At 42.4% G+C, this 57,671-nt stretch carries 47 protein-coding genes and 1 pseudogene (2 of these 48 cut by a window edge); 15 read left to right on the forward strand and 33 right to left on the reverse strand.

The window, feature by feature from the left end; all coding sequences use genetic code 11:
• A protein-coding gene (locus FFM70_RS07065; RefSeq protein WP_137616151.1) for a hypothetical protein crosses the window boundary here: on the forward strand, positions 1-143 show its final stretch. The gene continues 163 nt to the left of window position 1, outside the view; 143 of the gene's 306 nt are visible here — the last part of the coding sequence; the start codon falls outside the window, past its left edge; it ends in the stop codon at positions 141-143.
• A gap of 47 nt (positions 144-190) precedes the next feature.
• Here FFM70_RS07065 and FFM70_RS07070 read toward each other — a convergent pair whose 3' ends face one another.
• Together FFM70_RS07070 and nagE are read right to left on the reverse strand one after the other, a co-directional pair.
• Complete coding sequence (locus tag FFM70_RS07070) at positions 191-763, reverse strand: NADPH-dependent F420 reductase (RefSeq protein WP_137616152.1); 573 nt, start codon at positions 761-763, stop codon at positions 191-193.
• Positions 764-916: 153 nt separating this feature from the next.
• Positions 917-2,899, reverse strand: a complete 1,983-nt coding sequence (nagE, locus tag FFM70_RS07075; protein ID WP_137616153.1) for an N-acetylglucosamine-specific PTS transporter subunit IIBC — start codon at positions 2,897-2,899, stop codon at positions 917-919.
• Positions 2,900-4,079: 1,180 nt separating this feature from the next.
• On the opposite strand from nagE, the gene FFM70_RS07080 reads away from it, so the two are divergent.
• The 3 genes from FFM70_RS07080 (at position 4,080) to FFM70_RS07090 (ending at position 7,182) form a co-directional block, all read left to right on the forward strand.
• Positions 4,080-4,682 (forward strand): WxL domain-containing protein, encoded by a 603-nt coding sequence (locus tag FFM70_RS07080; RefSeq protein ID WP_137616154.1) that lies wholly within the window; start codon positions 4,080-4,082, stop codon positions 4,680-4,682.
• Complete coding sequence (locus FFM70_RS07085) at positions 4,679-5,704, forward strand: WxLIP family cell surface protein (RefSeq protein ID WP_137616155.1); 1,026 nt, start codon at positions 4,679-4,681, stop codon at positions 5,702-5,704. The genes FFM70_RS07080 and FFM70_RS07085 overlap by 4 nt, the downstream gene beginning before the upstream one ends.
• A 95-nt stretch (positions 5,705-5,799) precedes the next feature.
• Entirely contained in the window at positions 5,800-7,182 is a 1,383-nt protein-coding gene (locus tag FFM70_RS07090; protein ID WP_171002323.1) for an Ig-like domain-containing protein, read from the forward strand.
• 77 nt (positions 7,183-7,259) lie between these two features.
• On the opposite strand, the gene FFM70_RS07095 is transcribed toward FFM70_RS07090, so the two are convergent.
• The 9 genes from FFM70_RS07095 to FFM70_RS07140 all read right to left on the reverse strand — a co-directional run bounded on the left by FFM70_RS07095 (position 7,260) and on the right by FFM70_RS07140 (position 18,666).
• Positions 7,260-7,655, reverse strand: a complete 396-nt coding sequence (locus FFM70_RS07095) for an iron-sulfur cluster biosynthesis family protein (RefSeq protein ID WP_137616157.1) — start codon at positions 7,653-7,655, stop codon at positions 7,260-7,262.
• Positions 7,656-7,669: 14 nt separating this feature from the next.
• The gene (locus FFM70_RS07100; RefSeq protein ID WP_137616158.1) at positions 7,670-8,800 is read right to left on the reverse strand and encodes a GGDEF domain-containing protein; all 1,131 of its coding nucleotides are present in this window, start codon (positions 8,798-8,800) and stop codon (positions 7,670-7,672) included.
• A gap of 324 nt (positions 8,801-9,124) precedes the next feature.
• Entirely contained in the window at positions 9,125-9,544 is a 420-nt protein-coding gene (locus FFM70_RS07105; RefSeq protein WP_137616159.1) for a DUF3284 domain-containing protein, read from the reverse strand.
• A 185-nt stretch (positions 9,545-9,729) separates the two neighbouring features.
• Positions 9,730-11,094 carry a PTS sugar transporter subunit IIC gene (locus tag FFM70_RS07115; RefSeq protein ID WP_137616161.1) on the reverse strand — a complete coding sequence of 455 codons (1,365 nt, stop codon included), beginning with the start codon at positions 11,092-11,094 and terminating at the stop codon, positions 9,730-9,732.
• A gap of 68 nt (positions 11,095-11,162) precedes the next feature.
• A complete protein-coding gene (locus FFM70_RS07120; protein ID WP_137616162.1) occupies positions 11,163-11,873 on the reverse strand; it encodes a GntR family transcriptional regulator in 711 nt (236 codons plus the stop codon).
• Between the two features lie 611 nt (positions 11,874-12,484).
• On the reverse strand, positions 12,485-13,618 hold the full coding sequence (locus FFM70_RS07125) for a GGDEF domain-containing protein (protein WP_137616163.1): 1,134 nt from the start codon (positions 13,616-13,618) through the stop codon (positions 12,485-12,487).
• A 158-nt stretch (positions 13,619-13,776) separates the two neighbouring features.
• Positions 13,777-15,534, reverse strand: coding sequence for a hypothetical protein (locus FFM70_RS07130; RefSeq protein ID WP_171002324.1), 1,758 nt, complete (start codon positions 15,532-15,534; stop codon positions 13,777-13,779).
• 7 nt (positions 15,535-15,541) lie between these two features.
• Entirely contained in the window at positions 15,542-17,554 is a 2,013-nt protein-coding gene (locus FFM70_RS07135) for an McrB family protein (RefSeq protein ID WP_137616165.1), read from the reverse strand.
• Positions 17,545-18,666 (reverse strand): coiled-coil domain-containing protein, encoded by a 1,122-nt coding sequence (locus FFM70_RS07140; RefSeq protein ID WP_137616166.1) that lies wholly within the window; start codon positions 18,664-18,666, stop codon positions 17,545-17,547. The genes FFM70_RS07135 and FFM70_RS07140 overlap by 10 nt, the downstream gene beginning before the upstream one ends.
• Before the next feature lie 1,048 nt (positions 18,667-19,714).
• Here FFM70_RS07140 and FFM70_RS07145 point away from each other — a divergent pair.
• The 3 genes from FFM70_RS07145 to FFM70_RS07155 all read left to right on the forward strand — a co-directional run bounded on the left by FFM70_RS07145 (position 19,715) and on the right by FFM70_RS07155 (position 23,031).
• The gene (locus tag FFM70_RS07145) at positions 19,715-20,434 is read left to right on the forward strand and encodes a WxL domain-containing protein (RefSeq protein WP_137616167.1); all 720 of its coding nucleotides are present in this window, start codon (positions 19,715-19,717) and stop codon (positions 20,432-20,434) included.
• Positions 20,435-20,472: 38 nt separating this feature from the next.
• Positions 20,473-21,516: a WxLIP family cell surface protein gene (locus tag FFM70_RS07150; RefSeq protein WP_137616168.1), complete on the forward strand. Its 1,044-nt coding sequence runs from the start codon at positions 20,473-20,475 to the stop codon at positions 21,514-21,516.
• 231 nt (positions 21,517-21,747) lie between these two features.
• Complete coding sequence (locus FFM70_RS07155) at positions 21,748-23,031, forward strand: ATP-binding protein (RefSeq protein ID WP_137616169.1); 1,284 nt, start codon at positions 21,748-21,750, stop codon at positions 23,029-23,031.
• A gap of 66 nt (positions 23,032-23,097) precedes the next feature.
• Here the strand turns inward: FFM70_RS07155 and FFM70_RS07160 are convergent, their stop codons facing one another.
• From FFM70_RS07160 to FFM70_RS07180, 6 genes are all read right to left on the reverse strand, one after another.
• Positions 23,098-24,249, reverse strand: a complete 1,152-nt coding sequence (locus tag FFM70_RS07160; protein ID WP_137616170.1) for an MFS transporter — start codon at positions 24,247-24,249, stop codon at positions 23,098-23,100.
• A 339-nt stretch (positions 24,250-24,588) separates the two neighbouring features.
• Positions 24,589-24,750: a hypothetical protein gene (locus tag FFM70_RS13850; protein WP_171002325.1), complete on the reverse strand. Its 162-nt coding sequence runs from the start codon at positions 24,748-24,750 to the stop codon at positions 24,589-24,591.
• 111 nt (positions 24,751-24,861) lie between these two features.
• Positions 24,862-25,197, reverse strand: coding sequence for a hypothetical protein (locus FFM70_RS07165; protein ID WP_137616171.1), 336 nt, complete (start codon positions 25,195-25,197; stop codon positions 24,862-24,864).
• 139 nt (positions 25,198-25,336) lie between these two features.
• Entirely contained in the window at positions 25,337-27,739 is a 2,403-nt protein-coding gene (gene ppsA, locus FFM70_RS07170) for a phosphoenolpyruvate synthase (protein ID WP_137616172.1), read from the reverse strand.
• Between the two features lie 402 nt (positions 27,740-28,141).
• Positions 28,142-29,482 carry an ATP-binding protein gene (locus FFM70_RS07175; protein ID WP_137616173.1) on the reverse strand — a complete coding sequence of 447 codons (1,341 nt, stop codon included), beginning with the start codon at positions 29,480-29,482 and terminating at the stop codon, positions 28,142-28,144.
• Positions 29,483-29,714: 232 nt separating this feature from the next.
• Complete coding sequence (locus FFM70_RS07180; RefSeq protein ID WP_137616174.1) at positions 29,715-32,252, reverse strand: AAA family ATPase; 2,538 nt, start codon at positions 32,250-32,252, stop codon at positions 29,715-29,717.
• A 407-nt stretch (positions 32,253-32,659) separates the two neighbouring features.
• Here FFM70_RS07180 and FFM70_RS07185 point away from each other — a divergent pair, with 407 nt between their 5' ends.
• The gene (locus tag FFM70_RS07185; protein ID WP_137616175.1) at positions 32,660-33,931 is read left to right on the forward strand and encodes an ISL3 family transposase; all 1,272 of its coding nucleotides are present in this window, start codon (positions 32,660-32,662) and stop codon (positions 33,929-33,931) included.
• 91 nt (positions 33,932-34,022) lie between these two features.
• Here FFM70_RS07185 and FFM70_RS07190 read toward each other — a convergent pair whose 3' ends face one another.
• The 4 genes from FFM70_RS07190 to FFM70_RS07205 form a co-directional block, all read right to left on the reverse strand.
• Positions 34,023-36,494, reverse strand: a complete 2,472-nt coding sequence (locus FFM70_RS07190) for an SEC10/PgrA surface exclusion domain-containing protein (RefSeq protein ID WP_137616267.1) — start codon at positions 36,492-36,494, stop codon at positions 34,023-34,025.
• A gap of 314 nt (positions 36,495-36,808) precedes the next feature.
• The gene (locus FFM70_RS07195) at positions 36,809-37,090 is read right to left on the reverse strand and encodes a helix-turn-helix domain-containing protein (RefSeq protein WP_137616176.1); all 282 of its coding nucleotides are present in this window, start codon (positions 37,088-37,090) and stop codon (positions 36,809-36,811) included.
• Positions 37,091-37,140: 50 nt separating this feature from the next.
• On the reverse strand, positions 37,141-37,914 hold the full coding sequence (locus FFM70_RS07200; RefSeq protein ID WP_137616177.1) for an ABC transporter permease: 774 nt from the start codon (positions 37,912-37,914) through the stop codon (positions 37,141-37,143).
• A 16-nt stretch (positions 37,915-37,930) separates the two neighbouring features.
• The gene (locus FFM70_RS07205; RefSeq protein ID WP_137616178.1) at positions 37,931-38,866 is read right to left on the reverse strand and encodes an ABC transporter ATP-binding protein; all 936 of its coding nucleotides are present in this window, start codon (positions 38,864-38,866) and stop codon (positions 37,931-37,933) included.
• Between the two features lie 152 nt (positions 38,867-39,018).
• Between FFM70_RS07205 and FFM70_RS07210 the strand changes: the two genes are divergently transcribed.
• Positions 39,019-39,537: a MarR family winged helix-turn-helix transcriptional regulator gene (locus tag FFM70_RS07210; protein WP_137607671.1), complete on the forward strand. Its 519-nt coding sequence runs from the start codon at positions 39,019-39,021 to the stop codon at positions 39,535-39,537.
• A gap of 344 nt (positions 39,538-39,881) precedes the next feature.
• Here the strand turns inward: FFM70_RS07210 and asnB are convergent.
• Positions 39,882-41,744 (reverse strand): annotated as a pseudogene (gene asnB, locus FFM70_RS07215) (asparagine synthase (glutamine-hydrolyzing)).
• Positions 41,745-41,880: 136 nt separating this feature from the next.
• Between asnB and FFM70_RS07220 the strand changes: the two are divergent.
• The gene (locus tag FFM70_RS07220; RefSeq protein WP_137616179.1) at positions 41,881-42,285 is read left to right on the forward strand and encodes a MerR family transcriptional regulator; all 405 of its coding nucleotides are present in this window, start codon (positions 41,881-41,883) and stop codon (positions 42,283-42,285) included.
• 256 nt (positions 42,286-42,541) lie between these two features.
• On the opposite strand, the gene FFM70_RS07225 is transcribed toward FFM70_RS07220, so the two are convergent.
• On the reverse strand, positions 42,542-44,008 hold the full coding sequence (locus tag FFM70_RS07225; RefSeq protein WP_137616180.1) for an MDR family MFS transporter: 1,467 nt from the start codon (positions 44,006-44,008) through the stop codon (positions 42,542-42,544).
• A 514-nt stretch (positions 44,009-44,522) separates the two neighbouring features.
• Complete coding sequence (locus FFM70_RS07230; protein ID WP_137616181.1) at positions 44,523-45,173, reverse strand: FMN-dependent NADH-azoreductase; 651 nt, start codon at positions 45,171-45,173, stop codon at positions 44,523-44,525.
• A 102-nt stretch (positions 45,174-45,275) separates the two neighbouring features.
• Between FFM70_RS07230 and FFM70_RS07235 the strand changes: the two genes are divergently transcribed.
• A complete protein-coding gene (locus tag FFM70_RS07235) occupies positions 45,276-46,205 on the forward strand; it encodes a helix-turn-helix transcriptional regulator (RefSeq protein ID WP_137616182.1) in 930 nt (309 codons plus the stop codon).
• A 252-nt stretch (positions 46,206-46,457) separates the two neighbouring features.
• On the opposite strand, the gene FFM70_RS07240 is transcribed toward FFM70_RS07235, so the two are convergent.
• The 7 genes from FFM70_RS07240 to FFM70_RS07270 all read right to left on the reverse strand — a co-directional run bounded on the left by FFM70_RS07240 (position 46,458) and on the right by FFM70_RS07270 (position 53,532).
• Positions 46,458-48,104, reverse strand: a complete 1,647-nt coding sequence (locus FFM70_RS07240) for an RES domain-containing protein (protein WP_137616183.1) — start codon at positions 48,102-48,104, stop codon at positions 46,458-46,460.
• 176 nt (positions 48,105-48,280) lie between these two features.
• On the reverse strand, positions 48,281-48,526 hold the full coding sequence (locus FFM70_RS07245) for a hypothetical protein (protein WP_137607663.1): 246 nt from the start codon (positions 48,524-48,526) through the stop codon (positions 48,281-48,283).
• A 127-nt stretch (positions 48,527-48,653) separates the two neighbouring features.
• Positions 48,654-48,866 carry a hypothetical protein gene (locus FFM70_RS07250; protein WP_137616184.1) on the reverse strand — a complete coding sequence of 71 codons (213 nt, stop codon included), beginning with the start codon at positions 48,864-48,866 and terminating at the stop codon, positions 48,654-48,656.
• A 201-nt stretch (positions 48,867-49,067) separates the two neighbouring features.
• Entirely contained in the window at positions 49,068-49,760 is a 693-nt protein-coding gene (locus tag FFM70_RS07255) for a 2,3-diphosphoglycerate-dependent phosphoglycerate mutase (protein WP_137616185.1), read from the reverse strand.
• A gap of 72 nt (positions 49,761-49,832) precedes the next feature.
• Complete coding sequence (locus tag FFM70_RS07260) at positions 49,833-50,909, reverse strand: AI-2E family transporter (protein ID WP_137616186.1); 1,077 nt, start codon at positions 50,907-50,909, stop codon at positions 49,833-49,835.
• 141 nt (positions 50,910-51,050) lie between these two features.
• Complete coding sequence (locus FFM70_RS07265) at positions 51,051-52,205, reverse strand: ROK family protein (RefSeq protein ID WP_137616187.1); 1,155 nt, start codon at positions 52,203-52,205, stop codon at positions 51,051-51,053.
• Between the two features lie 403 nt (positions 52,206-52,608).
• Positions 52,609-53,532: a cell surface protein gene (locus FFM70_RS07270; protein ID WP_137616188.1), complete on the reverse strand. Its 924-nt coding sequence runs from the start codon at positions 53,530-53,532 to the stop codon at positions 52,609-52,611.
• A 138-nt stretch (positions 53,533-53,670) separates the two neighbouring features.
• Here FFM70_RS07270 and FFM70_RS07275 point away from each other — a divergent pair, with 138 nt between their 5' ends.
• The gene (locus FFM70_RS07275) at positions 53,671-54,861 is read left to right on the forward strand and encodes an SAM-dependent methyltransferase (protein ID WP_137616189.1); all 1,191 of its coding nucleotides are present in this window, start codon (positions 53,671-53,673) and stop codon (positions 54,859-54,861) included.
• A 138-nt stretch (positions 54,862-54,999) separates the two neighbouring features.
• Here FFM70_RS07275 and FFM70_RS07280 read toward each other — a convergent pair whose 3' ends face one another.
• Positions 55,000-56,058, reverse strand: a complete 1,059-nt coding sequence (locus tag FFM70_RS07280) for a serine/threonine-protein kinase (RefSeq protein WP_137616190.1) — start codon at positions 56,056-56,058, stop codon at positions 55,000-55,002.
• Between the two features lie 65 nt (positions 56,059-56,123).
• Here FFM70_RS07280 and FFM70_RS07285 point away from each other — a divergent pair, with 65 nt between their 5' ends.
• From FFM70_RS07285 to FFM70_RS07295, 3 genes are read left to right on the forward strand one after another with little or no spacing between them, the layout of a single operon-like run.
• Positions 56,124-56,513: a DUF4064 domain-containing protein gene (locus FFM70_RS07285; protein ID WP_137616191.1), complete on the forward strand. Its 390-nt coding sequence runs from the start codon at positions 56,124-56,126 to the stop codon at positions 56,511-56,513.
• Between the two features lie 8 nt (positions 56,514-56,521).
• Positions 56,522-57,094 (forward strand): DUF4352 domain-containing protein, encoded by a 573-nt coding sequence (locus tag FFM70_RS07290; protein WP_137616192.1) that lies wholly within the window; start codon positions 56,522-56,524, stop codon positions 57,092-57,094.
• A gap of 45 nt (positions 57,095-57,139) precedes the next feature.
• Positions 57,140-57,571 (forward strand): hypothetical protein, encoded by a 432-nt coding sequence (locus FFM70_RS07295; RefSeq protein WP_137616193.1) that lies wholly within the window; start codon positions 57,140-57,142, stop codon positions 57,569-57,571.
• Between the two features lie 42 nt (positions 57,572-57,613).
• On the opposite strand, the gene FFM70_RS07300 is transcribed toward FFM70_RS07295, so the two are convergent.
• Positions 57,614-57,671: the 3' end of a sulfite exporter TauE/SafE family protein gene (locus tag FFM70_RS07300; protein ID WP_137616194.1), read on the reverse strand. It continues 659 nt past the right edge of the window; only the last 58 of its 717 coding nucleotides appear in the window; the start codon falls outside the window, past its right edge — the gene reads right to left on this strand; the stop codon is at positions 57,614-57,616.

Genomic DNA, 57,671 nt, shown 5'->3' on the forward strand with positions numbered 1-57,671 from the left:
GCCAAGTCCTTGTGTCACCGGTCGATAATAAGATTGAAAAGGTCTGGATCACGAAGGCAACTTGGAAAGCTTACAAAAAGCGCCATCACATTTCGACTTGGAGCGAGTATAACGCTGCAATGATCGACAACAAAAAATTTTAATTTAAAAACCGCCACCCAAATCGGATGACGGTTTTTTGAGCTCATTTTTACTTTTCGACCGCAAAACCACCGGTCCAGCCAATGGTTTCTTTGGCCGCTAGAGTCATCTGCAAGAAACCAAAGCTTTCTAATTCACGGGCCCGCTTCAAAGCACCGGCGTCAACAAAGGCAACACCACTATCCTTCAAGGCTGCCGCTAAAGCTTCTTTGGCATCATTGGAATCACTGGCGGCCATAACAGTGGTCTGTTGGCCACCAACTTTACGACTCTTTAACGTTGCAGCAAAAGTCGTATTGAAGACCTTGACCACTGTCGAGTCCATCAATAGCCGCTGGATTTCTTCAGCAGCAGAACTGTCTGAAGGGACCACTAAGTCATCCCAAGTGTCGAAGTTTAAAGGATTCGTAATATCGACAACAATTTTTCCAATTAAAGCAGCTAAGTTGGTTTTAGCGATACTGATTGCGGCTGGATACGGCACAGCCAAGACGACGATGTCACCTAAGTCTTTCACTGGATCACCATTGCCCAAGTATGTGACGTCATTGCCACCTTGCTTGAATACATCACCAATTGCTTGACCCATGTTTCCCTTACCAAAAATCGTAATTGCTGCCATAAAACCAACCTCCTAATTAGTTAAGTGTATTTGTTTACGCTTTCAAATTACGATAATTATCATCATCTGTCAATTTATTAGTTTATGGCGACTGATTTATTTATAAAAAAAGCCCAATCAACCGACTAACTGATTGACTGGGCTTAATGGCACTTATTTAGTTGTTGCCGTTAAAATCTTAGAGCTTGTCTCAACTTCATTGGACATAATCTTGAACTTCAATAGTCCAACTGTTGCCATATTCGTAATGATGACGATCATCGGCGTTTGCTTGCCGGCAGCTTTGATGGCATCCAAATCAACCTTGGCGACCACATCGCCATGTTTGACCGTTTGACCATCAGTCACTTGCACGTCAAATGGCGCACCCTTCAATTCAACCGTATCAATCCCCATATGCAGTAAGACTTCTAGCCCAGATTCTGTCTTGAAACCAATGGCATGTTTGGTTGGGAACACCGTTGTAACCGTCCCGTCAACTGGCGCGGTAATGGTCCCAGTAGTTGGTTCAACGGCAAAGCCATCACCCAACATCTTCTGCGCAAAGGTATCATCTGGCACTTGCTCAATATCCAGATAAGTCCCGTCCGCCACGCTGTAGAAATCAGCGGTCAAGCCAGACTTAGCGTCACTAACTGGGGCCGTTTCCGCGGGAGCGGCAGTAGTGGTCGTTGTTGAAATTGGCGCATTCGTCGCTTTCAATTGTGACAACGCATCCGCCACGAATTGAACTTCGGTCCCAACGATGATTTGCAAATTATGCTTATCTATCTTATTAATTCCTGGAACGCCTGTCCGCTTGATTGCGGCCTCATCAATCTTATCCGTATCTTCAAGTTGCAACCGCAAACGGGTCGTACAATTGTCGACAACTTGCAAGTTTTCAGAACCGCCTAAAGCGGCATAAATCTTTTTAGCTTGAATCGTGTATTTATCATCCGTACTATCTTCAGGAACATCAATCGCATCGGCTTCATCCGCAGCCGTCAATGGTTCGCGGCCAGGTGTCATCAAATTGAATTTCTTAATGGCAAAGTCGAAACCAAAGTAGTAAATGGCGGCCATGACTAATCCTTGGAGAACCAACATCAATGGGTGGTTCGCAATTGGGTTCTTTAAGCTCAAAACAAAGTCGACTAACCCAGCACTGAAGGCGAAGCCCGCCGTCCAATGCATAAAGGCAGCAAAAGCTAATGATAGCCCAGTGAAGATTGCGTGTAACACATATAATGGCCATGCCACAAACATGAAGGAGAATTCCAATGGTTCGGTGACCCCGGTAAAGAATGACGCAAAGGCCCCGGCCATCATTAATGACGCCGTTTCAACTTTGCGTTCTGGCAAAGCATTACGGTAAATGGCATAGGCCCCAGCTGGTAATCCGAACATCATAACTGGGAAGAACCCAGCTTGATACATCCCGGTAACCCCTTTGACCCCTTTAGAAGCCAAGAACTTACCAATATCATTAATCCCAGCAACATCAAACCAGAAAACAGAGTTCAAGGCTTGGTGTAACCCAGTTGGAATCAGTAACCGGTTGAAGAAACCGTAGAGTCCAGCCCCAACCGCGCCTAAGCCTAAAATGAACTTACTGAAAGCGACCAAAACGTTATAAACTGGTGGCCAAACGAGTAATAACAGCACACTGACAACTAACATTACGAGCGCTGCTAAGATTGGGACTAATCGCTTCCCACTAAAGAAGGATAACGCCATTGGTAACTTGGTTTCATGGAACCGATTGTAGAGTGCCGCAGCAATCAGCCCGGATAAGATCCCGATAAAGACATTACCAATTTGTGCGAACGATGGATCAACGGCCGTTACTTTGAGATTCAACAAAGTGGCCACGGATTCTGGCTTCAAAACGTTGGTTGGCATTTCAAAGGCAACCAGTCCAGCCATTGCGGCCGCACCGTCCTTATCCTTGGACATCCCTAATGCTAACCCGACCGCGAACAGTAGTGGTAATTGGCCTAAAACCGCATTCCCACCAGCTTGTAAGAAATGGGCAACGACATCTGAGCTATAAGAAGCCCACCAGTTCCCAATCCCAACTAGCAACGCAGCGGCTGGTAGAACCGCCACAGGTAGTTGCAATGAACGACCCATGCGTTGTAAATATGCTTTCATGTGCTTTCCCCCTAGAAAAAATGAATAACTGCTGTAATCTTATTTCGAAGCTAAGCTTACAGTAAAGAAAGCGCTTTTTCAATCACTTTTCATTGGTCTAGATGGGTTTTAAAACAATCGTTATATCAGATTGACTGGTGGTCTGGGATTAATCGAACCGGTTTTAATGATTGGTGTGTAAGGAAAAATGTAAGCGGTGTAATAATTGGTTTACATTCTGGATTGATGGCGAAAAATAAATAAAAAAATATTGGTTTTCAGATTTAAACCGCGATCAGGTAATGAAAGATAGACGTCAATTGCCGCTTCCGGTTGTTGTCGATAACATGTGGCCGAGGGACCAGGGCAAGCCAAAAACGTCTTGCCCTCGCCCGGAGGCTTTGCCTAAACCGCAAATCTCCCGGCCGGTCCGTGGTGTAAGACCGGAAAATCGCCGGTCAAACGCCACCCACACGGCCGATGCTATCAACAACAACCTACAGCTAGTCAACTGTTTTTAATGATTGGTCAGTAGTTTAGACTGACGGAACGATGAACCGCAAGTGACCGTTCTGGACATGCCCAACCCAGTATTCCTGTATTCACGCCGGGACTGACACTTTTAGCCTTTAGATAGATAGCCACAATCTTAAAAGGGTTGCTGACCTGTATCCTTAAAACCAAGTTTCAAAAAAGATTCGAATAAATTTACTTATCTGGGGCAACTAAACACACACTAACTCCGGCTCAGTAATAATTAGCGATGGTCTAATAAATCTCAAACAATCAATTTTATATCGATTAAATCGTAGCCATTTTTAGTTCAGCGACCGAGCAACACAATATTAATTTACCGAGCTCCCATCACTCGCTGTAACAATCAGTGCACACCAAATCATTCCGCCTAATAATCGAGCAATTATTGATTAATTTTTAGACGTTTTATCATAACTTCAATCGTAAAAATATCCTTAGAACCATTCTATTGTATTCATATAGCTTTTATTAAATATCAACTGCTTAAATCCTCACAATTAGCCTAAAAATACTTAACTTTCGCACATGAAATCAACTCAATTTTTCGTCTTAAACGATAACATTTTCGTGTACACACATGGTAAACTATGGTTATCGTACTACGATTGATTGTTAAGCCTAGACTATTAAATTACAGAACTAAGACAACTATAAGGAGAAGAACATGACAAAATCACAACAACTCAGTGGCCTGTTGAGTTTTCTATTACTCATTGGCACGCCACTAACGACACTTGCAGCAGATACTTCAGATAAACCAATTGACCCCCAAAAATCAACGACTGGATTCGAAATTATTGGTAGTAATCTACAATTTAGCAGTTTTTCTGACTTTAAGTTTGAATCTGATAAAGCGGAAAACATCATTAATCATGAAGTTACGCTTCACTCAATTGACAAAGAACATACACTAGCAATTCAAGATTATCGCGGCACACATGAGGGGTGGACACTGTCTGCTACCATGAGTAATGTGACTGAAAAAGACAGTGGGCGAACTATCAAGCAACCTACCCTCACACTCAATCCCACACTATCAACTGCTGATAGTCAAAAACTGGCGCCTAACAAAAATATACGCTTAACACCCACTACTACACAACCGGTCCTAAACGTCGCAGAAAATTCTGGAGAAGGCAATACTCAGCTTAGCTTCACTAACACCACCATCACTATTCCAAAACAATACGACATTTCTGCAGGCACATATACAGCTGATCTAAAGTGGACCTTAGCGCCAATAACAAAGGTGGATACAGCCCAATGATAAGGCACCAGTATTATTGCCGGTACCTTTTAACGCTCGTTTTATGCTTAGTCGGACTTAACTTTTGGGGGTTACCTAGTCAAGCGACAAGCAAAAATTTTAGCACACAGCCGCAATTGCCGAAAAATCAGCTTATCCCCGGCGCCAGCTACTATAATTTAAAAGTTATTCCAGGAAGTGAACAGTCACTAACACTTTCGATTACGAATCCCAGTGATCAGACCAAGACGGTCAAAGTCACCCCAGTCAACGCGACGACTGCTGATTCCGGCACAATCGCTTACGTGCCTTCAAATCGTCAAGACGAGTCTGCCGAAACAACTTTCACTAAAATGACCTCGGTGGCAGTGACTGTCCAACTAGCACCACGGCAGCAAAAAACGGTAACCTTAAAGACTAAAATTCCAGCAAACGGGTTTCAGGGTGAGATTCGCGGTGGCTTATTTGTTGCGGACCTAACTCCCAGTCAGTCAAACCAGCAATCGAATTCTACCCAGTTTCATTTGAACAATCGCTTTGCCGAAGTGACTCCCGTGATACTTCGTTGCAACATCGATCAAAAACTGCGGACTAATTTGAAATTAGCACAGGTCACAGTCAATCCTCAACCGACTGTACCGACGCTGACTGCTAAATTGCGTAATTTGACTCCGGCGGCTTTTGGCCAATTAAAAATCCAAGCCAAAGTGGCCGAAAAAGCAACCGGTAAAATCGTTGCAACACAGACGACTGACCAACTAGCAATGGCTCCCAACAGCTGGTTTAATCACCCAATCACGCTGGGCAAGCAGACTTTAGCTGCGGGTCATTACATCTTGAAACTTGACCTGACTAGTGGCAAACGTGACTGGCACTTTGAAGCCCCATTTCAACTTTCAAAACAACAAGTTAAACAACACAACATTAGCCTAAAAAAAGCGACCCCTGCTCGACCATGGGGACGCTGGCTATTGATTAGTGGCACAACCGTTAGTTTATTAATCGGCGCTTATTGGTTAGGACGGCGACAAGCACACTCATGAAACCCATGCTAAATAGAGCCCCGTTTAAGCACTGGTGGCTAAAATTCACAAAAATTTTTATCAGTCTACTACTATTTGGACTAATCTGGCCGATCATGACGATTCATGCACAGCCAATTCCGGTCACTCATTCTGAAAGTCAGTCACAACCAGCACAACCCGTTAGCAGTTCAGCAGTTGTCTGGTTTTGGTGGCTTGTCTGGCGTGACGGTTTCAATCAACAGCCTGCGGACATGCATGGTCTCGCCGATAAAAAGGTCACATTATCAGTTTCAGTCGCAAATAGTAATCGGGATATTCAACCACATTATACTTGGTGGCAGTCTGTTGACGGTGGGCATCAATTTTCTCGCATCAACACCCCGCATACTAAGAGCTATTCTTTTAAACCTAAGTATCAAGCAAATCGGCCAACAATCAAGTTTCAAGTGCAATGTGATATTGGCAACCGTACTTATTGGTCACGGGTGGCAACCGTCACCGTCACGCAGAAGAAAGTTCCAGCTAAAGGGATCCACATCAAAGCTGAGGAACCGCTGCTGGCGAATGGTGGCACTACTAAAATGACCGCCACACTGACCCCCAAGAACGCCACTGATCGAGTCAGGTGGGAAAGCGATAACCCGGCGCTAGCAACCGTCGACGAAACTGGTCTCGTCACAGCCTGTGCGGCAAATGTCGATTTAGCACAGTCTAAAAAAGATCATGGTTTAGTGCATATCAAAGGCAGTGCCAACGGTCATAGTGCTACGGCGACGATTCAAGTTGGCATTTTGCAAGATGTTCAGGTCAACGAAGGCGATGCTGCGACTTTCTCAATTACTAATTTACCAGCGGACGTCCACGTTCAAGCCTGGCATCGCGTCACGCGTCAGAAATCCAATACCAATATTGTTAACAAGAGTTATACGTTTTTCCCGACCCATCTAGATAATGACAGCTCGTTTTTTGCAACGCTGACCTATACGGATAAGGGAGGACAGCTCAAAACTAGCAATACCAATACCGCTCAACTGAAGGTCACCAAGACGACTGCTTTGCGCCTGGCAACCGTGCCCAATTTTGACTTTGGGTCGATTAGCTTAGCCCAGCTGTCGGCATCACAACCAGCACCTAGTTTGCTTAGCCATCCAGCCACCATGACTAACAACAGTGATCATCACCAATTGGTCGTGATTAATCACCAAACCAAGCAACGACCTTGGCAACTCTCGGCGAAGATGACGGCCTTTCAAATGCAAACGGCTCGGAAAACTGAGAAACTCACTGGTAACTTGTTTTTAAAATCAGAGAAAGATCACTTCCATCAAACGCTCACGACTAACGGCCAAGTAACTCAGATGACCAATCCCAATGATCCAAATGCGGACTTGTCCGTCCACTTATGCGACAGCCAACTGACTTTAACGCGTAATCCGCGAGCCAGTCTTGGCAGCTATCGTAGCACCATCACTTGGATTCTAACCGCAGCGCCATAACACCAACTCAAAAGGTCAGGCAACAGGATTTATGTCAAAATCCCGTTGCCCGACCTTTAATTATTTCACGATTAATCCTAACAAGTTTTACTGTCTGGCATGACACCCTGTTCAAATGCAGTCAGAACCGCCTGGCCGTCCGCAATTTGAACAGCACCGTCTAAAATATGCGCGTCATCTTTGATTGAAATCCGACCTTGACCGTAATCCAGCGTGACACCAGTGTTCAAAAACATCAAATCGTATTTTGAAGTCCACAATTTGACGTCCTGAACATTAGTCAATGCCAATGGATAATCGGCATCTGGCTGGTCTGAAACAATTAATGTAAATTTAGTGCCAATGCTGCAAGCCCCACCGTGCAAGGAATACTTGCCACCACCGTCATCCGTGATTAAAATCAAATTTTTTGTGGTTAACTGTTTCCGTGCCAATAAGGCCATAAAGTCGTCGGTTAAGTTGATAGTAGTCATCCGAGAAAACCTCCTCAGTCGATTGTGATTTGCATTCGCCCATGTTGTTTCGAATAATAGAGATTCTGATCGACCCGTTGATAAAAATCAATTGGGGTCTGATCGTCACTAATCATCGCACAAAGGCCAACCGAAATCGACAATTCGATCTGCTGCTCCCCGACCTGAACTTTGAGATGATTCACCGCCGCAAAAGCCTGGCGGACAATTGGTTCTGCAGTCGCCGTGTCATACCCCGGGAAAACAACGTTAAATTCCTCGCCACCCGTACGATATAGCTTGATCCGGGTATCGTTGGCACCCAGCACGGCCTGAACGGTTTGCGTCACCGCCTGTAACACTCGGTCACCCGCGGTATGACCATAAGTATCGTTAATTTTTTTAAAATGATCGATATCAAACATCATCATCGATAGTGGTAGCTTATGTTGCTGGCTCTCATTGAATAAATACTGCATACTACCACTATAAGCCGCATAATTTTCCGTACCAGTCAACGCATCATGACTCGCAAATTGGGCCAGTTGCTGCTTAAACTCAGTATCCCGCGTCAGCATATTTACATACACGTACAATAGTACTTCGAAAATGACTAAGTACAGCCATTCTTGACCAAAGGTGATCCAGCTAAAATTGAATTTCAATTTCATCCAAAACCATAACAATCCCCCAAATGAGACCGAAATGATCATGTAAATAAAGGGTGCACCACGACGTTCCTGGTACCGATCCCGAAAAAGATTCAAGGACCAAAAAAAGAATATCAACGTAATTGCGTGACACCAAGATTCCCAATTGTCTAGCGAACCATTGAAGACCATGAACACAAACGCTATTGGCACAAATGCATAATATCGCACGTGAATATCTAAAAAGTACGCGCAAAAGATCAGCCCAATGATTTGAAAATTCATAAACTGCCACGAGTAGTTTGTGCCAACGATAATGGTCTGAATACCAAATATAAACACCAACATATAAATGATGCCGTACCAGGTCCGTACCCGGTTATCGGTGATTGGCAGATGCCACTCATGGACTAAAACTGTGATCCAATTAATAGAAAGTTGATATAGCGCTAACACCCCAAGCACAAAGAAAACACTGGTAACGAATGGTGGGACTTGCCAATTTAACCATGTCATTGATTAACCTTCTCCATTTATAATGGTTACGTTTATAAAAAAGACTTACGATTTTTAAGCTTACATTGTCGACATTGACTAGCGTTACTTATTAGCCAATTCGACGTCATTTTAATTGTACCCAATTTGCTTATTTGATAAATATAGTTGTATGTTCTAATAAGTTATTCAATAAAACACACGACTGGTTATATCATAAGCCAATTATGTGGCAAATAAAAGCTAAATTTCTATGTAGACCAAAGCAATCGACTTGCCGATGCTTCGGTTGGTGTACGCAAGCGTCGTCGCAACCAATTTAAGATTGCGACGACACTTTTGAACTCATTGATAATAAGTGGCGGCCATTTGACTCATCATTTTCTTAAAGCGGCGTTTGCGGAACCACCCTAACAGTGTTCCAACAACGCGATTGTTTGCGGCAGTTTTCTTATCTTTACCCAAGAAAGTTTCGGCATAGGTTAAACCGGCTTCGTTATCACCGTCCCGCGTAAACTGATAATCAACGAGATAATGGTCATTAGGTGTTTCCAACTCGTAAGCGTATCGCACACCCGGTTCGGCATGGGTCACTTTTAGTGAACCTGTCAGACCGTTTTGCCATTTCTTTTCATATTGAAACCCTTGCAAACTTTGCTTAGGCGCTGGTCGACCAGTTTGTTGTTGAATATCAGCTTGAGCCGAGTTGATCAATTGTTGATACAGATAGTCCACGGGGGCTGTCAACGTCATCTTAATTTGCATGTTTTTGACTCCTTTCAAGCTGACCGACGTGACGGTAAAGGATAAATAGCGCAGCACTGATGATTAGCCCTAGTCCGAGCGTTACCCACTGACCAACGCTACCGGCCAGGGGACTCAGAACAACTGCTAATAATGCGAGGTTCATCCCGATGAGTAAACACTGCTTCAAGGTTTTCATGAGTTAATTAGTCTCCAATTTCAGTAGGTTTAATTTTATTCGCTGCTTTGACAAATGGCACGTAAATCGCAAAGGCAATCAAACCATTGACGACTTGCAAGACGACTGAGCGCCAGTCCATTGTGGCAACCAAGGCATTCATAATTGGTGGCATTGACCAAACAATATTATTAGTGATTGGCGCAACCCACCCGGCTGTAATCGCGGCATAGGCAATGGAGACGGTTACAACTGGTGCCAAGATAAATGGGATAAAGTAGATTGGATCTAAGACGATTGGTAACCCAAACATCACTGGTTCGTTAATGTTGAAGAAACCTGGTCCAATAGCTAATTTAGCGACTGAGCGTTGATCGTCCCGTTTACTGAACATCAAGATGGCAATGAGCAGTAGTAAGGTCGAGCCGGCCCCACCGATCCAAGCGTATAAGTCAAAACAGTTCCGAGTCCAGAGGTAAGGGATTGCTTTGTGTGCTTGGAAGGCATTAACGTTCGCTAATTGCGCCGTTAACCAAATCCCATCCAAGACTGGAGCTAACACGTTGGAACCGTGAATCCCAAAGAACCAGAAGATTTGAACTAATAAGGTCATCAGTAAAACGGCCCCATAGCCTTGACTCATGTTCAAAAGTGGTTCTTGAATCACTTTTGCGATCCATTCGATCACAGTTGTTTGACCAAAGTTGCTGAATAACCAGTTGATAACACCGACCGTGTAGAATGCGGCTGCGGCTGGGATAATCCCAGTAAAGGCGTTCGCAACTGCGGGTGGCACTGTATCTGGCATTTTAATCGTAATGTGTTTTTTCATTAAATAGATGTAACAAGTGCTGGCAATGGCCCCTAAGATCATAACGGTAAAGAACCCGTATGAGCCAAAGTACGTATTAAAGTTAAAGTAACCCCAAGCAGTGACCTTTTTACCAGCAACGGCCATCCCAGAATCAGTTAAGACCTTGGTTGCACCAGCACTTAAGGATTTTGTTAAGGTCCCGGTAAAGTTTTGTGGCAAGCTCATGATGAATGTCCCGAGTGTCACGATCCCACCAGTAATTGGTTCAACTTTATATTGAACAGATAATTGATAACCAAAGGTAAATGAGAAGATCAAGCCTAAAATTGCTAAGGTCCCGGTCCAAACCATTCCGTTGATCCCAATCAACCACTGCATCGAATTAACGAAGCCGAGCCAACCAAATTTCGTTGGAATATCTCGTACTAAGGCGTTTAACACGGTGGCGATAGACCCGGCCATCATCGCCGGCATAATTGCAATAAATGCGTCACGTAAAGCGACTAACCAACGGACCCCGCTGATTTTCGCTGCGACTGGGACTAAATGTTTATTTAGCCATTCGATAAATGAATTCATGATTCTGCCTCACTCCTAATGTTTTTCACGTTGGCCGCCTCAGATTCCCCCCTGAGGCGCTTCCCGTACTAATTTTCGAGATCGATATTTTCGGTATGGTAGTACAGCTCCAAGTCTTCATAAACGAAGAACGTTTTAGAAAAGTTGAACACGTCACCATTCGCTAAATAGTTGATCCCGTCCAAACACAGTGTTTTATCGCCTTCCGGCAGGCCTACGAGCTGTGCGCGTTCCGCAGTCAGTCTGACTTGATGCACGTAATTTTCCGTGGTACTCCCAGTGATGCCATAAGCGTCACGTAAAAAGGTAAAGATCGACTGTTGGACACTTTCTTCCGATAAAAACGGCACGATTGCTCTTGGAAAATAAGACTCCTCCAAGTCATATAAACAATCCTTGAGATATCGCAACCGAATGACCCGGTAAAGCTCATCGCCAACTGAAATATTGCCTTGTTTCGCCAGCTTTTCATCCGCCTTGATCTTATCAAAGGTGACAATCTTAGATACCAATGGTCCCCCTTCGACCATGGCCGCGCGGTCAAAACCAATTGATAAGTTCAAAACAGTGGCTGACTCATCCGGCTGTTTAATAATAAAGTTGCCGCTACCTTGGACCCGGCGTAATAAGCCGTGTCGAAAGACCACATCGATAGCTTTTCGAATGGTATTGCGGCTCGCATTAAAACGGGCCATCAGCACTTTTTCAGTCGGTAATTTCGTTTCGTAGTCATTAGCAATTATCGATTTAATAATATCTTGCGCAATTGCTCGATACATGAGAATTCCTCCTTTCACATGTAATTGGTAGGCTCCTATAAAACTTGTGCCCACAAATATGATAGCATATCAGATTTGAAAGCGCTTCTATATTTAGAATTTTATACCAAAGAATTTTAAAATTGGTCAATACCAATTATGACGGTGTTTCGACTATGTCGACCGGTGACTTTTTATATAAATATTTTTATTAACACCATCAACTATTGCCCTAAAGAGGACAGTTTATTGCTGAAAAGCACAAAAAAACTAAGCTAACTTTAAATTATAAAGCTGGCTTAGTTTTAAATTTTAGTCCATTGAAGGTGCAAAACACTATCGTAAATACAGCGATAGTGACAATGCCCATATTTAAAATACGCTTGTACAAATTCAGCTCTTCATCAATCATCCCAAAATGTTAATTAGCTGTAGGTTGTTGCTGATAGCATCGGCCGTGCAGGTGGCGTTTGACCGGCGAATTTCCGGTCTTACACCACGGACCGGCCGAAAGACTTGCGGTTTAAGCAAGTCTTCCGGGCGAGGATCAAGACGTCCCTCAGGCTTGACCCGGTCCCTCGGCCGCATGCCATCAGCAACAACCGGAAGCGGCAATCATCAAGTATCTTTAGTTACACACTAGTAATTTGCATTCGTCCATTACGTTTAGAATGATACAAATTTTGGTCAACCCGATTATAAAAATCGATTGGCGAATTATCATTAGCCGATAGCGTTGAAACCCCGACTGAAATTGAAATATTCAGTCGACCACTCGCTGTTGATAGCGTCAGATGATTAAGTGCATCGAAAATCTGGGCCACAATTGTTTCAGTTGCAGCTAAATCTTTATTAGGAAAAAGAATATTAAACTCTTCGCCACCGGTTCGATATAATTTTACGTCTGGATCATTTGCATCCAAGACCGCTTGAACCGTGGTCGTGACGTGTTGCAACACGTGATCACCAACAATGTGACCATAAGTATCGTTGACCTGCTTAAAGTGATCGATATCAAACATCATCATACTAACCGGCTGCTGAGTCTCGTGGCTGTTTTCAAATAACCTTTGACTTGCTTCCGTGTAAGCTGCAAAATTTTCAGCTTGTGTTAGCGCATCATGGTTAGCATACTGTGCCAAATGAACTTTCAATTCGCTATCGTGTGTCAACATCGTGACATAAACATAGAGTAAAATTTCAAAAATGACCAAGTATAGCCATTCTTCACCAAATATGTGCCAAGTCAAATTATATTTGAACGTCATCCAAACCCACAGGATGCCCCCAAAGACAATTCCAGCAGCTAAGTAACTCAACGGTGCCCAAGGAAAAGTCCGAACTTTGACGCGTAATTGATTGAGCACCCAGAAAAAAGCGATTAACGTCAGCGCATGCCCCCACGATTGCCAGGAGGCCAATGAACCATCGTAAATAATAAACGCAATCAGAATACCAATGAAGAATGGTGATGGCACATGCCCTTGCAAAAAATAGCCGCAGAAGATAATGGCAATCAGTTGGAAGTTCATAAACTGCCACGCCTCACAGCTACCGACAACGATTGTTTGGATACAAAAAACAAAGACGGCCATATAAATGACTGCATACCAAGTATTGAGCTGACTATCGGTCAATTTTATCCGGCGATGATGATGTACCCAAGTCGTTAACCAGTTATAGGTAACCCAATATAATGTGAGCATGCCTAAAACAAAGAAAACGCTAGTAATAAATGGTGGCACTTGCCAATGGCTCCAGGTCATATTTAACTTGCCTTCCTCGTCAATAAGTAAATTAATATCTCTATTAGTTAAAATCTATTGACCTAAAAAGTCAACCGTGAATCCCAGATAATATACCAATATATCTTAGACATAATAAAATTCATAGGCACACATTATGTATCTATAAATTTATTATGTCAATCGTCAACTGTATTGGCACTTTTTAGCAAACTACGTGCATTCTTGATTCCTTTTTCAATAAATATTCTCAGCTTATCAGACCCGATATTAGGCCGTAGCTCGATAGAACTTATGTTGAAAGAACTTGCTTTTTCTTGAACACCTTCACTTCCTAATAATATTTTCGGATACAGTATTGCCACTTGAAGAACTGGGGACTTATCTGAAAATCCTAAATGCCTAAATGCCGCATATGAATCAGATTTAAAATACATTTTACTTTTAATACTGTCCACATATCCCAATAACTGTGCGCGCTTATCATTATAGACAAATTTCAAATTTCTATATTTAGTATCCATTACTAAAACATTGAGCAAAGTCCCTTCTGAATCTTGTATAGTGATCAAGATATCTGGCTTATTGTGAGACGAATTAGTCCATAATAATTCATTATTAGGCTCCCTACTCAAGCTTTTGTTGTACATAACAGTAAGCTTTAGTAAAGCATTTCCACTAACTTGGAACTCAAACTCTACACTGGTTCCATGTTCTAACACGCTTTGCACATTATAATCATCACTAAAAATCCATCCACCTACAGGGACCAAGCCTATTTCTATCATTTCTTTTATGGTTCTAACAAATCCCCATATCTCATATAAATCTTGGGTTCGAATCCAATCATAAACGTATTGTCGCACCATAATATTTCTTGTGCTATCTTTCTTCACTAAGCTATTAACAAGACAATATATATATCTATAACTATTATTCAGCATTGCCGACTTCGACAATTTACCATTAACACTCTTAATCTCATTAAATGATGCTGATGACAAAAAAGAATTAATATCCATTCCATATCTCAAAAGAATTTTTTTGTCATTCTTCAAGCTAGTTAAGTCCATTAGATTATTCTTGTGATTTATAAACGAAATTTTTTTGCTCAATTGATGGACCAATTTATTAATAATACTTTTTAATTGAATCATTTTGTACTTAATTACACGGTTATCCCGTAAGTCAAGGTTAACAAAGCGTTTAAATGAGTACATTCCTTCTAAATCTGGCCTCATTGTCATAACTTTATTACTATACTCGTCAATATTTTCTGCTTTATCACTAGTCCAATTATACTTTTTTGCAATTAGCAAGCGTGGATTTCCCTCAATAGAATATATAGAGTTTTCAAATTGATGTATATTGTTATGCAATATTTCAATTTTCTTTAAATCGTCAGCAGAGAACTCCTTTGTTTCAGATGATAACACCCCATTATTAATGGCTTCAAAAGATCTAGATAGTCCAGAGACCATTGATTCTACATCATCTCGCATAGCCATTAATTCATCTTCATTTAAAAACTTTGGTTTAACATAAAAATACGAAAAGTATCTTTTTTCACCAGGTTCTATTACCATAATTCTGTATATTCCAGGGCCATAATTCAACATGTTTTGTTTAATTTGTGGTGCATCACTAGTTTGATTTTTATAAATATAAAAAAAAGTAGCTTTATCAAACTCAACATTATTACTATTAGGATTAAAGTATTTCTGTTGCACATCTTCCGTATGATTCAAAAAATTGCCGTTGCCTTTAGTATCGTCAATATAAATTTTGGCATTTTCATTTCCAAAAAAGGCTAATTTACATTGTGTGTTTTCCACACACTCTTTAACATAGTCCAATGTTAAAATATCACGATATTCCTGCGTTTCAATTTCATGGCTGCTGAATTTTAATCTTTGCTTAGTTCCCTTACTGACCATGTACGCATCAACTGACAAAACCAGTCACCTGCAATTCTTTAGCCTTCTTTAAAAGAACGGCACGTGAAAGAACAAAATCAGACAAACTAGATTCTTCGTCTAATAAATCTAGTAACTTCCCTTCGAGTTTTGAATCGTTTATCTCCAAAAGACCATTAAATGTATCGCTTGTACCTCTCAATTTTGGAAGTATTCTCTGTGCGACTTGATAGTCCAGTGCATCCTGGCGGTTAAAGTCCATTTTTTCAGAAATTGATGCCAAAAAGCCTTCAATACTGTTTAAAGTTCTCCATCCAAATCCTCCGTCTGGTATATCATTCAAAAATAGCTCATCAAGTTTCCAGAAGAAATCTAACTCATTTTTTGTTAACCCATTTTTCTCTTTATTCGTAGCAATAGTATTCATAGATGTTGCTAAGAACGCTTGATATTCTTCAAACTCCTTTTTACCATCTTTTGGTAGACCATCATCTATAACTTCAGCAGGATTATTACGTTTATTGAACGGCACCATTTGTAGTTCAATGATATTTGCCCGATCCATTAATTTATCTGAAAAGCTGAAGGTCGATTCATCAATATTTACAGTTCCAACAAATCTGATATTTGAGCCTATCTTAATAGTACTAGGGTATCGATCACTATTAAATAAATGTACGATGTTACTATTGTACAGTCTTATTTCCCTCTCAGAATTATTTCTTTCCAAGACTGAAATGAATTGAGAAAAGTAGTGCTCTATTCTCGCTAAATTCATTTCATCCAATACAACAATATACATATGGTTTGGATCAGCGGCTGCATCGACTAACATTTCTACTAGCCCAGAATCAGATGGCCGATACACATTGTGCATAGTATCTGCATACCCCAAAAGATCAGAATCATCTTGCCATGACGGACGAACTGAAATCATTTTAAATTGATTTGTTCCCAACACACCTAATGCATCGGCAAAAGCTGTTATTATTTTGGATTTTCCAGTTCCACTCAAGCCAGCCAAAACTGTCAAAGTACTTGTTTTTAATGAGAGATAAAAGCTTACCAAATCGTTATCATTCAATGTCAGATTATACTTTTTTGATTTAACCATTTTTCTAAAATTAGATATTAATTGAATCTCATGAATGTCATCTTTAATTAAATTTGATTCAATATCTTTATCTTGCGTGTCAGAAACATCACTACTCGACTTATCATTATTATCACCCGATAACACACTATCGTAGTTTGTATTCAGATCTAATTGTGTAACCATTAATTGTGTGGTTGGTACAAACGAAACATCATCATACCCGGGAATGTTGAAATAGATAAACTTCATCCATTCGGATGTTTTAATTTTTCTAACATTTACATTCGAATTTTTGGCAGGTGTTACATACCGCAAATATTCTGGGGCTATGTCAGATAAGTCTAAATTTTCATATAGATATCCTAGTTCACCTGAATAATTCAGCCCAGCTTCTTCGTGAAATATCGCAAAGCTACTAATATCATCCGTATTTTTCCCAAACAAGTCTGTATTATCAATAGGGATTGCCCTACCAGTATTCAAAGAATTTTCAAATTTTTCTCTATTAGGCAAATCACTTTTTTCTCCAATAATTGGTATCAGCTCATAGGAAAGATTTGAAGAAAAGTCATCATTTTTTTGTACGGCTGCTAAATTCTTTGCAACATAGTTTGGACCATAACTCTTATCATAACGTGTATAACTTTCCTCTTCCCAAATTTGAAATATGAATAAATGACCTTTTGCCCAGTCAGCAAAATTGTTCTTACGTTCTTCCTTTGTTAACTCCCGATCGTCTTCAAAATCTAAGTGCGATATTTCAGAATCATATGCATTAATTTCTTCACCAGCATATGTACTACTACTATTCAAAAGCCGTAATTTAAACATTAGGTCATTGTTCCTATCAATCAATATACCGCCAGTGGTACTCACATCACCGTTTTGATCTATCTGATTCCACTCACCAATATATGCTTGTCCATATTTCTTTTTCATAGCCATGATGTTTCAAACTCCTCTATTGAATTTTGCAAATAGGCCTTTAAGTTAAGACCTTTAGCCATTTTTTCAATTCTATATTTTTCATTATTGTTAAGCGCACCTGAATATATATTTATATACTTTATCGAATCTTGAACTTGTGAAACTTGTTTTTCTAGATCTGAGATTTCTTCAAATATCTGAAATCTAAAATTATATACACGAGTCTGAGTCACCCTATTGGTAGCAAATACCTCTGAAACGTTCAATTTAGCAATAATCTGTTTATTTTTTATTTTATTTGGAAATCCGATTTGCAGTACCGTCTTTTGGTCTAAATCTGAAATACTCATATTTGAGGAATCTTTTGGCGATTCTGACCGCTCTATTGACTCTGCCTTACTGAGTAAATCTGCTAATTTTCCCGATTGTTCTAAATTTTTTTCATTTAAATGACTAATAGTATCATTTCTATCTTTAATTTCCTTTTTCATGGTCTTAGTTTCTTGAATCAACTTTATAGAATATTCTTTTTCCGTTTTCATTCTATTCACAGTCGCGCTAAGTTGCTTCTTTTTATTCTCCACTTCACCCTCAAATCGTAAATTAGCACTCCGAAGATCCTGACAAACCTTTTTTAAATCAGAGATTTTGGAATCTTTTGATTTTATTTCAGCTTTCAATTCTTTTATATTATTGTCTCTGTTCTCTATTTGCTGCTTCAATTTTTTTATAATCGAATTATTCAAGCTTTTGCTTTCGAGTGAATTAGGACGTATGTCCGCTAATTTCTGGGGAACTTCTTTTGAAACTCTTTCGCTAAATGTCTCAATAAGACTTGTAGCTTTATCATAGTCACCTAGGACATAGCTTTTAACAATCTTATTCCATTGTAAATTTTCCGACTCAGACTCTTTGCCATTTTTAGAAATACTTTCAGATACTTTACTAAAAAACAAATCGAGCTTACCAATATTCTTAGGTTGTAAAAGTTGCATATTGGTAACCGCATATGAAGACTTCTTATTAGTATTTCTGGGAATTGTAACACCCTTTACTCCTGAAACCAATCGTACATACAACGTACTTGGCATGTGCTCCAAGAGCCAAATTCGTACATTTCTTTTATCCAACTTAACTCTTCTCCTTTTTATCATATAATGCCAAATATCCATAGCTGTAGAAATTTACAAAGCATTAATCATTTAATCTTTTAAGAAGGGGGACTCGTAGTTCAAATATTGAATAAGCTACTACAAAGTCTATCTAAAAAATATATTAACTACACCAATCGTAACAATAAGAATGGATAACCCACTTAATGATATATCCTTATGAATATATATAGTCAAATTGATATCTTTTAACACCATTTATGTACATCTTGAAAATACCCTCAGCATTGCCAATATCAATGTTTTCAATTCTTTCATCTCCAGACATTACACGTTGATTTCCTAGTAATCATTTAATAATTATACAATGAAACGTCGCAAATATACTATTACTACTTGGATTTAAAATTGGATTTTGGGCCTTGAAACAATTATGTGTAAATAGAAAATTACACATGGACCTAAGGTAATAACGTCAATTATCATGGAACCTATGTAAACTTTCAATACTACAAAGCCGAATTCAGAGTCTCATCATTAGCGTACACTTTACGTATCAACACCGGGAACCCAACCCTAATAATTAGCCAAAGCAAAACAGCAGCTACTATAATGGGTGCAATCTAGGTGTTAGATCACTTCATAACTAAATAATAAAAGTCTAAAGACTCACATCAATTTAATGGAGTCCGCCGACAAAAACTGAACTGACAGGTCAAAAGTGAGAACAACATCCAAATAAATCGGTTCTAAAATGAGACATACAGATATTCATAATTGCCATGATAAAAAGTATTTGAACAGTCATTACTATGGTACAAGTCAATTTGATGTAGCCTATACGCCACACAAGCATCCAATAATGGACAAAAATTATACCAATCATAATTTTTCAAGCTTAACATTTTAGCACTTCAACGAAACCAGCCTAGTATGCAAAGTTGCCGAACAAAATTTCTAATAGCACCTTTTTGTACAATGATGGTATTGTTTGGTTACTGACAGAACGATAACGATGCTTAGTCTTAAGTCATCTACAAACAAAAATTAGAATGGAGGAATTATCATGCGTTCATTAAAAATTATGGCCGGCCTGAGTAGTACCGTCACGCTGGCATTACTATCATTGAGTCCCTTAGCTGCCATGGCGGCTGGTCCCGGGACCACGACGAGTAACTTGACCACGGTTTCCAGCGGCTATGTTGCTGATACGACTGGTTCTGCTGAAGCGGCTTCGAATGCCGAATTCACCGTCTCACCAGGTAGTTTGACCCTAAATCAAGTCCCAAATATTTCATTAGGTAGTGCTGGTGTCAAGAGTATTGCAACCGCTGACACGACTTTACCAGTTGTCAGTGGCACTACCACTGGTGGCACAAGCTATGACGGTAACAATTCTGGCACCTTAAGCGTCAGCGACTATCGTGGCAATCACGCTGGTTGGTCGTTATCGGTCGGCATGGGGCCATTCACTTCCGGCACCAATACCGTTACTGACGCTAAATTAACGCTGAATGAAACGGCCGGTACGTTAGATAACACCGCCACGGCCGCACCAGTTAACCTGCTGTTGTCCCAAGGCACCGTTACTAGCGGCTGGATCAGCAATCCCGAAAACTTGTGGAATGCAGACACCAACACCGGTGAAGGGAATAACACCGCGACGACGGCAACGAGCAGTAGCTTATTGATTAGCAAACAACCTTTGATTTCAGCTGGTACCTACACTGCAACTTTGTACTGGGCACTCGACAGCGCACCGGTATCGGTCAAACCAGCAAGTTAACTCAACTGAAACGCTTAGCATGACTGGAGATGGGTAGAATGTCGTTACGCAAACTAATTTGGGGCCTATTAGCTTTAGGCCTACTCGGCGGACAAGCATTCGGATTCCCGCTGCCAGTTCAAGCAGCTCAAACACCGACCGCCAACTTTGTGGTCACCCCTTTATTTCCTAAGAATCAATTATCAACGAAGGATGGCTACTTCAATCTTAAGGTCACGCCGGGAAGTACCCAAACGTTAAAACTGTCAGTGACCAATCCGGGGACAACTCGACGCGAGCTACAGATCATTCCGGTCAATGCCACGACTGCGGATTCCGGCACGATTGTTTACATTCCGTCCAACCGCACCGATCCATCCGCGAAAACGACTTTTACAAAAATGACCTCGTCAGCCGTGACCGTTGATTTAGCACCACACCAAGGAAAGACCGTCTCGTTTGCAACCAAGATTCCTAAGGATGGCTTTACTGGCGAGATCTTAGGTGGCCTCTTCGTTACCAATCCTAAAACCAGCAAAGCAAGCACGAAACGGACCGCCCAAAATTTCCAACTGGCTAACCGCTATGCGGTAACGACCGCCGTTGCGCTCTGGTGTCAGCCAAATCAAGCCGTACCTGCCAAGGTTCAATTAGCAAGTACGAAAGTGATCACCAACGATGCCAGCACCGCACCAGTCGTCGTCGCTAAGCTCCGTAACTTAGCCCCCATTGCTTTTGGCGAACTCGAGATCAAGACTCAAATTTTTGAAAAGGCCACTGGTCACGAGGTCGTTTCACAGACCTTGAAGAATCGCGCCATGGCCCCCAATAGTTGGTTCAACGCTGAGATTGGCCTCGGCGATAAGCCCCTGACACCTGGCAAATACACCTTAAAAATGCAGTTAGCCAGCGGTGATCGTCATTGGCGTTTTACCCAAGACTTCACGCTATCAAAAACGCGGACTCAAGAACATAATACACGCACTAAACCCGTCAAAGGGACGGCCACGACCGCTTGGTACTGGTTCGCCCTCGCCGGCAGTTTAGCTTTAGTCGTTATTGGACTCGCGTACTGGCTCGGACGCCGACACGGACATCGCTAAATTGAACAAACGCCTCAAAATGGCCCTGACGACATGTGAAATCAGCATGTTGTCAGGGTCGTTTTTTGCTTTTCAGCACATTATCATGTGGACCAAAACGGCTATCAATGACAAAATTTCAAAAAGTTTAATTAATAAGTTTATTGTGATATATAATTAACTTAATTTAACATTTCGTCAACGGAATCATCACTAAACGACACACTTAATTTATTCTAAGGGGAACCTGCATTGACTTATTTACTCTACACATTGTCGCTAATTTCTAGCTGCTACGAAATGGTGATTATTGGATTAGCCTTTCGTGAACGCCTGACTTGGCGCTTCAGCTTGAGCTGGTTGGGCATCATTCTTGCCTTGCAATTTCTGCAGCAAGCCGCAACCGCCTGGTGGTCACAACTACCGCTAGCCTTGATTTGGATTGTGCCCCTAACGATTGTCGACACGATCATGGCAACGCGGCTACTGAACACACACTGGCTCATCGTGTTACCCATTATCCTGTCGCTAAATGCGTTGAAACGGTTAATTGGCGGTATCGGCGGGACCTTTTTAAAATTTGCACTATCGGCCGACGACCCCATGCGACTCCGACAGGCCATTGGGTTGGGTGATTTAACTGCGAGTATCAATTTAATTGGTGCCGCCGCGTTAGGCTTGCCAATCATTATTTTAATTGGCTTGCTGGCACATCACTTTGTCAGTCGTACAAACGTGCTAGCCTTTTTTCAGCAGGTCAAAGTCGCCACGAGTGATTATTGGCTCGTTTTTCTCGAATACGCCGCGTATGTACTGGCTTATTGCTATGCCCTCGAACAACCCGTCGTGACTCAGACTTACATTGCCGTCGTTGCCACGCTAGTTTTCGGCACGACCACCGCGTATCTTGTGATTAACAATAACAACCGCCTGACCGACAATCAGCTGCTAGCACAGGTGACAACTACCAATGAGCAACTCGTTCAACATCAGACACAATTGGAATCATTTCACGATGACTATCGCAACACCTTGCTGAATCTCAATCACTATATTCGTAATAACGACGTCGCCGGTCTGAAAGCTTATTATCAAAAACTGGCGGGCGCACCGGCAGCCTCACCACTGACAACGACGACAATCACGACACTCAATCAGTTAAATAACCCAGAATTGCGTGGTTTGATTTATGCGAAGGTCGAAACGGCCGCATCACGTGGTGTCCAGCTGCAGCTTAACCTGACGCAACCAATCATCATCAAAGCCGACCACCCCATTAAAGTGGGCCGCCTGCTCGGTAACTTGTTAGATACCGCAATCGACAACGCCGCACAAACTGATCAGCCAGTTACACTGACGATCCAAGCTTTGCCAAGAGAAGTCGTCCAGCTACAAGTCAGCTATACCGTATCTGAAACAACCAGTCAGTGGTCAGCCAGTCTACCAGACCAGCAATCACTGGCTGATGACCAACTGCAAGTCACGACTCAGCTCAATGACCAACAAGTTGTTGCAACTTTAACAATTACGGCCTAAAAAATAGGATTTCAGAAGTCAGTTTAAGATTTCTGAAATCCTATTTTTAGTTGCAAGCCGTCTCATTTAAGCTAAGCCGCGGCGATCCCACCAATAGACCAACACGACCAATGGTAAGGTCACAAACATGACGGGGTAAAACCACGTCCACGGCAATAAACTACTGATGAGTCCCCCAAACATGGGTCCCAGCGTCATACCTAAATCGATGCCAATATAAAAGGTACTGTTGGCTAGCCCGCGGTCGGCCCTTGGCACTAAGGTCAATGCTTTGGCCTGACAGATTGAGTACATGAGCCCATACCCTGCCGCTAATCCCAGCGCCGCAATGACTAACATGAACCAATTGCTCAACCGTACTAACGCTAAAACACCGATAAAATTACATCCTAAGCAAATCCAGAAAAACTTTCGAAAGGGCACTCGGTCAAAGAGATCTCGTAAACCTAATCTTAGACCCAATAAAATAATCGCATATACTGGGAAAAACGCCCCGGCTGATACTGAAAAATGGCGTTGTTCAATGTAGCTGACAAGGTAAGTCTGCGTGGCAAAATACGGCAATGAAAAGAGCATCAGAATCAACGCCACTGGCACCACTTTCGGTTGAACCAAGTGAAAACGTTTGGCATGAGTCGTCGCTTGGACCGGCTGGGGAATCCCGCGACTGCCGACAAATTGAATCAAAAACAGCATCAGTAAACTACAACCAGCGGACGTCCAGAAAACAGTTTGATAACTAAAATGACTGTATAAATAGACCGCTAACGCCGGCCCAACCGCCATCCCCATCGCGTTGGCGAGACCATAGATGCCCATGCCAGAACCGATTCGATCAGCTGGCAGTAAGCTCGCCATCCAAGTTGCCATGCAAACGGAACAGAGCGTATAACCAATCCCGGTAATAATTCGACAAATAATGATCAGTGTGAGATTAGTCGTTAGACTGTAGCCGACGCTGGCTAACACAAATAGCACGCCACCAACTGTGGTCAAATGATATTTGGACACGCGGTCAGTCAAGTTGCCGGCAACCGGCCGTAACAATAATGACGTTAAATTCGTCGCGCCGGCAACGACACCCGCTAACAAACTGTTAGCTCCGACGCTGCTTGCAAAGCCCGCAATCACCGGATTGATCAGCATTGGGTTCATCAGGAAGAAGAAGCTAGCCGCTAGAACTAGTTTGACATCTTTGGTATATAACTTAGTTTTCATGAATAATTACACTTTCTTACAGTAAATTAATTTATACTTCCATTATCGCGCTAATTTGGGCTGAATTTTGGATTAATTAATTTAATTAGTAACTGCTCTTAGAAAATAAAAAACGCCCCTAATCGGACGTTTTCGAAAATTTTTCATATCTATCACACTCAATTACTAACTGGCAAAGAATGTCGAATTATTTTTACCAACGGAAATTTCATTTTCGACCTGACTCGGTTCCCGTTTTGAAACATTAATTTTCATTTCAGAGTGAATCGTCTGCCGTGGTTCATCTTCAACATATCCTAGTGCAATCAGTAAACTAATCGCAGCGGGTAGCTGCTTGTTTCACTTCTTATCAGACTCTTCGATAAATAACTCATACAATAACCAGCCTGCACCAATCGCTGCACAAGCCCCACCAATTATCGGGACAAAACTGAATCGCGACACGGTCATCATGATTGCCCCACCAACAAATAGAAAACCACTAGCTAAAACTGGCTTCATTAACTTCCTCCGTAAACGGTTGCAACCAACATAATTGTTACCAGTCTAGCAAAGCCATGGCTAATATGTCTACTATTGAACGAACTAATAAATCCATTTTGTCAGCAAGTCTTAGTTATCAACGACTTTCAGCAAGGCGTTCAAATCGGCTTGCTTGTTTAAAACCGTCACTAACTGTTGGCCGTCTTTTTGGTAGGTCATCGACTTGAATACCTTTACAGGTAGCTTGGGACCGCTAGCAGCCGCCATTTGTAAGTTCGTCAATTTGGCAAAAACGTTCACTTCTGGATTAACGTCAAAGATTGCCGCCACATCTGGTAACATCTCGCCTAGTGGTAACTGATTCGTGTAGTTGCCACTATTAAAGTAGGCACGTAAGCAGAACATGAGAATTGCTCGTTCATACATCGATAACGTTGCTAACTGCTTTTTCAACTCTGAATTCATCTTTAAATTTACCATCCTAATTTTTGACTTCTTAATTATCATAGCACATTCCAGAATCATCCTAAAAAAAGGAACCGCAACGCCTAAGTTAAGTTAGACGTTACGGTTCCTTCAAACCTTTTACCGTTCAATCAACGGGTTATTTCCAATCATAATCCGTTGGGTCTTGCAAACCGCGGCCAGTTGCTTTATCCAACATGATGCGTTGTTCAAAGTGAGCCACATTCCGCTTCGTTTCCTTGACCATATCTGGGTTGACGGAAACATAGTCGATCCCATTTTGAATCAAGAAGTTCGTGAAGTCAGGGAATTCAGACGGTGCTTGACCGCAAATGGAAACAGTCTTGCCATCTTTGTGTGCCGCAGTGATCAAATGACGAATGGCGCGTTTAACTGCTAAGTTACGTTCATCAAAGAGACTCGCAACGGTATCGTTATTCCGGTCACAACCGAGCAACAACATGGTTAAGTCGTTAGACCCAATGGAGTACCCATCAACATATTCGTTGAATTTATCAGCCAAAATGATGTTTGATGGAATTTCAGCCATCATGTAAACTTTGAAGTCGGCATTACGAACCAAGCCTTCACCAGCCATGATGTCTGTAACTTTCTTAGCTTCATCAAGCGTCCGAACGAATGGAATCATGACATTCAAGTTCTTCAAGCCAAACTCGTTCCGAACTTTCTTAACGGCAGCTAATTCAAGCTTGAACGCATTGATATACTTCGGATCATAATAACGTGAAGCCCCACGCCAGCCTAACAAATCAGCTGGTTCATGTGGTTCAAACTTCTCGCCACCCTTAAGCTTACGATATTCACTCGACTTGAAGTCGGAGAGCCGTAAGACCACTGGCCGTGGTGACATGGCCCGAGCAACCTTAGAAATACCGTCCGCTAACATGTCGACGACCTTTTCAGGATGGCCTTCTTCAATCAAGTAGAGTGGATGTTCGTGGATATAAGTCGTCCAGAGGAACTCTTCACGCATCAACCCGATCCCATCAGCTGGTAATGATGAATACTTTTCAGCTAACTCTGGGTCACCTAAGTTCATCATGACACCAGTTGCGGTTGGGGCGAAGGTTTCGGCGGCAACAACTTGACCAGCAACTTGGGCTGCCGGAGCGGCTTTCTTCAACATGCTATCGATCTTACCTTGGTAAACGACCCCATTCTTGGCATCAACTGTAACCACATCACCAGTCTTGAGCACACTGGTGGCAGCCACGTGCTTACTTTCAGTCCCGACGATACATGGAATTTCCATTTCTCGTGAAACGATCGCAGCGTGGCAAGTCATCCCACCATTATTAGTGACAATGGCCGCAGCCTTCTTCATCGCTGGTACCCAGTCAGGTGAAGTCATCAAGGTGACCAAAATTTCACCTTGCTTGAATTTATCGATGTCTTTTGGATTATCAATAACGTGAACGACGCCAGTTGCTAAACCTGGACTTGCAGGTAACCCACGAACAACTACTTTAGCATCTGCTTCTGAAACCACGTTATCATCTCCAGCATCACTTGTTTTTCCTTTATTACGTTGTGACCAAACGGTTTCTGGACGCGCTTGGACGATCCAAAGCCGGTCAGTATTAACGTCTAAGGCATATTCCATATCCATGTAACAGCCATAGTGCTTTTCGATTTCTTTAGCATAGCCAGCCAATTCAACGACCTGACTATCCGTTAAAACTTGTTTATCTTGTAAGTCGGCAGGCACATTTTGTTCCTTCGTCCCACCATTGGCAACCCGCATCAACTCAACCGGCTGCTTAATGACATTTCTTTCAACGATCTTCAAGGTTTCCTTATCCACAACGAAGTGGTTAGGGGTAACTTTGCCTAAGACGATATATTCGCCTAAGCCCCGAATCCCGTCGATGACAATCTTGGAATCATCACCATTAGCAACGTTGACGGAGAACATAATCCCTGAGGCCTTTGAGAAGACCATCATTTGGACCGCTGCTGATAAGGCGACTTTTTCGTATGGGAACTGTTGCTTGTGCCGATAATAAGTCGCCCGATCCGTGAACAATGATGAATAGCATTGTTGAACCCGGTTAACAACGTCAGCAGCACCCTTGATATTTAAGTAAGATTCCTGTTGACCGGCAAACGAAGCATTAGGAAGATCTTCTGCAGTCGCAGAGGAACGAATCGCAACAAATGGATCAGATTGACCCATCTTGTCAGCAAGATCAACGTAAGCCTTTTGAATATCATTCGCCAAATCAGTTGGCATGGTTGCGCCAACGATCAAGTTACGAATTTGCTCACAAGTCTTGTGCAATTCGTCCGAATCTTCGTAGTCCACAATACCGTTAAGCAACGTGTTAACTTTATCGTTTAATCCGGTCTTATCCATAAAGTAGCGATAAGCTCGGGCAGTTGTGGCGAAACCATATGGTACCGGCACATCCATTGAGGAAGTCATTTCTCCCAATGAGGACGATTTCCCACCAACTAAGCTAACATCTTCACGATGTAATTCATTAAACCATAAAACATTTGCTGTATCGCGACTACTCATAATATTACCTCCTTGAAACTTTCAATCTCAAATTTAATCAGACAAACCAAAGATAAAGCGGTTTCTTTTTACGACTTCATTGTAGTTCAACCATGCACAAAGTTCAAAGGTATTTCCTAACCTTTTCAGGCTTGATTTTATAATAATACCATTAAATCAGTATGTTAGGTTACTTAATAATCCATTCTGTAATTTGATAACAGATGAGCAAAGTGCCAGTTAATCACAGTTTACAGCTATGATTGCTTTCAAATTAAAAAGACCTATACCTACGATAAAAAAGCTCCGTAATTATAGGCCTTTTCAGCTGCTAAAAATTGTCAACTAACAACAAGGATTGACACTTTAATTTATCTCCCCTATCTCCCCTTATCTCCCCATCATCTCCCCTTATCTCCCCATTCACGAGCCCAATACATACTTCGTAGCTGGGCCTGCACCAATCTTTTCCAAAACATTTTCGGCCACTAACCTTTTCAAATACCTATTAGCCTGCGTTCCACTTATATTTAACAATACTTCTGTCGTAGATCTCGTAATAGAAACGTGACTCTTCAAATAGGCAACAATTTTTTCCCGACTTTCAAAAAAGATCGCAACCCCAGCAGTTTCAAGCCCATTGATGTCTTCTGGACCCGATAGGCTCTCTTGATAATTAAGGTTAGGCAATGTCACCTTGACATAGTCTTCCTTCGCAACAAATATCGGCTTTCTTCCGGTGCTAGCATAACTGCTTAAAATTCTTCTAATTCCAGTTCCGTAATCCTCAACATATTTTAATTTATTAAGTGTTTTGACAATTTGTGGATTTCTCGGTAAGGTCTGCCCATCTAAAACAGCTTCAAGTTGCATTCCCCCAGGCAGTGGTCCAGGCGACAAAATCGTGAGCCTGTCATCAAAAACTTCAATTTGCACTGGCGACTGACTAAAGTAAGAACGATGGACAATTGCATTAACCACCGCTTCTCGAACAGCCACATTTGGATAACTTCTTTGCTCAGTTCTTTGGGGACTTCCAGTAATCTGTGCCGCCAACGGATTATTCAAATCAATGAAAGTTAAAGCATCATCAATTTGGCTTAGCAAGCTACCTGACAATTGCCGTCGGTTTTTAAACTGTTCTACTGTCAATCCATCAAAAACTGCGATTTTTACCAAAAAAGGGTTCTGGTCACTCATTAGCAATGCGGCATTTGTAAATTTTGCACGTGAATCATAAAAGCCTAAAGACTTGGGTTTGAAAAGTAAATTTTGTTTTTTAAATCGCAACCTGACACTATCAAAACTAACATTCTGAATGGGTGACTCAGAAACATCAAATGTACCCAAGCTTTGACTAGCTATCATTTTAGTCACACGTTCTGGAGATGCTTTAATTGACTCAGAGCCATTTCTAACATAGGCTTTGTCATCCAAAAAGTATGGTTTGAATTTTCCCGGTCGTATTTCAAGGCATAACAGACCATGGTTATAATATATTTGGACTAACCCAACTGGACTCGGATAGTAAATCGAGCTAGACAGCCAACGTCCCAGCTGTTCTTCAATATTATGTAATTCCATTTCCGTATACGTATGTGTGACTCGTCGACTTTTATCAGCCACACCCAAATAAATATAGGCCGTATTATTACCGTTTAGGAAAGCCGCAATTTCTTTTTTACACTTTTCATTAAAGCTTTCTTTATACTCAGTTACTTCATCTTCCACTGGAAAAGGCTGGGAATCTTCTGAATGTAACATGCGCCTACCTCTTTTTCATTTTCACAATGTCATTAACGTCACTCAGAATATATCATTTGTTTAACACTGTTACCAATATTATCTACACCTATTTTCAAGTAAGCCATCTCTTAGCTGTTAAAGTCCTATTCTTGAAAATGTCACTAAAATACCCTCAGCCTAAAAAAAGAAACCAATCCAAAAATGGCTTGATTTCTCCTCCGCCCAATTAGCCAGGCTGGTTGTTTAACTTTTAAGCTAACTGAAATTTCTGAAAATGTGTCTTTAAATATTTAAGCGTCAAACTAGTGGCATTTTTGATCAAGGCTTTGGGTTCCCCACTGGCCATCAATTGACCGCCGGCTTGGCCACCTTTAGGCCCTAAGTCGATCAAGTAATCCGCATTCGTCATCAAATCAAGGTCATGCGTGATGATGATAATCGTGGCGCCCTTGGCCTTCAAGCTGTTGATGACACCTAGCAACGTTTGCACGTCTTGCGGGTGTAAGCCAACGGAAGGTTCGTCAAAAATAAATAGCGTCCTACTCTGGCGTTTATTTAAATGGCTCATGAGCTTTAAACGTTGCGCTTCGCCACCAGATAAACTTGGCGTGCTTTCGCCCAAATGTAAATAGCCCAATCCCATCTCATCCAATAATTTTAACTGTTTCTCAATCTTCGGTACCGACTCGAAAACGGCTAACGCGTCACTGACAGATAAGTCTAACAACTCCACAATATTGTGCCCCTGCCAGCGAATCTGCTGAATCTCATCCTTATAACGCGCACCGTGACAGTAGGGACAGACTTCTTCCATGTCTGGCAAATATTGAATGTCCAACGTAATCATGCCCAGACCGCCACAATGTTCACACGCACCTTGCTTATTATTATATGAAAAGTAAGCCGGACCGAATTTTTTTGCTTTGGCAGCGGGTTGGCTGGCAAAAATCCGCCGCAAATTATCCATAATCGTCGTGTAAGTGGCGATAGTGGAACGAGAATTTTTCCCGATTGGTTTGGCATCCACCGACACCACATCTGTCAGATGCGTTTTCAGGTTAGCGACTTGTTTTGGTAAGGCCGCCTTCGCATTGAGTGCTTTGATGGCTGGCACGAGACTATCCAAAATCAGACTGGTCTTCCCAGCGCCAGAGAACCCAGTCACGGCGGTAATCTGGTTGCCCGGAATCGATACCGCGACATCTTTTAAATTAAAGTAATTTTTCACTTCAAATTCAGTGGTCAACTCGCTCGCTTTTTTGGTTGCTGATACTTTGGGATGCATGATTGCCGCTTTCCCAGAAATATACGGCCCAATCAAGGATTGTGGATTACCAACTAAGTCTTGTGGCGTGCCTTGGGCAATGATGTTCCCACCGGCGTCCCCCGACCCAGGTCCAATTTCAATCACCCAGTCGGCGGCTTCGATAATGTCGACTTCATGATCAACGACCACGAGTGAATTGCCTTGCGCAATCAACTGCCGAAAGACATGGATCAAGCCTTGCACGTTGTCTGGATGTAGGCCAATCGATGGCTCATCAAGCACGTACAACACGCCGGTCGTTTCCGTTCGAATCGTCTTCGCCAATTGTAGCCGTTGTAGCTCGCCGGTTGATAAAGTATTCCCATTTCGAGCTAGTGTTAAGTAATCTAAACCAAGTTCAAGGAGTGGCCGTAACGTATCCGTCAGGTTCTTGAACAACACTTTAGCCATCGCTTGCATCGCAGCTGGTAAGCCTTGCTTAGCTTGAGTCTCCCAATCAGTCAATTTTCCTAACGATAAGTCCGAGACTTCAGCAATGTTTCTGCCGCCAACTAATTGCGTTAACAATTCCGGGTTCAGCCGCGTCCCATGACAAGTTGGGCAAACTGAGAAATGGAAAAATTGATTCACTTGGTTGATGGCCCGATCACTTTTGACCGTTTTGAGCGAATCGTAGACCGCCGCAAACGCATTTTCATAGAGTGTCTTGTCAGTATGAAAGACCCGGCCCGTCGAAGTTCGAAAATCAACCGGATACTGCTTCTTCTCACCGTGGAGCACGATCTCCTTTTCAGCATCGGTTAAATCTTTGTATGGCACATCGGTACGAACCCCTAGCGTTTCAGCGACGGTCGGCATAAAGTTTCGACCAGGCAAATGCCATGACGCCACGACCCCCTCGGCCAAACTCAGATTTTCATCACCAATTAGCTTGCTCTCATCCAATTCGCGAACTTTCCCAGTCCCGTGACATTCAGGACAAGCACCGCCTGAATTAAAGGCGAAATCTTCCGCCGACTTAGCCATAAATTCAACGCCACATTCTGGACAGGTGATGTATCCCATCTTGCTATCAGGGCCACCTGGCAAGTCCATCGATTGTGCAATCTTCAAACTTGGACCAATTCGATGTCCATTTGGACAAACGGTCGAGCCTAACCGTGAAAAAATCAGACGAACAACGTTAAATAATTCACTCATCGAGCCGACCGTCGACCGTTCTGACGGCACATTGGGCCGTTGCCGCAACGCGATGGCCGATGGGATATGCCGAACTTCTTGGACTTGTGACCGTTTGCTCTGACTGATTCGACGTCTGGTATACGTCGATAACGCCTCTAAATAACGGCGTGATCCTTCCGCGTATAGAATTCCCATCGCTAACGAACTCTTTCCAGACCCTGAAGGCCCCGAAATCGCCACAAATTGATTCAAGGGAATATCGACATTAATATTTTTTAAGTTATGAACATTCCCACCGCGAACGCTGATATGTTCCTGTTGTTGCACACTAGTCGCCATAAATGAACCACCCTTCTACGACACTCAGCTCAGCGCAGTTACGCTAATTGCTGTTGGTTTGTGCTACTTTCAAGCTTAGCTTAATTAGCTGAACTTTCAAAGCAAACCGTCATTGATTCAGTTAATCATCGTTGCTACAAGTCTAATCATAAACTATCCCGTTTGGTTACAGTCAAGTTTCTCCATCAATTTTCGGCATAAAAAACTCGCTATGGTTGGCTAATCCGGTTCTAAAATATCTGTTGTTGGTAATTAAGAAAAATCTTGATTACTGGCAACAGGTATTTTTTATGCTCTTTTAAGTGTTATATAGTGTAAACTAAAATGAGTGCAAAAAAATAGACATAGTCACAAGGCTTTTGTCTATCCACTACCACATTTCAAGAAGAAAGAAAGCGACTATATCCATGGATAATGATACTAGAGTATTGCTCGGAATTGAAGACCAAAACATCAAAAAGATTCATATTATCAAAGAAAAGCATCAAATCATCGCCGAGGCGGTTTTGGACTATCGTCCAAAAGCTTGCCCAAAGTGTGGCATTAAAAATGATCATAAAGTCATTAAATACGGTTGGCGCTCGACCAACGTAAAACTCCCACGTATCAGTGAGCAAGATGTGATCTTACACTTGAAAAAGCGTTATTTTAAATGTCGGGAATGTACAAGTTATTTTCTAGCTCAAACGCCATTAACCGCAAAAAATCATACAATTTCACGTAATACTCAATTCTCTTGTCTTGAAAAACTCACTGAAGCAGTTTCAATGCGGCACATTGCCAATGAATTAAGTATTTCATCTACAACGATTCTTCGTTTCTTGCACTCGTATGAACGAGATATCAAAACTCATTACGACTGGTTGCCAGCGGTAATGAATATGGACGAAATCAAGTCAACTAAGAATGCCAAAGGAGCCATGAGTTTTGTATTCATGGATGGAATGAAGAAAGAATTTATTGATATCCTCGAATCTCGTACAATTCGTGATTTAACCAAGTATTTCAACCGTTATAGCAAAGCCAGTCGTGACCGAGTTCAAATTATCGTCACTGACATGAACTACACTTATCCCAAATTGGTAGAAGAAGTTTTCCCAAATGCGATTGTCGTAACAGATCGCTTCCACGTCGTGAATAATGTTGTTGTAGGTTTCAATCAAACTCGTATCCGGGTGATGAAACAGTTTGCCCATTCTAGCCAAGAGTACAAGGCATTGAAGCGATACTGGAAACTCCTTTTAAAGCCTAATGGTGAATTAGACTTTATTAATTATCGCAAGTTCACGTATGTCTCTGACCAGACTACTGAAAACAACTTGGTCGAAACCCTATTGGGTTTCGATAAAGAGCTTAATCACGCTTATGAAGCATTACAAGCAATTATGAGTGCAGTAAGGCTACGCGATGAGGATCGACTATTGAATGTTCTTAACCCAGAACAAGCATATCCAGAAGAAATGGAGAAACACCTAGCTTCTCTCAGGGATAATCAGGAATCTATTGAGAACGCCTTAAAATATAACTATTCGAATGGACCGCTTGAAGGAACCAATAACAAACTCAAGGTGCTTAAACGAGTTGCATATGGTTTTAGAAGCTTCGTAAACTTCAGATTACGAATTCGCTTGATGTTTAGTGTGCAAAAAGTGCCTAGCCATAAGGCGGCTAGGCACTAAAAGATAACTGATTACCAACAACAGTTGACAAAGAACCGCTAATCCAACTCATAGCGAGCAATAAAAAGATAAATTTGATAATTGATCTAACTTAGTTGCGTTTACGTTTCAGACCGACACCGGCAAAACCGAATAAGCCTAATAGCATCATGCCAAGTAAACTCAAGAAACTGGTACTTTGTTCATCTGTTTGTGGCAAAGCAGCTGCACCAGCCTTAGCTTTGAGCGACTTGGTAGCATTGCCCTCAGTCGTCCCAACAATTGCGGCCGTCTTAGTGACATGTGCTGCACTAGTTGCGGATGGCTTGGTAGTCGTGGCCAAGTTTTGGACCTTTGGTTGACCAGTAGTAATCAAATCGGCTTGGGCTGCCGTTTCAACTGCTTTAAGCGCTTGCTCACGAGCAGTAGCCTGAGCTAAGTTAGCCTTGGCAGTCGCTAAAGCTTCTTTAGCCGTTGCCAAAGCCGCACTCGTCGTGTCAGCCGCTGCGACTTTTTCGTCATAATCGGCTTGAGCTGCTTCGTAAGCGGCCTGTGCTTGCGCTAAGTCATCGTTAGCCGTTGCCAAATTTGTATCGGCATTTTCAAGACTTGATAAGTAAGCCTTAGCCTTGGCAACTTTGTCCGTCGCTGCTTTAACGGCAGTCTGGGCCTTAGCATCCGCGGCCTTAGCCGTTGCGAGCGCCTGCTTAGCTGTCGTTAATTCAGCAGTGGCCACAGCTACATTGGCTTTCGCTGTCACAACCGCCGCTTTTGCGCTAGCCAATTCTTCTGGCGTTGCCGCATTACTTTGAGCTTGCTTGAGCGTTACTTCATCGGTTTCTAACTGTTGTTTCAAATTAGCTAACTTATCAGTCGCAACGGCCGTTGCACGCTTTGCCGACTTCAAGTTATTCTGCGCCGTGGTTAGGGCAGCCTTGGCAGTAGTTAAAGTCTTAGTCTGTGCCTTGAGTGTTGCTTGTAAAGTATTGTCCTTAACCGCAACATGGCTCAATGGGGCTGGCGTCGTTGTATTTTTGAAGAACTTAGAACCCTTAGGAATCTCATTGTCATCATTGGTAATCACGATTAAGCGAATAGTACCCTTAGAGTCAAAGGTCGTTGCTAAATATAGATCATGCGACTTATAGTTTTCCTCATCATAAACATTCCCTACTTCTGTCGCCATGATATCCAAAATAGATCCCCATGACGCGTTGTAACCCTCAACAACAGTATTACTATCAGTAGATAAATGACCATAAATATAATCCAAAATACCGTCCTTTAAATCTGCCATGGTATGATTGTTAGTTCGGTAAAGTGTCCAGGACCATTCACCAAAGTCTTGGATTCTGGTAACTGTCCCCTCCAGTTTATCTGTAAGTTTTTCGGCAGGGATTCCCACTTTATCACTAGTGCCCACTTTTAACAGAGGTTGGTTACCACCATTTACGCCAAAGGTTTCACCATCACCTGCCTTCTTGTTTATCATTAAGTAGCCCAGCTTGGCAGAACCATCTGACACTTTAACTGGCTTAAATCCAAATTGTTTTCGAACATCATTGATAATCGATGCTGTAAAGTTAGACAACTCGCGAACTTGCGCTTCCGTCAAATTGCTGACGTCATCAATCACTTCATTTTTGTCTGCAGTAGTTGGCTGGTAGGCGATTTCTTTAGTCTTTTTCTCTAGTTTTCCGAGCTGATCGTATGCTCTATTTCTAGCAGCGTCGGCTTCATCCCAATTATCTTTATCTTCATTATACACAGCATCAAACGCTTTATCAGGCGCGGCATAAGCCTCTTTATAGCCAGCAGGCATCACAAAGCCACCAACTTCAACAGTGCTGTCAGCATTTTTGATTTTCGCGTTAGTCGCATCAACAGCCGCTTGAGCAGTCTTGACCGTAGTTTGTGCGTTCGTCACGGTATTATTAGCTTGATTTTGAACGTTTTGAGCAGTCGCAACCGTCTTAGTTTGGGTGGCAACACTGGCCTTATCTTGGTTAACAGCCGTTTGGGCCGCGGTCGTATCTAGTTGCTTAACTTTATTTTGAGCTTGTGTTAGATCTTGTTGCGCCGTTGTTACAGCACTACTTTTGGCGTTAACATCAGCTTGGGCTTGGCTTACCGTAGTAGCGGTGCTGCTGGCTTGTGACTGAGCTTGGCTTTGAACCGTCGACGCATCAGAAACAGCCTGTTGTGCGTTGGTAATATTTTCAGGCGTTGCAGTTGCTTTAATGGCAACTGCCTGTTTTTGAGCATCACTAGCCGTTTGAACACTCGAACTAGCCGAATTCAAGGTCTTTTGGGCAGTAGCTTTGGCTGCACCCGCATCGTTAGCGGCAGCTTGGGCTGACGTCACAGTGGACGTGGCCTCACTGACAGCTTGTTTAGCAATGGTCGTCTTGGTGGCAGCTTGACTAACGGCTTGTTGGCCATCGGTCATCGTTGTCTCGACCGTGGTTTTAGTTGCCGCATCAGTAGTCGCAGCTTGGACAGTTAAGGCTTGATTCCCCATCAGTCCGATCGTTCCAGCAGCCGCCGTAACAGTCGCGAGGGTCGCAATTTTTTTCTTTGACATACGTGGTTCCTCCTAAGTATTCCTACTCTAAGAATTCAGCTTTTCTTGTCATCAGTCTACTGGACAGTTGAACGCGTTTACATTCACAGCCATCATTGTAGCAAACCGATATGACACCTTATGTCGTTATAAGCAAGTTTATAAAAAAAGTTTATTTTTTTTGCAATTTTTTTAATTTGGTCGAGACTATTACTCAAAAACGGCCGGTCTAATCAGATTTTCTCACGAAAAAACAGCAGTTATCCGTCAATCGATGACTAAGATAGCTGCTGCTGATTTGAATTTCATTTAGCCCATAACCCCATCTTAACCAATCACTGATCGCTCAGGCTAACTTTAAGTTTAGTGTCCATGGCAGATGCAAGCTTCGAAAACGTCTCAATACTAGAATTGGTGCCAGCCTCAATTCTAGTTATCGTCCTCAACGGCACCCCAGCCTTTTCGGCAAGTCCAGCACGTGTCAGACCAGCGTGTTCTCGTGCTTGCATAACTGCAACCGCGATTGATAGCTTAGCGCATTCAACCTCAAATCCGGCCTTAAAGTTTGGATCTTGCAACTGTTCTTTTAAAAAGTCATCGAACCGAATCGTAGTCATCAGCCAGTTTTCCCCCTAGCAATTTTTCACTCATCACGTTGGTTACAATCCTAATTTCGATCGTACGCCCAAACAGTCAAAGGCGCAAAGATAGCGACAATTAAAATATCAAATCCTAATACTAGTAACGCTTCGTGCGTCCAACTCCCAGTTGCCAAAATTTGGCGAATCGCCGTAATCACATAAGTCACTGGATTCAGATGAGCAATCACCTGTAATGGCTTCGTTAACGACTTCAATGGCACGAACGCGTTCGACATAAAGGATAAGACTAACATCGTAATCAGTGAAAAGCTTTGAACAGCACCCGCACTCTTAGCCAATAAGCCAACCAAGGCAAATAGCCATGACAGCGCCCAGCCGGTCAGAATCGCTAACAAACCAATGACGATAATCCAACCAAAATCAACGTTTGGCCGCCACCCCATGAGATAGCCAGTCGTCAAAGACGTGATAGTCGCGATGATCAACCGTAAAATATCACCAAAGAGCTGACCTGCGAGTGGGGCAATGTGCGCCATCGGTAAAGATTTGAAGCGGTCGAAAACGCCTGAATCAAGATCCTCTCTAATTTGTGACCCGGAACCAGAAGACGCTGACAACATCGTTTGAATCAAAATTCCTGGAACAATCGTTGGTAGATACGCGTGTACCCCGCCAGCAATCGCGCCGCCAAATAAGTAGCCAAACATTAACATAAACATGACCGGTTGCACGATCACATCCATAAATTGATCAGGATTGTGGACAGTTTTCAATAAGTTACGATAAGCCATCGTGGTCGTATTCATGAAGACATTGCCACTGTGTGTTTGAATTTCCATTTTACAGACCTCTTTCTTAATTCTTGCCGACAGTCAACGCCATAAAGACATCATCTAGTGACGGTTCTTGCACCGATAATTGACTGATCGCAATCTTAGCTTGAGTTAGCGCCGTCAAAATTGGGGTCAGTTGGGCGAGCTGTTTCAAACTAACCCGCAATTGCTGACCAGTTTGCTGAACGGCCCCAGACACTTGCGCGGCCAATAGTTTCACTGCTGCAGCCACTTCCGTCTGCTCATTAACCGTAAAGGCTAACTTTGTCCCGCCAACTTGTTGCTTCAGTTCCGCTGGTGTCCCCATTTTCACCACTTTACCGTGATCGATGACGGCCAGTCGATCCGCTAAGGCATCCGCCTCGTCAAGATATTGCGTGGTTAGCACCACCGTTGACCCTTGCTGGACCAACTGGCGAATCGTGGTCCACATCTGCGTGCGCGTCCGTGGATCTAGGCCAGTCGTTGGTTCATCTAGAAAAATGAGGGCCGGCCGGGTAATCAAGCTAACGGCTAAATCCAGCCGACGCCGCATCCCACCTGAGAAGTTCTTCAAGGCTTTGTCCGCCGAATGTTCTAATGAAAATTCGGTCAGTAATTCGGTTGTCCGTTGCTTGGCCGCCTGACGTGAAAGCCCATTTAGACGGGCGAAAATCATCAAATTCTGCCGCGCCGAAAGCCCTTCATCTACGGAGGCGTATTGGCCCGTCAGCCCAAACATTGACCGCGCCAATCGCCCTTCCTTGACCGTATCGTGACCGAAGATTTTAACTTGGCCCGCATCGGCCTTCAGTAACGTCGTTATCATCCGTAGCGTCGTCGTTTTACCTGCACCGTTGGGACCCAAGAGACCGAAGACTTCACCCGGTTGTACCTCAAACGAAATATCATCAACGACCGTCTTATTGCCAAATTTTTTAGTTAAATGACTCACTTCAATTGCTTTCATTGTTGTCATAGTAATGCCCTCTTGCGCTTTATTTTTAATCAGGTCCCCCTGAACAAAATATATCATAAGGTCCCCTGACTAATTTGTCAACAACTTCGGCAAAATTCTAGATGCCATTTCAAAACATTGTCAGGTATAATGGCTGTATGGAGGCGATTCTGATGCCTAATTTAGTTAAACAAAAAAACGCGGCTGGTAAATTGATCGAATTCAATATGGTCAAACACACCGCCGATGAAATCTATCACCGCACGCACGCGGACAAGGGTGAACACCAATCGCTATTTCAAGGCCAAGGTAAAATTCTGTTGGCGCTCTCCCAAACCGACGGGCTCTCACAAAAGGATCTCGCGACTAGCTTGAACCTAACGGCGCAGTCCACCGCCGAATTTGTGAATAAACTGGTCAAAAAGCATTTAGTGACTAAGGAAAAATCGACAACTGATCGCCGCAAGACAATCATTCGCCTGACCGACGCCGGTCGAAAAAGTGCCGGCAAAGAATCGGCAAAAGTCCCAGCCTACTTAAAGGGATTGAGTGACACCGAGTTAGATCAGTTGGCTACTATTTTGACAAAAATGAACGACAGCCTGTATGACGAAATCAGTACTGCCAATCCAACCTGGTACAGCAATTTTCGTAACAGCATTACAGACCGGTTGCGCGACTGGTTTCTTTGAAACGATTGTAGCCAAAAACACGGTTCATCCTGATAAGGGACGGACCGTGTTTGTTTGTGTCTAGTTGTGTAATAGGTGTACCGATTCATTGATTCAGTGCTACAATTTGGGCTCTAGCTCCGTAATTCTTTGTTCAGCTCAACAATACGACTAACGATACCAATTCATCGCAAAAAAAAGCCCTCGAATTTTACAATCCGAGAGCTAATCACCTCACAACGCAATTGTCAGGATTTTCGAACGTACCCGACCATGGGCAAACGCCTACGTTGCTAATAGTACCATGACCGTGGACCGTTTGGAAGCTAAACATTAGTTATTGCCATAATTTGGGCCCAATTGGCTTACTTCTCAGCTAAACCGGCTGACTCCACGTAAAGCTTGTGCCACATCATAAATGTGAGTATCGTCCATAATTGCCGTGACCAATCTTTTTGACCCCGTCGATGTTCTGCCAATAATGTTAAGAAATAACGCTTATCAAAGTACTCATCCGTCTGTGAGTCGTTAATAATCTGCTGCGCCCAGTCGTACATCTCATTTTTGAGCCAAAAACGAATCGGCACTGGAAAACCGAGCTTTTTCCGGTTAAGGACTGCGGCTGGAACTAAGTCAGCCGCTGCTTGGCGCAGAATCGCCTTAGTCGTCCCGTGACTGATTTCAAAATCAGCCGGAATTTCTGACGCTAATTGAAAGACTTCGCGATCCACAAACGGGGTTCGTAACTCCAGACTATGTGCTAGCGCCGTTCGGTCAGCGTTATGTAACAAGTCGCCGTTAAGCCAAGTATGCATATCAACAAACTGCATCTGGCTAATCGGCTCATATTGTTTACTTTCATCATAAAATGGCCGCGTTACCGTCTGGAATGGATGGTTCGCATCGTAATGCTTAAAAAAGGTCTGTTTTTCAGCCTCGTTAAAAATGAAGGCATTACCGACATAGCGCTCAGCCAATGGGGTTGTCCCCCGCTGTAACCATGACTTGCCGCGTACTCCTGCCGGCATCATCGCCGCCAATTTTTGCAACGCTCCGTTAATCGGCTGTGTATATTGAAATAGTTGTAATGATTTTGGCTCGTGATAAATCGGATACCCACCGAAAAGTTCATCAGCACCTTCACCTGTTAGCGCCACTTTCACTTTTTTGGCTGCTTCACGCGTCAAAAAGTACTGTGGGATTGCTGCCGGATCAGCGAGCGGTTCATCCATGTGCCAAACAAATCGCGGAAAAGCTTGCATGAATTCTTCGGGCGTAATCACTTTACTGAAGTTCTGAACACCTAACTGTTGCGCCGTTGCTTGTGCCAAATCCAATTCACTATAGCCCTCACGCGCAAATCCTACTGAGAAGGTCTGCAAATTAGGATTGAACTGCCGCGCAATCGCGACGACAATCGAAGAATCAATTCCGCCCGACAAGAAGGCTCCGACCGGCACGTCTGAACGCATATGCAGCTTAACTGAGTCAATCAAGGCCTGTTTAACTTGTTGTGTGTAGACCTGTTTCGACCGTTCAACTGGATGAAATTCTCGATGAAAATAACGTTCAACACGTAATTCTTCACCAATTTTTTTAGTCAGTGTACAACCTGGTGCCAACACTTTGATTTCTTTCGTTAACGTCTCGGTTTCAGGAACGTACTGAAAAGTCATGTAATCTTGTAAGGCCGCTTGATCGAACTTTTTATCCTTCAAGACTTGATAAATTGCCTTACTCTCAGAAGCGTAGAAGAAATCATGACCCTTAACCGCATAATAAAACGGCTTAATGCCAAAGTGATCTCGTGCCGCGAACAGTGTTTGTTCCTGTTTGTCCCAAATCACAAAGGCAAACATCCCACGCAAATAGTGCGTTAAATGACTTTTATACTTCGCCTACAGTCCTAAAATAACTTCAGAATCAGAGTCTGTTTGAAATCGATAACCATCACGAATCAGTTCTTCCCGCAACTCAACATAATTATAAATTTCACCGTTAAAGGTCAGCCAATAGCGTTCCTGGTCATACGACAACGGCTGGTGTCCGCCTTCTAAATCGATAATGCTCAGTCGTCGAAACCCCATAGTGATCTGCTCATCTGAAAAATAGCCTTCATCATCAGGGCCACGATGAACCATCATTCCCGTCATTTCACGCACTACTTTGTCATAAGCCGTCCGATCAGACTGGCTAATATCCGTTAAACATCCTGCTAAACCACACATCTTGCTCGCCACCATTTCAATTTGATTTTGCCTTTTGATACAATTTATTGTCATGCTATAATGTTCTTAATACACAACTGGAAAGTGTGTGCTCTGACAAACACTTTACCGAGACCTTTTAATTCTGGGGGACCTTATGCAAATTAAAGAAGTCGCTGCTCTTACTGAGATTAGTGCCTACACCATTCGATTTTATGAGAAAAAAGGCTTGCTGCAAGTTAATCGTGATACGCATGGCGTCCGTAATTTCGACGAATCCGACTTAAATCGACTGCGTTGGATTCAATGTTACCGACGCGCGGGACTCTCGGTTAAAGAGATCAGCCGCATTATTGAAGCTGACCTATCTTTAGCCGAATTTGTCACGATGCTTGATGCCGCCAAAGCCCGTTTAGAAGCTGAAATTAATAATCTAAAATTCACCGAAAAATGCCTAGCAATTAAAAAGCAAGCGACGCTAAAAGGTGAACCCCTCACCGATGTCACGGCCTGCGCGCCAACCATTTATGAAACAGCCCATGATTACCAAGGCAGTGCCTAATTCAATTAACGCCTCAACAAGTTCAGTCTACTAGCTTAGACAGGGTCTAAGGCAAGCACATTTTTGAGATTAATTTAGGTTAGTTTTCATGAGAAAAAGTTAGCCGTAAGATCACGGTATACAAAAACAGCCGTTGCCAATAACCAAGTATTCGCTTGATTGTCAGTAACGACTGTTTTAACGTAGCTTCTTTAAGTTTTGTAAATACAATCGACTTTATGAACTACACGCCTGATTAAGCTAAACTTCCTAAAAATCAACCTCTAACAAGTTGCCAATTATGGTGATCTAAATAATTAATCAATAAAGCCAGTAATACAAAGATAATTCCAATCACATAGACCCAGTGTAAGCCGTTATATAAGACTTGCCGCAAAGTCGGTAATAGCTTTGCGGGTAATTGATTTGCTGTCTTCGGATTGATCAATTTATTCATCATACTCATCGTAACACCAGCATGTTGGCTTAACCCGTTTTGCATGCCAACATTCAAAACAATTCCAAAAATCGATACCATCAAAGTTTGACCAATCGTCCGGCTCAACGTATTAAATGATGTCGCGACCCCAACAGCCTCTTCGGACACCAAATGTTGTGACGTTACCGTGGTCGTCGTCATCGTCATTCCGAAGCCAAAACCACCGATTGCCGTAATCATAAAGAACCAGCCAAAGCTGGTCGTCATTGGCAGTAGTGCAAACCAGACACCAGCAACCAAAATAAAGCTCAAACTAAAATACAGTATCCAACGTGGGGTCCATTTGACTAATAAATAGCTCGTCACCACTGACCCGATAACCCAAAGTACGGAATTCGGTGTCAAGGCAAAACCAGCATATGATGCTGAAACACCTAACAGGCCTTGCGCCCAAGTTGGAACATAAACGCTGATCGCCATTAAATACCCATTGATCAGTCCTGCAATTAAATTTTGGCCAATGAACGGGCGATTTTTAAATAGGTCCAGTGAAATAACCGGATCAGCAGCGCGACCTTCTTGACGAATGAACAACCAAAGACTGATACCACTCACAAGCCATTCAGAAAGAACCACAACCCACTTGATTGGATTCCCACCTAAACTCTGAAAACTGAGCATCAAGCTCAACAAACTAAGCATCAGCCAAAAGCTGCCCCAATAATCAATCTGTTCATGCTGTGCGTGCTTAGGTTCATGTAAAAATAGCTGAAATAAGATCATGGTAATGAGACCGATTGGCACATTAATAAAGAAGATCCAGTGCCAACTGAGTTTATCAATAATCACCCCACCGATTAAAGGCGCCAATACCGCGGCAATGCCCCAAGCTGAATTATTAATACCCAGAACTTGAGCGCGTTTTTCATAAGAATAAATATCCGCAATAATTGTCATCGAAACTGGCAATAACGCACCGGCACCGATACCCTGAATCGCGCGCCAGAAAATCAAGACGGGCATCGTATTAGCGAGTCCACTCATCGTTGAGCCAATAATAAAAATACCTAGTCCAGCTTGCATGACCGGCTTCCGACCAATCAAATCGGCTAATTTTCCATAAATCGGCGTGACCATCGCAGTCGTTAATAAGTAGATTGAAAAGACCCAGTTCATTAAGCTAACCCCATGGAGATCCCCAACGATGGTCGGTAAAGCCGTTGAAACAACGGTACCTTCGACCGCGCTAATAAAAGTAGCGACGTAGATGGCGATGGTAACTGCCAAAACATTTGTCTTTTTCATGTGATTCAATTTCCCCACTCCCTGACTTCGTCGAATAAAAACGACATATTAATGTTAACACGATTAGCTAACTGGTGTTACGCCAGCAATGTCGTCAAGGAGCGAGCAAAAAAGAGACAGCAACTGGCCATCTCCCGTACAAAAATTAGTTCTACTTTTCAGCCAACAAGTTAACGCTAAATACTGTTGCTTTCATCAGACATCCCAACAAAATGTGGCGTCCTTTATTGCCGTTGCTCGCTACTGCGCCGCAATTAAGCTAAGGCCCGAAATGGCTGACATAATCAACAACTGATCAAGATAGCTTGCCGAAAAGTTGTGTACACTACTAGTGAGCGCAACACGACATACTTCTATTCTCCCGACATCTTTATTTACTAGATGGTTCAATACATTTACTGAAAAATAATTTTGGATACGCCAACAGATACCGGAATTCAATCGTCTAAGCTAACAAGTCGGCCACAAGCAAACCTTGTGTCAGTATGCTAGTAATTTAATTAAACCATCACCATTATTGTTGATAAAACTTAGGAAAAGCCGCCGTCAATTCAGCGTGTCCAGCTTTAACTGCCTGGTGAATATCGACGCCCTGTGTCTGGGTACCTTGAACCCGGACCATGTAAAAGGTGTCAAAACCCATAATTTCAGTAAACATTTTATCCAAATACAGCCGTGAAAATTCCATCGGCGTATAACGGTCATTCTGAGTATAAATTGAGCCGCTGGCCTGTAACAACATGACTTTGTAATCATCCGTCATCAAACCGACTGAACCAGCTTCCGTATACCGAAACGTCTCGCGTGCTACTAAAACATTATCCATATAATCTTTTAGCTTCGACGTCACGTTAAAGTTATGCAGCGGCGTTGCGATGACGATGCGGTGATGTGATTTAAACTGGGCCAGTAACCGCTGATTAACCTCATAAATATGTTGTTCTGCAGCACTCAAGCTAACATGCGCTGCTTGCTTTTCCCACACACCTAACAATTCTGCCACTGTAGCTTGCGGAATTTCAGTGTCATAGAGGTTTAAAACATCGACGGTCTCGTTTGGAAAAGTGGCTCGAAACTGGGCCAAAAAGTCTTGGGCCAGTTGAACAGAGTAGTGGGCGGCATTGCGAAAATCAGGGTGCGCATTAATCAATAAAGTTTTCATCATTAGTTAGTCCTCATTTCTTTTATCTTTCAACAAGGTCTATACTAAGCGTCAAAGGTGCCAATCGCCGTCACCATTAAAAACTTTTTGTGGAGGAATTTTTAAATGGACCGTTCTGAACGTTTAAACCAAGAGTTGATTTTCTTAAGCTACAAAAATGAGTTCCACGTCAACGACTTAATGGCCGCTTTTGACATTTCCAAACGCACCGCCTTGCGTGATATCCAATCATTAGAGCAATTAGGGCTTACCTTTTACGTTGAACCCGGCCGTTACGGCGGCTATAAGCTGACCAAACGCCAACTATGGGTTCCCGTATTATTAAATATTCAAGAGATCAACGCGCTCTTTTTTGCCATCAAAGCACTAAGTCTATTATCAGCGACTCCCTTCGAAAAATCCTACACCACGATTTATCAAAAGCTCATGGCCACCTTACCCGTGGCAGAGCAACAAAAAGTGACCCGGTTGCAGGAAGTCGTCAATTACTATACGATTCCTAATCTCGACGGGCCCAAACTTTTGCGGCCACTGTTAAACGCCATTTTGAATGAAACGGTAGTCGCGCTGCAACTAAAGGCCTCTGAAACACCGCAACGATTCCAGCTATTCGACCTGCTTTTCCGTAACGGTGTTTGGTTCGTCAGTGGCGTCAATCTCACGACTCAACACTGGGAAATCATTCGCTGCGATACAGTGACTGCCCTCACCGAAACTAATCAACCGGCCCAGCTCAGCTATGAAGCTCTCAAGCAGCGCCAAACGACTTATGACCAACAGCATCACAATATTGCGTATCGGTGCAAACTCACCCCGCATGGCCGTGAAATCGTGCAGCGTAACCACTATGCAAACATGCAGCTTGAATGCATTGACGGTCAAGACTATTTGTATGGTGGCTACAACCAAGATGAATATGACTACATGATTCAATATTTACTATCCCTCGGAACCAATGTTCAAATTTTAGCGCCTAAGTCCTTGCAAACTGGGTATTTAGCGGCAATTGATAAGATCAAGGACATGTACCGGTAAAAAGGTGCAATCCGATATTGCATTGTGTTCTTGACGGCGAATAGTCAAGAGACAGACTATTAAAGACCACATCGAAAATGAATAATGCTCTAGCTGAAAGCTCTAAAAAGCTCTTTCGTTCATTTATAGTAAAATGATCCTAGTTCATGGCGAGTAAAAATCACCTTTCTTGGGAATTAAGTCATCTTTATTCGCTTTAGACTCTTCTATTCAATTACTTCCGAACTTCAACTGTAAATTAGCCATGCCCAACTATTTCGTTTTAACTTGTGATATCGTATGTTCAACCGACTTTTCATAATCTTGCGTTGAAAAACTAAATAAAATGTAATTCGTCACATCATCAAATAATGCACTACCAACCTTAATAGCTTGAACATTAGAATTAAGATATAAACACTCCGCAATATATGCCGGTAACTGATATTCTAATGGAACACTGTACTCCGGACTGGAAACAGATTGAAGGCATAAATCAATTAAAATATCATCCTCTTTTGTTAAGTCAAAAACCCTTATGTCATGATTCAAATAAAATTCAAGAACATTACATACATCCCCTGTATCCAATTTCAATTCATTAGGAATACTTCGGATATCATTAGAGGTATAGTAATATCCTTGATTAGCACTATTGAAACGGCCTGCACCGGGGATCCCAAACGTAGCTGGTCCTAGTTCAGATTTACGTAAATTACGACCCTTTTGTTTTCTTCCATGATATAGCGCAAAGTCAATATTTGTATAAACTCCTTCAACTTTAGAAAAGTGTTCAAAAATCTTTTTCCCAACTGGGTGCGTAGCCCCTAGCATGCTTGTTTCAGATAAAAATGATTGAAAATCTTCTAGTTCATCCTTACTTAGCTTAAGATTATTTGAAGTACTAATGAAATCAGTCGCAACATCTAAACCAACTGTTCTTTTCACGGTCGAAACCGAATCTTGGTCATCGTCATTCCGATGTTTAACTATTGCATTTTGAGCTCTAGTATATGCATGACTGTATCCTAAGTTTTGACTTCCTAATACTTCTATCCAGGCAGGTGTAATGGTATCAGCATTTTCTCTGGGAACTCCTGATCTTAAAAAATTAGAATCAAAGTTCTTCCTAAAAGAGTATTCTATTAAAGAATCATTTAACTTTTCAAGAGTACTATCTGTAGATAGGCTGTAATTGCCCCCATTCAATACTGCTATGTCCTCTAATCCGCCAGTATAAACTGTATTGTTTTTCGACCATTTTTTTACAATTGAATTTTCTGAGCCTGATAGACCCATTATTTGTGCACTATCTATTCTGGTCGCCATTCCTGACAAAGAAGCTACTAATCCGGCGCTAGTATTAATAATAGGTGCTGCTAAACTAGGTATTTGTGCTATATCAGTACCCAGCTTAACTCCTTCGCTTAAGTTTGATATTGTTCCAATATTAACTGTCGACTTTGCTAAACCAGGTATCTGTACCGTATCAGTATTAAGTTTTACTCCTTCGTTTAAGCTTGACATTGTTTCAGCATTAATTACCGGCTTTGCTAAATCAGATGTTTGTACTATATCAGTACTAAGCTTAACTCTTTCGCTTAAATTTGATATTATTCCAGTACTAATTATCGGCTTTGCTAAACTAGGTACTTGTACTGTATCCGCACTAAGCTTAACTCTCTCACTCAAATTTGATATTATTCCAGTACTAATTATCGGCTTTGCTAAACTAGGTACTTGTACTGTATCCGCACTAAGCTCAACTTCCTCGTTCAAACTTGGGACTAGTCCGGCATTTCTTTTAGTCGACACTGATAAGCTGGATAGTGCATCTTTATTTTTTAAGCTAGCAGAATCTGAGCTTTGATTATCTTTTCTGTTCTTTGAAGATGATTTCAAACTATCTTTTTCACCCATAACTCATATCCTGACCTTTCTTTTTAATTTAAACATACATCAAATATATCAAATTTTAAAAAAGCATCTATTTGTCTCAGGTCAGTCACCCGTCTTGTCCTCTAGACTATACTACGTTCCCTTTCTGCATATCAAAAAAGAGATGGCATTGCCCATCCCTTCCAAATCAATTCTATTTACTTAGCCACTGCATGATTTTCATCAAGCATATACTGAAATTCAATCGTCCCAGCTAACAAGTCGGCTTTAAACAAGCCCTGCGTCCCGTTGTTTTCATCTGACATCACGACGAAATAACTAGCTCCTTCGTCAACGACGTGTTGGAAACTGACGTATTCGCCCTTAAAACCATTCTTACGGAACAATCCAATAATTCGGATCATTTCGCGTTGTGTGACTTCGTTTGCTGCTGTTTCACTCATTTATTCAAATACCCCTTATCAATTCTTGTCTTCTTAATCAATCTCTTATGCGTCGCACTCCCGCGGGGGCTACGGGGCTCACGGGCACCTATTTCAGTCAGCTCCGTGCGTCCCTGAATCTTAATTACTAGTGACTGCCTGACTTCAGCTCCGCTAACTTGTCCTCAATCAACTGGTTAGCGATGCCAAATGCTTTCAAGCGTCGTTTAGCCAAAGTCAGCTGTGACTTATACCGTGATGGATCTTCCTTAGCTTCAAAGGTCTTCACAACTTCATGAATCTTATGCAAAGTCGAATCAATTTGCCGTTTGGCTTCTAATAATTCTGCTTCATCATACATGTAAAACCCTCCTCAGCTTTCAGAAAATAGCTCACCTAACTTGAAAGTGGCAGTGTCCATTTAGCGTCCACTAGCGTCCGTTTGTTGTCATAAATTGCCAAATTCATCTTAAGTTATCTCAACTTAGCTGAATTTAAAGCCATAAAAAAGCGCCCCCCACTAAGCGGGCGCTTCTTGAAAATCTAGTAAATAACCGGCCGATTATTTGCCTAACTTTTCCTTGCCTAAGACATTTAATTTTTCATCAAAGTCATAAACAACTGGTTCACCAGTAGCCATTTCCAAGTTCATGATATCATCATCAGAGATGTTTTCGATGTACTTGCTTAAGGCACGTAATGAGTTACCATGGGCTGCGATGATGACGTTCTTGCCATCAAGCAACTTTGGAGCAATCTGGTCTTCCCAGAAAGGCATAACCCGTTCCAAAGTAACCTTCAAGTTTTCGCCACCAGGGACGATGTTAGGGTCTAAGTCAGCATAACGACGATCGTTAACAGCTGAACCTTCATCATCAGCACTCAATAATGGAGGTAAAACGTCATATGAACGACGCCAGATATGAACTTGGTCGTCACCGTATTTTTCAGCGGTTTCCTTCTTGTTCAAACCTTGTAATGCGCCATAATGACGTTCGTTTAAGCGCCAAGTCTTGGTTTCAGGAATCCAAAGTTGATCAGATTCTTCCAAAACGTAGTGCAATGTCTTGATGGCACGAGTCAAAACTGAAGTAAAGGCATAATCAAACTTCAAGCCAGCTTCGGCAACTTTCTTACCAGCAGCTTTAGCTTCTTCAACACCCTTTTCACTTAAATCAACGTCAACCCAACCCGTAAATTGGTTTGACAGGTTCCATTCACTTTGACCGTGACGAATCAATACTAATTTTGCCATAGCAGTTAATGACCTCTTTCATTTATTATTTACTTCACTTATTTTACACTGAAACGCCGAAAAATCAAAATATTATCCGGGGTTATTTTCCGAATCATGGTCAGAATTTAAACTTTTTTTCAAATGAATTTTCGGTTTCAGCCCGTGAACCGGTTTCACGCCGATGATATCCAAAATAAAGTTAAAAATCGGGACCCCGACGATCAATCCCCAGACTCCAAATAGTCGTTCACTCACAAGTAAGACGACAAAAGTGTAAAAAACGGGCAGTTCGGTCCGACTCGCCATAAACTTTGGATTTAACACGTACGCTTCCAACGTATGCACGACCGCAATCATAATAACCATATAAATCACATAACGGAACCCGCCGACTGAATACGCAATCAAACTCAGCGGGACCAATGAAATAATGACCCCGGCGACTGGAATCAAGCTCAGTAAGAAAATCATCAGGCCGAGACTGATCAGTTGTGGCATATTTAAAATGGCCATGAAAATCACGGTGATGACCGTATTCACGATGGCAATCAAGAATTGGGCTTCTAACACGACCCCAAAGCTATTCACGAACTTCTTCGCAAAGTAGTACACATCTTGGAAGAACCAGCCGAAGGTACTTGTCAAAAAGCGTTTTGAAAAACGTTTCATCTGGCGCTCTTCCACGGTGAAGAAGAAACTGAGGATGAACGACAAGAAGAACGTCAGGCCCATGTTTCCAATATTCGTAATATACTTAAAGACGACCGAAATTCCTGTTTTAACTTGTTTTAAAATCTCAGATTCCTGAAAATAGTTCGTGACCCACGACAAAAATTCGTTCGTGTCGTGCGACGGATCTTGATAGAATCGGTAAACCGATTCAAACGTTAAAAAGGTTTGTTTGATCAATTGGGGTAAATAAGTCGTCACCGCAAAGTACAACCCCAGCACCACTAACGCATAGACCGTGATCACAATGACCGCACTCGGAATTTTCAGCCAGCGTTGGGCGAAACGAACCAACCGCGTCACCAAAAACGTGAAAATAAACGTTAGCAAAATAATACTCAGCATGCTGGACGCCAAATATAATCCGAGACAAATCAAGACTAATACGCCAGTTCGCCGTAACCGTACGTTGTGGACAAACCGTGACCAAAATTCCAAGTAACATCCACTCCCTCTACTATCCTTACTTCCATTCTAACTGAAAACGATCGCAATAAACATGAAAAGTCCGTCATGATTACGCAAAAAACGTGTAAAGCCAAATTCCGCTTTACACGTTTAGTTACAATTGATTAACTTTTAGGAGAAATGCATCTTAAGACTTTCGAGTCCTAAAGCTTGGTGAATGATCTCGGAAGCCCCACCAAGTAAGGCGGCCGATTGAACATTCTTAGTCGCAATAATTGGCACCTGGCGCGTTGGTGAAGACATCTTCGCCGTTGTGTTCCGGAGATCCGTTAATAATTGTGGCAAGATTTCCAAAACGCTGGTGTTCAAGACAACGACATCTGGTGCAAAGGCCGTTGAAACATTAGAAACGACCTTTGACAAGTAGTAAACAAAATCATCAAAGACTTTGGTCACTTCTGGATCATGGTTAATATAATCATGCTTAACCGCGGTCAAATCCAATCGGTCGACATGTTTAATCGCTTTCAATTTTGCCCACAAGGCCTTTTCGGACGCATAATCATTGGCTGATTCCATATGATTTTCAGCAGTCCGATCTTCAAGTAACGCTGTCCCAACTTCGCCAGCTTCACCTTCATGACCTGAGTACAAGCGGGAATCCGCAACGATTCCGGCATGAATCTCATCACGAACAACAATTGAAACCACGTTGTCAAAGATTTCATTATTGTGGAAATCGCGTTCGAATACGGCCGTTAAGTTAGCTTTCTTTTCCAGCATTACTGGGATTCTGAGCTTATCACGCAAGTACTTTGCTAAATCAAAGTGCGCTAAACATTTAATTGGTGTCTTCAAAATCTTGTTTTCGTAGATAATACCGTCTAAAGCAATTGCGACCCCCATCAAGCCATGGACAGTACCATAATCGTCAACATTCCGTAACTGGTCTTCAATCAGATCGATGACATCCGTTAACGTCATATCGGTCGTCTTGAAGCTTTGGAAATGTAAAATTTTACCATTAAGCCGTGAATACATGAGCTTCACAGCCGTTTCGGAAAGATCGATGCTAGCAACAAACCCATAGTTCACGTTGAGTTCCGCCATCACTGGCTTCCGACCACCATTTTTGGTGCTGACACCACAACCAATCTCCTTGATAAACTGCGCCCGGAGCAATTGATTGTAAATATCAGAAACGGTAACTTTATTCAGACTTAAGTTACGGGAAATTTGACTACGACTAATGGGACCTTCGTTAATAACTTGTTGAAGGACTTGCTTTTCGTTCGTACTACGCATGACATGTTTATTAATAATCATACTAAATTTCGGTGTTCAAGCGACCTGATTGGATAACCTTTAATGACCAAACTTGACATTTACTTAAAACAAGTTGGCGCTGCCATGCATCCAACCACTCTGCTGACACCTTAACCCCCTAATCTTGTTAATATTCTAAAGCATCAAACTGAAATAGTACACAAAATAGTCATTTTTATACCCATTTTGACATTAAAGTTGTAAAAAAATGCCCCAAAGTGATATAAATCTGACCGCCCCCATGGTTCAAATACCAAGTAAGTCCAGAAACCAATCTGTTCTTACACCTTTATTTATAACAGTTTTTATAAAAAAATCACCGATTCACACTTAATTTCAAGCGTTTTCTCGGTGATTGTAAAGTATGCTTCCATACCGATATTAAATTCTTAATAAATTAGGGTCATTGTTGCGAGTGTAATGCTGCTTGAACTGGTGAAGTGTGTTCAGCGGCTGCTTTTTGCATAATCGCTTGAATCTGCGCATCCGTGTAATTGGCGGCATTTAAACCTGCTTCATTTAATTCTTCTCGCGTCGCTTGAATCCCAGCTGCATCCACAGTCCCACTCGTCGCGCTAGCGTGATCACTCGTACTTGAGCTGGCGGCTGTTGTCCCAGTCGTCGTTGACTGACTGTTAGATGCCGACTGACTGGCTTGTTGGCTAGACGTCGAAGCATCACTGCTACTGCTCTCACTAGTGCTAGTAGCGCCTGTCGTAGCACTTTCAGTCGCATCATCGGTAATTGGTGTCGAACCCGTTAAAGACTTGAGTGCGGCATTGTTTTCCTTTTGTAACCCCTTGGCCTTACGATAAATATCCTTGTAATAGCTTTGACTAAAGGTCTTACTCTGGAACATAACGGTTAAGACGCCATTTGAATCCGTAAATTCATTTGCTTGATTCAGTTCTAATGCTTTTTGATAATTCTTATTATCAGTCTTCCGATTAGCCACGATGGTCTTAACAAGACTCAGTGACGTTTTCGCACGCGTAACCAGCACATCCGACCCCTTTTTCACCGAAATCACCGTATTGAAATCATCACTCGCCGCGGTAAATTGCCGCGATGAGATCGCCTTAGTCCCAGCCACATAAGTCTGCGTTTGCGATAAGTAACGTTGTGCAACGGTATCGCTGGCTTTCGTCCGCGTGGCGCGGGTAAAGGCATTTTCAGCTTGCGTATACTTTTTAGCCTTAATTGCTTGTCGACCGGTTTGCATATCTGCAGCATAGGAGCGCTCTTGTATCTGATGACGTGAGTACGAATAACCGCCGACTCCTAGGGCCACTACGGAAACGACTAACACCCATAACCATTTTTTCATAAATGACGCCCCCCATTCATTGATTGCTCTATTATACCATTTTTGCTAGAATTGCCGTGATGCATTGTGCTTACAAAACAGTTTTCATAGGCGTATAATGATGAATGTATTTTTTATGGAGAAAGGATCCTTATTCTAATGCTAGAAAAGACTTTTTATCACACCTTTTTAAGCCGCTCATTCAATATCCCAGTTAAAGTAAATTACTGGGATGGTAGCAGCGAAACTTATGGTGAAGGCACCCCTGAAGTAACTGTGACTTTTAAAAAGGCGATTCCAGTTCGCGAAATCACTAAAAATGCTTCAATTGCACTAGGTGAAGCTTACATGGACGGTATCATTGAAATTGATGGTAGTATCCAAAAGTTAATTGAATCAGCTTACGAATCCGCTGAAAGTTTCTTCAATGACTCTAAGCTCAAGAAATTCATGCCGAAGCAATCTCATTCTGAAAAGAAGAGTCAAGAAGACATTCAAAGTCACTATGACGTTGGTAATGATTTTTACCAAATGTGGCTTGATCCAACTTTGACGTACTCTTGTGCTTATTTTCAAAATGAAGATGACAGCTTGGAAACTGCTCAAGTTAACAAAGTTCATCACATCATTCAAAAACTCAATCCACAACCTGGCAAAACTTTGCTCGATATCGGTTGTGGTTGGGGCACCTTGATGTTGACCGCCGCTAAAGAGTATGATTTAAAGGTTGTCGGCATTACGTTGTCTCAAGAACAATACAACCTCGTTGCAAAACGCATCCAAGACGAAGGTTTGAGTGACGTTGCTGAAGTCCGGTTGGAAGATTACCGTGAACTTGGCGACGAACAATACGACTACATCACCAGTGTTGGGATGTTCGAACACGTCGGTAAAGATAACTTGGCAATGTATTTCCAAGACGTTAAAAAGTATCTTAAAGACGATGGGGTTGCTTTGTTACACGGAATCACCCGGCAACAAGGTGGCGCAACTAACGGCTGGTTAGATAAATACATCTTCCCAGGTGGTTATGTGCCCGGTATGACTGAAAACTTACAACACATCGTTGATTGTGGGTTACAAGTCGATGACGTTGAAACGTTACGTCGTCATTACCAACGGACCACTGAATTGTGGGACGAAAACTTCAATGCTAAACGGACTGAAATCGAAGCCAAAATGGGGACCCGCTTTACGCGGATGTGGGATCTTTATCTCCAAGCCTGTGCCGCTTCCTTCCAATCAGGGAACATTGACGTCATGCAATATCTCGTTTCAAAAGGCGCTTCTTCACGGAATCTCCCAATGACACGCGAATACATGTACGAAGATAATACCGTTAAAGCTTAACTCACATTTAAAACAGCGCTGAAATCAGGATTGACCCTGATTTCAGCGCTGTTTTTGTATTTTCAGCTAAATTATGCACACAGCATAAGCCTTTTCCAATCAAACAAACTATGCTAGATATTGTTCTCAGGTGAGGAATCACATGAACTGGCCGATATAACTAATCAGTAACAAAATTATCACGGTTTCGGCGGCGCGCAGCCAACCGCGATATTTAGCCCAACTGATTGCGGTAAATCGGTGATACAGCCAGCGATTAAAGAAATGCATTAAAACTGGCAGACCCGCAAAAATGAAAATTGCGCTTAAAAAGATCAGTCGATTAACCCAATTAGACTCGGTCAGACTGGCTAACAATAGCATCACCCAGCCACCGGCATACAACCACCAGAGACCCTTTTGAAACTTGGGCCAATAACGTTGAAACCCGCGCCGAACTAAATGCGGCTGAGTTGCTGGTTGAGTAACCGGAAAAATTGCTGCCAACAAGGCCGTCGTGTCTTGGTACCGTTGCTGGGGATCCAACGCGGTCATCTTCTCTATGATCGGTTGCCAAAATTTAATTGTCGTTAATTGGCGCTGTGAAGCTTGTCGACTGGTCGGAACCTGACCAGTTAACAAACAATTAAGCACAATTCCTAGCGAATAGATATCACTCCGGACATCAGTTTGTGCAAAGCCATAATTTTCTGGTGCCGCAAATCCGCTTGTCCCGAGCAAACGTGTATCACTACTCTGATTGCGCTGATGCTGCCGTGCCGCACTGACATCAATTAAGTAATAATGTTTTTCAAATACCATAATATTGCTTAACTTGATATCACGATGGACGATACCTAACTTTTCTAAATGCTGCATGCTTTTAATGAGGTCGCTGGCAACTTGTTTAACGACTTCGGAACTAAATGGCCCTTGCACGGTTAACTCTGAAGCGAGTGAGGGTCCATTGACTAACGTTTCAATACTGACAAAACAATCATCCTGCTGCAAGATTCGAAAAATTACGGGCATTAGTGGCGTCGGCTGCTCTGCTAGTTGCCTGATAACCTTAACTTCAGTGGGAGCAACAATTTTGGCCACATAAACGACCTGCTGATGCTGGACCAATAATGGAAACTCACGACCAGTTACTAATGGCCCCAATAGGATGTAATGATGCGTCGTTAGCAACTGCATCGCTTGGACAATTGGGTGCATATTGTAACGCCCTTTCTAATCAGATTTCAATTCTTACTTATCACTAAAACTTTGGAGGAACTATAATGTCAAAACAAACAATTACCGATGAAAATGGTCAAAAGTACGTGCAACAAACCGAAAGTAACCCTGCCCGATCGCGGACAGCTGAGCTCGTCTTAGGAATTATTGGCGGAATCTTTGGGATGCTGGCTGGAATCATCGCTATGGGAATCGGGGGCATTGGCGGTGCTTTAGGCGCCAGTGGCAGTAGTAGCATTGGCGGCCTAGGTGGCGCATGTATCGCCGTTTCAGCACTCTCGATTGTCTTCGCCGCACTCATTAATAAGAACCACAAACTCATGGGCTGGCTGATTATTGCCTGTGGAATTTTAAACTTTGTCTTTGTCAGTTACTTTGGTATTTTAAGCGGCTTGTTAATTATGATTTCTGGCGGCTTAGCCCTCAGAAAGTAGGCCCAACTATGGCAAAGAAAACCATCACGGCCAACGGCAAAACTTTTGTCGCTGTGAAACCCTGGTACCAGAAGTGGTGGCTCTGGGTCTTGATTGTCCTTGGAATCTTCTTAGTCGCAGGCCTCTTTTCACCCACGACTAAACCAACGAAGAAAACGACCCAGACTGCTGCCAAACCGGCGCGAACCACAACCCAAGTTTTTAAAGTCGGTGAAACGGCAAAGTTCGATCATCTTAACTTAACCGTTAACAGTGTTAAGACCGCAACTAACTTCGATGATGGTCTCAGTAAGCCAAAAACTGGTAATCAATATTATACAATTAATATCACGCTTCAGAATACCGGTAAATCAAAGCAAGATTACAATCAGTATGATTTCAAAATCAAATCAGCCGGTAATCGAACCGATTTAGATGAAATCAACACGGATGACCGCAATACTTTAGATAATGGCGAATTATCCGCCAATGGTAAAGTTACGGGTGACTTAATCGGGCAAGCCAAACAAAATGGGTCGGTTGAGCTAATCTACACACCTAATGCACTTTCTAATCGACATTTAACCGTCAAGTTGCAATGATTTCTGATACACTTAAATCATTAAAAAGCTTGCGAGGTGCTCACCGTGGAACAGAAGACCGAAGAACTGCTTAATGAAATCACCCATGCTAAGGGGGCAGATCAGTTCATGACTAATATTGAAGCCAATTTTGTCCATTTTGAGCCTGCCGAATATTTGGTTGAATTATTGCACATCAAAGCACAAACTAAAAGTTCCGTGATCCGACAAGCTAATCTAACGCCGACCACGGGCTACCAATACTTTGATGGCAAGCGGCGTCCGAGCAGGTCAAGAATGATTGCCTTAGGTTGGGGCTTTCAACTAACATTGCCAGAGATGAACACCATGCTAAAACGCACTGGCTATGCGCCCCTATATGCTAAAGACGAATGGGACGCCTTAGTTATCTTTGCCTTAGTGCAGCGTTTCGATTTAAATAAAACCGACGAATTACTCTATCAATATGGCTTAGGGACAATTACCGCAGCCAACTAAAAGCATCTACCACCATTCATTGGTCGTGGATGCTTTTTTTCGTTAAAAAAATAAGTAATAAATGCCACTCAGCCCAATAAAGGCATAGATACATCGCCGC

Source organism: Lactiplantibacillus nangangensis (assembly GCF_005405065.1).
Lineage (GTDB): Bacteria > Bacillota > Bacilli > Lactobacillales > Lactobacillaceae > Lactiplantibacillus > Lactiplantibacillus nangangensis.

Bases quoted from the DNA above. Each gene is read 5' to 3' on its own strand.
- FFM70_RS07070 (WP_137616152.1), bottom strand. From the start codon at position 763: ATGGCAGCAATTACGATTTTTGGTAAGGGAAACATGGGTCAAGCAATT.
- nagE (WP_137616153.1), bottom strand. From the start codon at position 2,899: ATGAAAGCATATTTACAACGCATGGGTCGTTCATTGCAACTACCTGTG.
- FFM70_RS07080 (WP_137616154.1), top strand. From the start codon at position 4,080: ATGACAAAATCACAACAACTCAGTGGCCTGTTGAGTTTTCTATTACTC.
- FFM70_RS07085 (WP_137616155.1), top strand. From the start codon at position 4,679: ATGATAAGGCACCAGTATTATTGCCGGTACCTTTTAACGCTCGTTTTA.
- FFM70_RS07090 (WP_171002323.1), top strand. From the start codon at position 5,800: ATGACGATTCATGCACAGCCAATTCCGGTCACTCATTCTGAAAGTCAG.
- FFM70_RS07095 (WP_137616157.1), bottom strand. From the start codon at position 7,655: ATGACTACTATCAACTTAACCGACGACTTTATGGCCTTATTGGCACGG.
- FFM70_RS07100 (WP_137616158.1), bottom strand. From the start codon at position 8,800: ATGACATGGTTAAATTGGCAAGTCCCACCATTCGTTACCAGTGTTTTC.
- FFM70_RS07105 (WP_137616159.1), bottom strand. From the start codon at position 9,544: ATGCAAATTAAGATGACGTTGACAGCCCCCGTGGACTATCTGTATCAA.
- FFM70_RS07115 (WP_137616161.1), bottom strand. From the start codon at position 11,094: ATGAATTCATTTATCGAATGGCTAAATAAACATTTAGTCCCAGTCGCA.
- FFM70_RS07120 (WP_137616162.1), bottom strand. From the start codon at position 11,873: ATGTATCGAGCAATTGCGCAAGATATTATTAAATCGATAATTGCTAAT.
- FFM70_RS07125 (WP_137616163.1), bottom strand. From the start codon at position 13,618: ATGACCTGGAGCCATTGGCAAGTGCCACCATTTATTACTAGCGTTTTC.
- FFM70_RS07130 (WP_171002324.1), bottom strand. From the start codon at position 15,534: ATGGTCAGTAAGGGAACTAAGCAAAGATTAAAATTCAGCAGCCATGAA.
- FFM70_RS07135 (WP_137616165.1), bottom strand. From the start codon at position 17,554: ATGGCTATGAAAAAGAAATATGGACAAGCATATATTGGTGAGTGGAAT.
- FFM70_RS07145 (WP_137616167.1), top strand. From the start codon at position 19,715: ATGCGTTCATTAAAAATTATGGCCGGCCTGAGTAGTACCGTCACGCTG.
- FFM70_RS07150 (WP_137616168.1), top strand. From the start codon at position 20,473: ATGTCGTTACGCAAACTAATTTGGGGCCTATTAGCTTTAGGCCTACTC.
- FFM70_RS07160 (WP_137616170.1), bottom strand. From the start codon at position 24,249: ATGAAAACTAAGTTATATACCAAAGATGTCAAACTAGTTCTAGCGGCT.
- FFM70_RS13850 (WP_171002325.1), bottom strand. From the start codon at position 24,750: ATGAAGCCAGTTTTAGCTAGTGGTTTTCTATTTGTTGGTGGGGCAATC.
- FFM70_RS07165 (WP_137616171.1), bottom strand. From the start codon at position 25,197: ATGAATTCAGAGTTGAAAAAGCAGTTAGCAACGTTATCGATGTATGAA.
- ppsA (WP_137616172.1), bottom strand. From the start codon at position 27,739: ATGAGTAGTCGCGATACAGCAAATGTTTTATGGTTTAATGAATTACAT.
- FFM70_RS07175 (WP_137616173.1), bottom strand. From the start codon at position 29,482: ATGTTACATTCAGAAGATTCCCAGCCTTTTCCAGTGGAAGATGAAGTA.
- FFM70_RS07180 (WP_137616174.1), bottom strand. From the start codon at position 32,252: ATGGCGACTAGTGTGCAACAACAGGAACATATCAGCGTTCGCGGTGGG.
- FFM70_RS07185 (WP_137616175.1), top strand. From the start codon at position 32,660: ATGGATAATGATACTAGAGTATTGCTCGGAATTGAAGACCAAAACATC.
- FFM70_RS07190 (WP_137616267.1), bottom strand. From the start codon at position 36,494: ATGTCAAAGAAAAAAATTGCGACCCTCGCGACTGTTACGGCGGCTGCT.
- FFM70_RS07195 (WP_137616176.1), bottom strand. From the start codon at position 37,090: ATGACTACGATTCGGTTCGATGACTTTTTAAAAGAACAGTTGCAAGAT.
- FFM70_RS07200 (WP_137616177.1), bottom strand. From the start codon at position 37,914: ATGGAAATTCAAACACACAGTGGCAATGTCTTCATGAATACGACCACG.
- FFM70_RS07205 (WP_137616178.1), bottom strand. From the start codon at position 38,866: ATGACAACAATGAAAGCAATTGAAGTGAGTCATTTAACTAAAAAATTT.
- FFM70_RS07210 (WP_137607671.1), top strand. From the start codon at position 39,019: ATGCCTAATTTAGTTAAACAAAAAAACGCGGCTGGTAAATTGATCGAA.
- FFM70_RS07220 (WP_137616179.1), top strand. From the start codon at position 41,881: ATGCAAATTAAAGAAGTCGCTGCTCTTACTGAGATTAGTGCCTACACC.
- FFM70_RS07225 (WP_137616180.1), bottom strand. From the start codon at position 44,008: ATGAAAAAGACAAATGTTTTGGCAGTTACCATCGCCATCTACGTCGCT.
- FFM70_RS07230 (WP_137616181.1), bottom strand. From the start codon at position 45,173: ATGATGAAAACTTTATTGATTAATGCGCACCCTGATTTTCGCAATGCC.
- FFM70_RS07235 (WP_137616182.1), top strand. From the start codon at position 45,276: ATGGACCGTTCTGAACGTTTAAACCAAGAGTTGATTTTCTTAAGCTAC.
- FFM70_RS07240 (WP_137616183.1), bottom strand. From the start codon at position 48,104: ATGGGTGAAAAAGATAGTTTGAAATCATCTTCAAAGAACAGAAAAGAT.
- FFM70_RS07245 (WP_137607663.1), bottom strand. From the start codon at position 48,526: ATGAGTGAAACAGCAGCAAACGAAGTCACACAACGCGAAATGATCCGA.
- FFM70_RS07250 (WP_137616184.1), bottom strand. From the start codon at position 48,866: ATGTATGATGAAGCAGAATTATTAGAAGCCAAACGGCAAATTGATTCG.
- FFM70_RS07255 (WP_137616185.1), bottom strand. From the start codon at position 49,760: ATGGCAAAATTAGTATTGATTCGTCACGGTCAAAGTGAATGGAACCTG.
- FFM70_RS07265 (WP_137616187.1), bottom strand. From the start codon at position 52,205: ATGATTATTAATAAACATGTCATGCGTAGTACGAACGAAAAGCAAGTC.
- FFM70_RS07270 (WP_137616188.1), bottom strand. From the start codon at position 53,532: ATGAAAAAATGGTTATGGGTGTTAGTCGTTTCCGTAGTGGCCCTAGGA.
- FFM70_RS07275 (WP_137616189.1), top strand. From the start codon at position 53,671: ATGCTAGAAAAGACTTTTTATCACACCTTTTTAAGCCGCTCATTCAAT.
- FFM70_RS07280 (WP_137616190.1), bottom strand. From the start codon at position 56,058: ATGCACCCAATTGTCCAAGCGATGCAGTTGCTAACGACGCATCATTAC.
- FFM70_RS07285 (WP_137616191.1), top strand. From the start codon at position 56,124: ATGTCAAAACAAACAATTACCGATGAAAATGGTCAAAAGTACGTGCAA.
- FFM70_RS07290 (WP_137616192.1), top strand. From the start codon at position 56,522: ATGGCAAAGAAAACCATCACGGCCAACGGCAAAACTTTTGTCGCTGTG.